The organism is Streptomyces sp. NPDC049954, assembly GCF_040656295.1.
Lineage (GTDB): Bacteria > Actinomycetota > Actinomycetes > Streptomycetales > Streptomycetaceae > Streptomyces.
The window spans coordinates 11,780-69,450 of sequence record NZ_JBFALS010000023.1; the positions used below are offsets into that span (position 1 = coordinate 11,780).

Annotated in this window: 41 protein-coding genes and 1 pseudogene (1 of these 42 cut by a window edge); 29 read left to right on the plus strand and 13 right to left on the minus strand. The window is 70.4% G+C overall.

Annotation, left to right across the window (positions count from 1 at the left end; genetic code table 11):
• Positions 1-190 precede the first annotated feature (190 nt).
• Positions 191-1,609 (plus strand): FAD-dependent oxidoreductase, encoded by a 1,419-nt coding sequence (locus tag AB0J21_RS32130; RefSeq protein ID WP_363149683.1) that lies wholly within the window; start codon positions 191-193, stop codon positions 1,607-1,609.
• A gap of 149 nt (positions 1,610-1,758) precedes the next feature.
• Entirely contained in the window at positions 1,759-2,316 is a 558-nt protein-coding gene (locus tag AB0J21_RS32135; RefSeq protein ID WP_363149684.1) for a hypothetical protein, read from the plus strand.
• A gap of 274 nt (positions 2,317-2,590) precedes the next feature.
• Here the strand turns inward: AB0J21_RS32135 and AB0J21_RS32140 are convergent, their stop codons facing one another.
• Together AB0J21_RS32140 and gabT are read right to left on the minus strand one after the other, a co-directional pair.
• On the minus strand, positions 2,591-3,166 hold the full coding sequence (locus AB0J21_RS32140; protein ID WP_363149685.1) for a phosphatase PAP2 family protein: 576 nt from the start codon (positions 3,164-3,166) through the stop codon (positions 2,591-2,593).
• Between the two features lie 405 nt (positions 3,167-3,571).
• Positions 3,572-4,903 (minus strand): 4-aminobutyrate--2-oxoglutarate transaminase, encoded by a 1,332-nt coding sequence (gene gabT, locus AB0J21_RS32145; protein WP_363149686.1) that lies wholly within the window; start codon positions 4,901-4,903, stop codon positions 3,572-3,574.
• A gap of 1,407 nt (positions 4,904-6,310) precedes the next feature.
• Here gabT and AB0J21_RS32150 point away from each other — a divergent pair.
• The 15 genes from AB0J21_RS32150 (at position 6,311) to AB0J21_RS32220 (ending at position 27,373) form a co-directional block, all read left to right on the plus strand.
• A complete protein-coding gene (locus AB0J21_RS32150; RefSeq protein WP_363149687.1) occupies positions 6,311-8,185 on the plus strand; it encodes an ATP-binding protein in 1,875 nt (624 codons plus the stop codon).
• 420 nt (positions 8,186-8,605) lie between these two features.
• Positions 8,606-10,291, plus strand: a complete 1,686-nt coding sequence (locus AB0J21_RS32155; protein ID WP_363149688.1) for a PucR family transcriptional regulator — start codon at positions 8,606-8,608, stop codon at positions 10,289-10,291.
• Between the two features lie 303 nt (positions 10,292-10,594).
• Positions 10,595-12,040, plus strand: coding sequence for an aldehyde dehydrogenase family protein (locus AB0J21_RS32160; protein WP_363149690.1), 1,446 nt, complete (start codon positions 10,595-10,597; stop codon positions 12,038-12,040).
• Positions 12,041-12,592: 552 nt separating this feature from the next.
• On the plus strand, positions 12,593-13,843 hold the full coding sequence (gene dxr / locus AB0J21_RS32165; RefSeq protein ID WP_363149691.1) for a 1-deoxy-D-xylulose-5-phosphate reductoisomerase: 1,251 nt from the start codon (positions 12,593-12,595) through the stop codon (positions 13,841-13,843).
• Entirely contained in the window at positions 13,840-15,141 is a 1,302-nt protein-coding gene (locus AB0J21_RS32170; protein ID WP_363149692.1) for a site-2 protease family protein, read from the plus strand. The genes dxr and AB0J21_RS32170 overlap by 4 nt, the downstream gene beginning before the upstream one ends.
• A gap of 599 nt (positions 15,142-15,740) precedes the next feature.
• Complete coding sequence (ispG, locus tag AB0J21_RS32175) at positions 15,741-16,895, plus strand: flavodoxin-dependent (E)-4-hydroxy-3-methylbut-2-enyl-diphosphate synthase (protein ID WP_363149693.1); 1,155 nt, start codon at positions 15,741-15,743, stop codon at positions 16,893-16,895.
• Between the two features lie 677 nt (positions 16,896-17,572).
• Complete coding sequence (locus tag AB0J21_RS32180) at positions 17,573-18,418, plus strand: GNAT family N-acetyltransferase (RefSeq protein ID WP_363149694.1); 846 nt, start codon at positions 17,573-17,575, stop codon at positions 18,416-18,418.
• A 212-nt stretch (positions 18,419-18,630) separates the two neighbouring features.
• A complete protein-coding gene (locus AB0J21_RS32185; protein ID WP_363149695.1) occupies positions 18,631-19,380 on the plus strand; it encodes a DUF1684 domain-containing protein in 750 nt (249 codons plus the stop codon).
• A 54-nt stretch (positions 19,381-19,434) separates the two neighbouring features.
• Positions 19,435-20,958 carry an ABC transporter substrate-binding protein gene (locus tag AB0J21_RS32190; protein WP_363149696.1) on the plus strand — a complete coding sequence of 508 codons (1,524 nt, stop codon included), beginning with the start codon at positions 19,435-19,437 and terminating at the stop codon, positions 20,956-20,958.
• A 7-nt stretch (positions 20,959-20,965) separates the two neighbouring features.
• Positions 20,966-21,931, plus strand: coding sequence for an ABC transporter permease (locus AB0J21_RS32195; protein ID WP_363149697.1), 966 nt, complete (start codon positions 20,966-20,968; stop codon positions 21,929-21,931).
• Positions 21,928-22,809, plus strand: a complete 882-nt coding sequence (locus AB0J21_RS32200) for an ABC transporter permease (protein WP_363149698.1) — start codon at positions 21,928-21,930, stop codon at positions 22,807-22,809. The genes AB0J21_RS32195 and AB0J21_RS32200 overlap by 4 nt, the downstream gene beginning before the upstream one ends.
• A complete protein-coding gene (locus AB0J21_RS32205; protein ID WP_363149699.1) occupies positions 22,806-23,714 on the plus strand; it encodes an ABC transporter ATP-binding protein in 909 nt (302 codons plus the stop codon). The genes AB0J21_RS32200 and AB0J21_RS32205 overlap by 4 nt, the downstream gene beginning before the upstream one ends.
• On the plus strand, positions 23,711-24,508 hold the full coding sequence (locus AB0J21_RS32210; RefSeq protein WP_363149700.1) for an ABC transporter ATP-binding protein: 798 nt from the start codon (positions 23,711-23,713) through the stop codon (positions 24,506-24,508). Before AB0J21_RS32205 ends, AB0J21_RS32210 begins: the two co-directional genes overlap by 4 nt.
• 519 nt (positions 24,509-25,027) lie before the next feature.
• Positions 25,028-25,612: a GNAT family N-acetyltransferase gene (locus AB0J21_RS32215; RefSeq protein WP_363149701.1), complete on the plus strand. Its 585-nt coding sequence runs from the start codon at positions 25,028-25,030 to the stop codon at positions 25,610-25,612.
• Positions 25,613-25,681: 69 nt separating this feature from the next.
• Positions 25,682-27,373 (plus strand): proline--tRNA ligase, encoded by a 1,692-nt coding sequence (locus AB0J21_RS32220; protein WP_363149730.1) that lies wholly within the window; start codon positions 25,682-25,684, stop codon positions 27,371-27,373.
• A gap of 496 nt (positions 27,374-27,869) precedes the next feature.
• Here the strand turns inward: AB0J21_RS32220 and AB0J21_RS32225 are convergent, their stop codons facing one another.
• The 3 genes from AB0J21_RS32225 to AB0J21_RS32235 are packed head-to-tail and all read right to left on the minus strand — an operon-like array spanning position 27,870 to position 29,920.
• Entirely contained in the window at positions 27,870-28,796 is a 927-nt protein-coding gene (locus tag AB0J21_RS32225) for an aminoglycoside phosphotransferase family protein (protein ID WP_363149702.1), read from the minus strand.
• A 30-nt stretch (positions 28,797-28,826) separates the two neighbouring features.
• Positions 28,827-29,423, minus strand: a complete 597-nt coding sequence (locus tag AB0J21_RS32230; RefSeq protein ID WP_363149703.1) for a ferritin-like domain-containing protein — start codon at positions 29,421-29,423, stop codon at positions 28,827-28,829.
• Positions 29,423-29,920, minus strand: coding sequence for a hypothetical protein (locus AB0J21_RS32235; RefSeq protein ID WP_363149704.1), 498 nt, complete (start codon positions 29,918-29,920; stop codon positions 29,423-29,425). Before AB0J21_RS32235 ends, AB0J21_RS32230 begins: the two co-directional genes overlap by 1 nt.
• 638 nt (positions 29,921-30,558) lie before the next feature.
• Between AB0J21_RS32235 and rimP the strand changes: the two genes are divergently transcribed.
• The 8 genes from rimP to AB0J21_RS32275 all read left to right on the plus strand — a co-directional run bounded on the left by rimP (position 30,559) and on the right by AB0J21_RS32275 (position 39,834).
• A complete protein-coding gene (gene rimP, locus AB0J21_RS32240) occupies positions 30,559-31,125 on the plus strand; it encodes a ribosome maturation factor RimP (RefSeq protein WP_363149705.1) in 567 nt (188 codons plus the stop codon).
• Between the two features lie 2 nt (positions 31,126-31,127).
• The gene (nusA, locus tag AB0J21_RS32245) at positions 31,128-32,198 is read left to right on the plus strand and encodes a transcription termination factor NusA (RefSeq protein ID WP_363149706.1); all 1,071 of its coding nucleotides are present in this window, start codon (positions 31,128-31,130) and stop codon (positions 32,196-32,198) included.
• Positions 32,199-32,713: 515 nt separating this feature from the next.
• Entirely contained in the window at positions 32,714-32,992 is a 279-nt protein-coding gene (locus tag AB0J21_RS32250) for a YlxR family protein (RefSeq protein ID WP_363149707.1), read from the plus strand.
• Positions 32,993-33,138: 146 nt separating this feature from the next.
• Positions 33,139-36,222, plus strand: a complete 3,084-nt coding sequence (infB, locus tag AB0J21_RS32255) for a translation initiation factor IF-2 (RefSeq protein WP_363149708.1) — start codon at positions 33,139-33,141, stop codon at positions 36,220-36,222.
• A 158-nt stretch (positions 36,223-36,380) separates the two neighbouring features.
• Positions 36,381-36,674, plus strand: a complete 294-nt coding sequence (locus AB0J21_RS32260) for a DUF503 domain-containing protein (RefSeq protein ID WP_363149709.1) — start codon at positions 36,381-36,383, stop codon at positions 36,672-36,674.
• 230 nt (positions 36,675-36,904) lie between these two features.
• Complete coding sequence (gene rbfA, locus AB0J21_RS32265; RefSeq protein WP_363149710.1) at positions 36,905-37,399, plus strand: 30S ribosome-binding factor RbfA; 495 nt, start codon at positions 36,905-36,907, stop codon at positions 37,397-37,399.
• On the plus strand, positions 37,396-38,301 hold the full coding sequence (truB, locus tag AB0J21_RS32270; RefSeq protein WP_363149711.1) for a tRNA pseudouridine(55) synthase TruB: 906 nt from the start codon (positions 37,396-37,398) through the stop codon (positions 38,299-38,301). Before rbfA ends, truB begins: the two co-directional genes overlap by 4 nt.
• Before the next feature lie 549 nt (positions 38,302-38,850).
• Entirely contained in the window at positions 38,851-39,834 is a 984-nt protein-coding gene (locus AB0J21_RS32275; protein ID WP_363149712.1) for a bifunctional riboflavin kinase/FAD synthetase, read from the plus strand.
• Between the two features lie 166 nt (positions 39,835-40,000).
• Here AB0J21_RS32275 and AB0J21_RS32280 read toward each other — a convergent pair whose 3' ends face one another.
• The 6 genes from AB0J21_RS32280 to AB0J21_RS32305 all read right to left on the minus strand — a co-directional run bounded on the left by AB0J21_RS32280 (position 40,001) and on the right by AB0J21_RS32305 (position 50,256).
• Positions 40,001-41,092, minus strand: a complete 1,092-nt coding sequence (locus AB0J21_RS32280) for an ABC transporter ATP-binding protein (RefSeq protein WP_363149713.1) — start codon at positions 41,090-41,092, stop codon at positions 40,001-40,003.
• Positions 41,092-42,759, minus strand: a complete 1,668-nt coding sequence (locus AB0J21_RS32285; protein ID WP_363149714.1) for an oligopeptide/dipeptide ABC transporter ATP-binding protein — start codon at positions 42,757-42,759, stop codon at positions 41,092-41,094. Before AB0J21_RS32285 ends, AB0J21_RS32280 begins: the two co-directional genes overlap by 1 nt.
• Entirely contained in the window at positions 42,756-43,721 is a 966-nt protein-coding gene (locus tag AB0J21_RS32290; RefSeq protein ID WP_363149715.1) for an ABC transporter permease, read from the minus strand. The genes AB0J21_RS32285 and AB0J21_RS32290 overlap by 4 nt, the downstream gene beginning before the upstream one ends.
• Entirely contained in the window at positions 43,718-44,791 is a 1,074-nt protein-coding gene (locus AB0J21_RS32295) for an ABC transporter permease (RefSeq protein ID WP_363149716.1), read from the minus strand. Before AB0J21_RS32295 ends, AB0J21_RS32290 begins: the two co-directional genes overlap by 4 nt.
• Before the next feature lie 427 nt (positions 44,792-45,218).
• Positions 45,219-47,126 carry an ABC transporter substrate-binding protein gene (locus AB0J21_RS32300; protein ID WP_363149717.1) on the minus strand — a complete coding sequence of 636 codons (1,908 nt, stop codon included), beginning with the start codon at positions 47,124-47,126 and terminating at the stop codon, positions 45,219-45,221.
• Between the two features lie 196 nt (positions 47,127-47,322).
• Complete coding sequence (locus tag AB0J21_RS32305; protein WP_363149731.1) at positions 47,323-50,256, minus strand: AAA family ATPase; 2,934 nt, start codon at positions 50,254-50,256, stop codon at positions 47,323-47,325.
• A gap of 1,354 nt (positions 50,257-51,610) precedes the next feature.
• Between AB0J21_RS32305 and AB0J21_RS32310 the strand changes: the two genes are divergently transcribed.
• On the plus strand, positions 51,611-51,775 hold the full coding sequence (locus tag AB0J21_RS32310) for a hypothetical protein (RefSeq protein ID WP_363149733.1): 165 nt from the start codon (positions 51,611-51,613) through the stop codon (positions 51,773-51,775).
• Here AB0J21_RS32310 and AB0J21_RS32315 read toward each other — a convergent pair.
• Together AB0J21_RS32315 and AB0J21_RS32320 are read right to left on the minus strand one after the other, a co-directional pair.
• A pseudogene (locus AB0J21_RS32315) lies at positions 51,748-51,903 on the minus strand (hypothetical protein); the annotation flags it as partial. The gene AB0J21_RS32310 and the pseudogene AB0J21_RS32315 sit on opposite strands and share 28 nt — an antisense overlap.
• 753 nt (positions 51,904-52,656) lie before the next feature.
• Positions 52,657-52,953 (minus strand): DUF397 domain-containing protein, encoded by a 297-nt coding sequence (locus AB0J21_RS32320; RefSeq protein ID WP_363149718.1) that lies wholly within the window; start codon positions 52,951-52,953, stop codon positions 52,657-52,659.
• A gap of 937 nt (positions 52,954-53,890) precedes the next feature.
• Between AB0J21_RS32320 and rpsO the strand changes: the two genes are divergently transcribed.
• From rpsO to AB0J21_RS32335, 3 genes are all read left to right on the plus strand, one after another.
• Positions 53,891-54,178, plus strand: a complete 288-nt coding sequence (gene rpsO / locus AB0J21_RS32325; protein WP_363149719.1) for a 30S ribosomal protein S15 — start codon at positions 53,891-53,893, stop codon at positions 54,176-54,178.
• Between the two features lie 622 nt (positions 54,179-54,800).
• Positions 54,801-57,017, plus strand: a complete 2,217-nt coding sequence (locus AB0J21_RS32330; RefSeq protein WP_363149732.1) for a polyribonucleotide nucleotidyltransferase — start codon at positions 54,801-54,803, stop codon at positions 57,015-57,017.
• Positions 57,014-57,671, plus strand: the beginning of a protein-coding gene (locus AB0J21_RS32335; protein WP_363149720.1) for a pitrilysin family protein. Its footprint extends 722 nt past the window's final position; 658 of the gene's 1,380 nt are visible here — the first part of the coding sequence; its start codon is at positions 57,014-57,016; its stop codon lies beyond the right edge, outside the window. Before AB0J21_RS32330 ends, AB0J21_RS32335 begins: the two co-directional genes overlap by 4 nt.

The window sequence follows — 57,671 nt, forward strand, 5'->3', positions numbered from 1 at the left end:
GTCGCCCCGTCGCCCCGTCGCCCCGTCGCCCCGTCGCCCCGTCGCCCCGTCGCCCCGTCGCCCCGTCGCCCCGTCGCCCCGTCGCCCCGTCGCCCCGTCGCCCCTTTACGGGGATCGGGAGCGGCCCTCCGTAACCACCCGCACCATCCGCACAACCGTGCCTCAGGCACGCCCGTAGGGAGTTGACATCATGGCCGCGAGCGCCATGAGTAGCCGTTGGAACGTCTCGCTGGCCGAGGCCAGGCCCGTCGCCTACTGGCTGGACGATCCCGGCAGGCCCGCTCCGCAACCCGCGCTGATCAGCGACGCACGTGGCGATCTCCTGGTCGTGGGCGGAGGCTACAGCGGCTTGTGGACCGCGTTGCGCGCCAAGGAACGCGATCCGGGGCGCGAGGTCGTGCTCGTCGAGGCCAAGGAGGTCGGCTGGGCGGCGTCCGGACGCAATGGCGGGTTCTGCGCGGCGTCACTCACGCACGGCCTGCCCAACGGCCTGGAGCGCTGGCCGGAGGAGATCGAGACGCTGGAGGCGCTGGGAGCGAGCAATCTGGACGCCATCGAGGAGTCGCTCACCCGCTACGGCATCGACTGCGACTTCGAGCGCACCGGGGAGATCGACGTGGCCACCCAGCCGCACCAGGTGGCAGAGCTGCGCGAGTTGCACGAGGCCGCCGAACACCGCGGCTTCAGTGGCCTGGAGTTCCTCGATCGCGACGCCCTGCGCGCGCAGGTCGACTCGCCGACCTTCCTCGCCGGGCTCTACGACCGCCGCGGCGTCGCGATCCTGAACCCGGCCGAACTCGCCTGGGGACTCAAGGAGGCCTGCCTCGCGCTGGGTGTCCGTATCCACGAGAACACTCCCGCCCTCGATCTCGCGAAGGCAGGCGCAGGGATGGCCGTCCGGACACCGTACGGGCGGGTGGTGGCCCAGCAGGTCGCCCTGGGCACCAATGTCTTCCCCTCCCTGGTGCGGCGGCTGCGTCCGTACACCGTGCCCGTGTACGACTACGCGCTCATGACCGAGCCGCTCTCCGACGAGCAGATGGATTCGATCGGCTGGAAGAACAGGCAGGGGCTCGGCGACAGTGCCAACCAGTTCCACTACTTCCGCCTGTCCGCCGACAACCGGATCCTGTGGGGCGGGTACGACGCCATCTATCCGTACGGCGGCAGGGTGCGCGCCGAACACGACCAGCGGCCCGCCACCTTCCTGAAGCTCGCCGGCCAGTTCTTCCACTGCTTCCCGCAGTTGGAGGGGCTGCGATTCACGCACGCCTGGGGTGGAGCCATCGACACGTGTTCACGGTTCTCGGCGTTCTTCGGCACCGCGCACGGTGGGCGGGTCGCCTACGCGGCGGGCTACACGGGGCTGGGCGTCGCCGCGACGCGCTTCGGAGCCGACGTCATGCTCGATCTGCTGGGAGGCGAGGACACGGAGCGCACTCGGCTGGAGATGGTGCGGACCAAGCCGCTGCCCTTCCCGCCCGAGCCCTTCGCCTGGGCCGGCATCGAGCTGACGAAGCGGTCGCTGGCACACGCCGACCGGAACGGAGGACACCGCAACCTGTGGCTGCGCGCCATGGACAGGTTCGGCCTCGGGTTCGACAGCTGACGTCGCCCCGTCCGCCGCCCCGTGTGACAGGTCTCACGCCTACGGGGCGGTGGAAGTCGCGTAATGCCGGGGCGGTGGAGCCCTCTCCTTCGTGACAGGCGCGGCGTTGCGACGAACGCCGCGCGGGATCACGGCAGGAGGCTCCCACCATGACGGCCACGACCGGCGCCGGAGACGACAGGACCGCAACCGAATGGCTGGCATCGGCCGCGTTCGATCCCGAGGCGTGCCTGCGCGCCTGGGAGAGCGATCCGTTCGGCGTCGTGCTGCTGCCCGCCGGGCGGGTCTGGGACGTGCTCGTCCTGGGAGGCGAGCTGGGCCGGCTGACGCTTGACGTCCTCTACGGCATTCTCGACCGGCCAGGCCCCGTCCTCGCCGATTCCGACGAGTCCCGGATCGGGTTTCTCGTCCCCGCAGGGACCGCCGCCCACTGGATCGGTACCGGCGTACGGGGCGCGGGAAACGGGACATGGATCGTCGTGCCACGCCCGGATGTCACCTCGGGCTCCGTTCACTGGCTCGTCCCGCCGGACAGCTCGGGAACCCTCACCGACCCCGTCGTCCTGGAACTGGCCATGCACGAGGCGGCGGTCCGCATGTCCACGAAGGGCAGGGAGAGGAGCGCGCCGCCCTTCCCCGACGCCGACGGCGGGACAACGGAACGGGGCGGCGTGGAAACGGAACGGGGCGGCGCTGGGGAAGGGTGACGGTGGCTCGTTTGCGGGCTGCAAGTGGCGCCGGGAATCGGCACGCGGCAGGAGGAGGCACCGCGGCGGGCCGGCTTCCCTGTGGCGCCGTCCAAGCCCTCCTGGCACCTCCTGGCACCTCCCGGCAGCGACACGCGCGCCCCGCTTTGGCGCGCCGTCCCGGCCGTCCTTGCGCGAGTCCGTGGCGGGGCGGGGTGTCCGCACCGTCAGGACCGCCGAGGGGCTCTTTCCAGCGCCTCGCTCCCGTCGTCGGGCACCTCTACGGCTCAGTCCGTCACGGGCCCTCCGAGCGCGACGTGCCCTCGTCCGATGCCGAGAACCCGATCCCGAGCACCAGGCACTGGAGCAGCGCGCCCGCGAGAGACCAGCTGGCCACGACGTCCGACGGCCAGTGGTAACCCTGGCGTACCAGGCCGTACCCGACGCAGAGGCTCACGAGCGCCCAGGCCACGACGAGGCCCCGGCGCAGCGCTGTCCGGTGACCACCCCGTAGGTGCGGAAGAACGAGCAGAACGCAGGCTCCGTAGGCCACCGTGGCCGTAGCGGTGTGACCCGACGGGTAGTAACCCAGTCCTTCGGCCGTGGGCTGTCCCGGACGGTCGAACAACTCCTTCAGCGGAACGACCAGGAGGGGGACGGCCACCATCACCGACACGGCGGCGGTCCCGGGACCCCACCAGCGCGACACCGACCGGCGCCGTGCCCACCAGGACGTACTCACGACGACGAGAGCCAGAACGGGCAGCGCGACGCCGCTGTTGCCCAGGTCCGAGAAGAACTCCGCGAGGCCGCGGGGCAGGAGTCCGTGGTCGTGCACGTCGACCCCCAGGCGCTCGTCCAGGCGGCGCACCGGGCCATGAACGCCGATCTGCCAGCTGATCGCTGCGAAGACGAGCAGAGCGACCGTCAGGACGGCAGCCGGACGCCCCGGAACAGGGGGGGTGGTTCCGGGGCGTCCGCCAGGACCGGGGTGCCGCGCGCCCCGGGGGGTGTGGGGCGGGCGGCCATCCGATCGGTGAGGATTTCCGGAGCTGTCGGCTCCGGTGGTGTGCGCGAAGGCACAGCCAGGACGAAACCGGGGAAGCCCCGTCCGGGCGCCGCCCGCAGTCGCCTGCGAACGGGGTGTTTCTCTCATCTGTCCCGAACCTACGACAGGCAGCGAGCCGTCCGACAGGTGCACGGTCATCCCCCCATCGCCCCCCCACACCTTCTTCACAGTGTCCGCTGGTTACCGCAGGTCACACGGGGCGGGACTTCAGAGCGCGGCCAACGCCTCTTCCACCACGCCGAGGGCCTCGTTGAGGAGTTCCTCACCGATGACCAGCGGCGGAAGGAAGCGTACGACGTTGCCGTAGGTTCCGCAGGTGAGGACCAGGACACCCTCGGCGTGGCACGCCTTGGCGAGGGCCGCCGTCGCCTCCGGGTTCGGGTCCTTCGTCCCGGCCTTGACGAGCTCCATGGCGATCATGGCGCCGCGTCCACGAACGTCACCGATGATCTCGTGCTTCTCCTGGAGGGCGCCGAGGCGCTCCTTCATGATCTCCTCGATGCGCCGGGCCTTGGCGTTGAGGTCCAGCTCCTTCATCGTCTCGATCGCCCCGAGCGCCGCGGCGCAGGCCACCGGGTTGCCGCCGTAGGTGCCGCCGAGGCCGCCGGAGTGGGCGGCGTCCATGATCTCGGCGCGCCCCGTCACCGCGGACAACGGCAGGCCACCCGCGATGCCCTTCGCCGTCGTGATGAGGTCAGGGACGATGTCCTCGTCCTCGCACGCGAACCACTGGCCGGTGCGGCAGAAGCCCGACTGGATCTCGTCGGCGACGAACACGATGCCCTTCTCGCTCGCGAACTGCCGCAGCGCCGGGAGGAAGCCCTTGGCCGGCTCGATGAAGCCGCCCTCGCCGAGCACCGGTTCGATGATGATCGCCGCGACGTTGTCGGCACCGATCTGCTTCGTGATCTGGTCGATGGCCTGGGCCGCCGCCTCGGGGCCGCAGTTCTCCGGCCCCGTCGGCCAGCGGTAGCCGTACGCGACGGGCACGCGGTAGATCTCGGGGGCGAACGGACCGAACCCGTTCTTGTACGGCATGTTCTTCGAGGTCAGAGCCATCGTCAGGTTCGTGCGGCCGTGATAGCCGTGGTCGAACACGACGACGGCCTGGCGCTTCGTGTAGGCGCGCGCGATCTTGACGGCGTTCTCGACGGCCTCGGCCCCGGAGTTGAAGAGGGCCGACTTCTTCTCGTGGTCGCCCGGCGTCAGCTCGGCGAGCTGCTCGGCGACGGCGACGTACCCCTCGTACGGCGTGACCATGAAACACGTGTGGGTGAAGTCCGCCAACTGCGCGGTGGCCCGCCGGACGACGGCCTCCGCGCTCGAGCCGACGGTGGTGACGGCGATCCCGGAGCCGAGGTCGATGAATCGGTTTCCGTCGACATCCTCAAGGACGCCGCCCTCGGCTCGGGCCGCGAAGACCGGCAGCGTGGAGCCCACGCCTGCGGCCACCGTGGCGGCACGGCGGGACTGAAGCTCCTGGGACTTCGGCCCGGGGATGGCAGTGACGACGCGGCGCTCCTGCGGAATGGCGCTCATGAGGGCTCCTGTGATCCTTGGGATTCCATGATCCGGGTGCGCGGACCCGGGAACCGGACCGCCGCGCGACGTTCGCCGTCGGCACCGCGGTCCGGGTGGTGCGGGGCTCCGTCGTCTCACGGCGCGTCCGCGGTTCCAGTTCGTTGTTCGCAGGCTAGAGCGGCCGGGCAGTGCGGGGGATGTGCCGTTCGGGAGAAGTGGGGCGGCGTCGTTGTCCGTGATGGACACTCCGGTGCGTCACTGCTGGGTGCTGCCGGCTCGCAGGCTGAGCGTTGTCCGTGGTGCTGCATGTTGAGCGCACGAGCCCAATGCCGCGTCATGCCGTCACGCCGCGTCGCGCACGACGCCATGTCCCTCCACGTCGCTCATGGCGCGTTCATCGTCCACGGCGCGCCGCGGGACGTAGACGGATCGTCGGTCGGAGAGGGCCACGAAGCGTCAGGGCAGCCCGGCCACGGTCACCCGTTCCGCTCCTGGTTCGTGGTGGCCGGGGCCCGGACGGCGGGGGCCGAAAATCTTCCTTTCAGGCGAGCATCGGCCTCTCACGGCTGCGGGGACACTAGATTGAGCCGCGATCGACCCGTGCCGAGCGGCACGTCACGGTGGACCGGCAGGTCAGGGGGCAAGGCCATGGAAGCGGACGGCAGGTACGAGGCGCACGGACTGGATGCGGACGCGACGTCCCGCACGGCCGGTGGGCCCGCCGCCGGGCAGCCGGACCCCTACGCCGTGTGGGTGACGGAGGAAGGGGCGTCGGAACCGTTCAGTTCCGCCCGCCCGGGGCGCACCGCGGAACCGGGACGCACCGTACCGGGACGCACCGTACCGGGACGCACCGTAGAAGAAGGCGACGCACTGCGGACGGGTCTCACCGCGGACGGGGCGCGGACGGGGCGCGGCGGCGAAGAGACGCCGACGGGGCGCAGCGGCTTCGCCGTGTCCTCCGTCGAGAGCACTGCCGACGGGTTCCCGCCGCAGGGACAGGGCCCCGCACGCGACGCCGTCGCCGAGCCCCCCGACGACGGCCCCGGCAGAGCGAACCGGTCCTTCCCAGGGCAGGAGGGGCCGTACGTGTCGCGCCAGGACGCGGACTCGCCGGGGGACCGGGGCGTCGCGCCGGAGGCGTACGGAGGGCGACCCGGCGCACCTGTTCCGCCGCCCCCGCGCCGCGCGCCGCTGCCCGCACATTCCGTACCGCCCCCACCGGCTCAGCCGCCCGGTCTGCTGCCCCGTCCGCAGTGGGAGCCCGGTCAGCCCGGTGCGGTCGAAGAAGGGCGGTCGGCCCCCGGTGCGACGTTCCTTACGTGGCTCCGGACGCCCCGGCCCCCGGCAGCCCCCGGTATCTGGCGGTTTGGGCACGTTCCCCGCCCCGTCGACGAGCCGGAGCCGCTCCCGGCACGGCAACTCATGAGCGGCGCCGCACTGGCGCTCCTGGTGGGCTGGCTCGTGTGGTCGCTGTTGTTCAACGGCTACCTCGGCGGTACGTGGTGGCTGGCCCCGATGTGGGCCATGGTCCCCGACGCGGCGGTGAGGGGGCACTCACTGGGCGCCGTCGTGGTCGCCTACCTCTACTACGCAGTCGTCACGTTGATCATCGTGATCGTCGTCGGACGGCTGGGGCGCTGGGCGGAGGTCTGGCGCCGCTACGGCCCCCGGGCCTGGCGCCCCGCTGCCCCGTCGCAGGCACCGTCACCGTCGCCCGAGGAAGATCCCGTCCGTTGGCCGGAACTCCGAGCCGCGGGGGCCCACGCGGCGGCCGACCGCCTCGCGGCTGAGGCGAGCGAGGGACGGATGCGCGACGTGGATCATGCCCGTCTCGTCCGCGCCTGGCAGACGGTGCGGGCGGGATGGCAGTCACCGAGCGCCTTCGAGGCCGAGGTGATGCGTGACGGAGCGGCGGCCTGCCCGCACCCCTCCGGGCAGCGCGACCTCGCGGGCCGGGCCGCCCGGCACGATCTGTTCACGGGGCAGGTGCGTATCGGCACCGCTGCCGACGATCCCCACAACCCGTACGCGTACCGGGAGCTCGGTCTCGCCCTCGGCTCGGAGATCCTGGGAACCTCGCTCGTCGCGGTGGGGCCCGCGGGAGCCGGCAAGACCGCGCAACTGGTGCGCCCCCTGGCCGAGGCGCTCTGCCTGCAAGCCCTCGCGGGGCGCACCTCGGTCGTCGTGGTCGGAGCGGCCGGTGCCGGTCTTGGACGCGACGAGGACTACGACGTCGTCATCAAGATCAGCAGGCCCGAGTCCGTGTACGACCTCGATCTCTACGGCGGCGCTGTCGACGCCGACGAAGCCGCAGCCGTTCTCGCCGAAGCGCTCGTGGGCGATCTGGCCGCCCAGCACGGGACCGGCGACACCCGTCGGCCCGCGACGGTACTCGCCCAGCTCATCGGCCCCTTCCACGCGGTCCACGGACGCTTCCCCTCCGTGCCGGAACTGCGAGAACTGCTCGACGGGGCGCCGGGGCCCCTCCAGGCACTGCGCGATGCCCTGTCCAAGGCGGGGCGCGCCGCGATGGTGCGCGACCTGGAGTCGCGGGAGCGCCAGTCGGGCCACGCCGGGGACCCGGCGGCTCAACTGGCCGACCGCATCGCCCTGCTCGACAGGCCGGCCTTCGCCGACTTCTTCGACACCTCCGGGCGCAGCAGGCCGTTCTCGCTGCGGGCTCTGGACCACCCCGTACGCGTACGGATCGATCTGCCGGCCCGGGGGCACACCGAGGCTTCCGCCATCATCGCCCGTCTCGTCCTCGCCCAGTTCACCGCGAGCGTCAGCGTTCGTCAGGACAGGTCACTGTTCGCCTGCCTCGTCCTGGACGACGCCGCGGGTGCCGTCACGCCGGAGACGGTGCGGGCGATCCAGGCCATGCGCTCGGCCTACGCCGGCGTCGTCCTCACCCTCCGCACGCTGGACGACGTACCTCGCGCGCTGCGCGGCCCGCTCCTCGGAGCCGCCGGGTGCCGCATGGCGTTCTCCGGCGTCACACCGTGGGACGGCCAGGACTTCGCCGAGACGTGGGGCAAGGAGTGGCGGGAGATCCGCGACGTCACCGACAGGCAGATCGTCGCGGACGAACCGCTCGCCAAGGTCACGCACTTCCTGCGCAAGGCGATCACGGGGAAGGCGCCCACGGCACAGTCCGTCACGGTGCGGCAGGTGGAGCGGGAACGCTGGTCCGCCTCCGAACTCGCCCACGCCGTACCGCCCGGCCACGCCGTGCTCTCCCTCACCACGGTGCGCGGTGAACACGCGCCGCCGCTCCTCGTCGACCTTCGCCACTGAGCCGTCCGGCGCCTGCCGCTGCCGCCTCGGTGGCCTCGGGACATCGTCGGGGCCCCGCCTGTGCCTGTGCCTGCGCCGTCGACGGCGCAGCGGGGCAGGAAGACCGGTCAAGAGCAGGCGCTTTCGTACCGTGCGCCCCATCGCGCCCAGAGCCAGCGTGAGACGACGTGAGACCACGCTTGTCTCTTCTGTCTCACTTCTGTCTCGCTCCGTACTCAAACCTCCGCACCAGTTCTTTTCCGCCCTCCACGCTCCCCGCGTATGGGTGCTGCGCCGCGCAGGTCGGTCGTTCCATACAGTGAGGCACAATCGACGGTGTCCGTTCATACATGTCGGCCATACCTGGAGATACCCACAGGCCCTGGGGAGCATCCGCTCGGTACCCGCCCCGTATGCCCCGTCCTAAGGTCGGAAGGTTCCATGCCGCCCACACTCGCCTCACTCGTTCAGCACTCCGCGCTCAAGCTCAAGGTGCGCGCCGGGCAGGACAAGCTGGACACCCCCGTGCGGTGGGCGCATGTCAGCGAGCTGGCCGATCCCGTTCCGTACATGAACGGCGGCGAACTGCTGCTCATCACCGCGCTCAAGCTCGACGCCGAGGACCCCGACGCGATGTGTGGGTACGTGCGGCGGCTCGTCGAGGCGGGCGTGGCGGGGCTGGGGTTCGCGGTAGGCGTCAACTACGAGGACGTGCCGGACGCCTTGATCGCCGCAGCCGAGGCGGAGTCCCTCCCGCTGCTCGAAGTGCCGCGCAGGACGCCGTTCCTCGCCATCAGCAAGGCCGTGTCGGCGGCGATCGCCGCCGAGCAGTACCGCGCCGTCACCGCCGGGTTCGCCGCCCAGCGCGAACTCACCAAACAAGCACTGGGCCCTGGTCCCGAAGGGTTGCTCGCCGCACTCGCGGCACAGCTCGACGGCTGGGCGGCGCTGTACGACGCGTCCGGCGCCGTCGTGGCCGCGGCGCCGGAATGGGCCGCCCGCCGCGCCGGACATCTCACCGCCGACGTACAGCGGCTGCGCGACCGTCCCGCGCCGGCCAGTTCTGTGGTCGCCGCTGCCGAGGACCGCGTGGAACTGCACTCCCTCGGGACGGGACGCCGCCCACGCGCGGCCCTGGCCGTGGGTACCGAAGGCACGCTCGGCACCGCCGAGCGGTACGCCCTGCACGCGGCGATCGCGCTCCTCACGCTCACGACCGAGCGTTCGCGTGCCTTCCAGGCCGCGGAGCAGCGCATCGGAGCCGCTGTGCTCGGCATGCTGCTCGCCGGTGAGTCCGATCACGCACGGGCAGCGGCGGGGGATCTGTACGGTCCCCTCCTCGACGCCCCGTTTCGTCTGATCATCGCCGACGCCGCGGCAGCCCCCGCGGCCCGGGGTCACGGTGCGGTGACGGGGCGGACGGCAGTCCACTCGTCGCGCCCGGGGGCACGCACGACGCGCGCCGGGACAGGTGAAGACGTCACCGCAGGGGCTGTTTTCAATCCGCTCGTCGAAATCGTCGAGAGCGCCGCCGCCCGCGCCCCGGAGCCCGTCCTCGTCGTGCAGGACGGTGAGCGCCTGATCCTGCTCGCGGTGGACCGGGGAGCCGTCGCAGCCGCCTGCTCGCAGTACGCCGCGGCGCACGACGCCGCGCGGCACCCCCGTGACGCCTCCTCCTCGGCGGGGGACGAGGACCTCGTGATCGGACTGTCCGCTCCGGCCGGCCCCATCGCGGCAGCCGCGGCGTACAAGCAGGCGGAGCAGGCCCTTTCCGTGGCCCGTCGCAGAGGTCGAGTGCTCGTCGAGCACGAGGAACTCGCCACGGGCTCGGTCCTGCCTCTCCTGGCGGACGACGCGGTACGCGCCTTCGCAGACGGCATGCTGCGGGCTCTGCACGACCACGACGCGACCGGACGTGGCGACCTTGTCGCCTCCTTGCGCGCCTGGCTCGCTCACCACGGCCAGTGGGACGCCGCAGCCGCTGAACTCGGCGTACACCGGCACACGCTGCGATACCGCATGCGCCGAGTGGAAGAGATCCTGGGACGCTCCCTGGACGACCCCGACGTACGGATGGAGCTGTGGCTCGCCCTGAAGGCGACCACGTTCCCCGGCGGGATGCCCTGACGTCGACCCACGGGGCGACGTGACGTCGTACGCAATCCGCGCCCCGTCCCGGCGGTGTGCGGGGCGAGCGCGTGACGAGTACATGCTGTCGCGTCGGTGCAGCAGCGCCGCGTACGCGCTGAGAGCACCGGTATCTCCGTCACGCCATAACGGCACATCATCCTGTCCGGCTGCTCCGTAGCGGACAAACGACGGGGCGCGGGGCAGCCCTTACGGTGAGCCCGGAGACCTTGGTCTCCGGGCGACGCTGCACGAGGCAACGGCGCACCACCCACACCCACTGCGGAAGGGCCGGGACTCGCGATGACTTCCCACCACGCCTTCTGGCTCGCCGGCCGAGAGGCCACGGGCGAGACCACATTCGACGTCGCCTCGCCCTGGGACGGGCGCCTCGTCGGTACGGTCGCCGTGCCCACCGAGGATCAGGTCGAAGAGGCCGTAGCGGCCGCGTACGCGGTCCGGGACGAGTTCGCCGCCACTGCCGCCCATGTGCGCGCCGCGGCCCTGGAGCACGTCGCGCGACGACTTACGGAGCGCACCGAGGAGATCGCCCAGCTCATCTCCGCCGAGAACGGGAAGCCGATCAAGTGGGCACGGGGCGAGGTGGGCCGCGCTGTCTCGGTCTTCCGCTTCGCGACGGAGGAGGCACGACGCTTCAACGGGGGAGAGGCCCAGCGCCTCGACACCGACGGAGGCGGTGAGGGCCGAATCGGCCTGACCCGCCGCTTCCCGCGTGGCGTCGTACTCGGTATCGCCCCGTTCAATTTCCCGCTCAACCTGTGTGCCCACAAGGTGGCTCCCGCTCTCGCGGTGGGCACCCCGATCATCCTCAAGCCGGCGCCCGCCACGCCGCTCTCCGCGCTGATCCTCGGCGAACTCCTCGCGGAGACGGAACTTCCGGCCGGAAGCTGGTCGGTCCTGCCGGTCGGCAACGAACGGATGCCGCGGCTCGTCCAGGACGAGCGGCTGCCCGTCATCTCCTTCACGGGCTCCGAGAAGGTCGGTTACGCGATCATGGACTCGGTTCCGCGCAAGCACTGCACCCTCGAACTCGGCGGCAACGGCGCAGCCGTCGTACTCGCTGACTACTCCTCCGACGAGGACCTCGACTGGGCGGCTGGCCGGATCGCCACCTTCTCCAACTATCAGGGTGGGCAGTCCTGCATCTCGGTGCAGCGAGTGATCGCCGACGCCGCGGTGTACGACCGCCTCGTACCCCGCATCGTCAAGGCGGTCGAGGCCCAGACCACGGGTGATCCTTCCGACCCGGCGACCGAGGTGGGTCCGCTCGTCAGCGAGGACGCCGCGCAGCGGGTCGAGTCCTGGGTCGACGAGGCAGTACGGGCAGGAGCGAACCTCCTGACCGGCGGACGCCGCGACGGGGCGACGTACGCGCCCACCGTCCTGGCCGACCTGCCCGCAGACACGACCCTCGCGTGCGAGGAGGTCTTCGGACCTGTCCTGTCCGTGGTACGGGTCGAGGGGGAGGAAGAGGCCTACGCCGCGGTCAACGACTCCAAGTACGGGCTGCAGGCCGGCGTCTTCACGCACAACGTGCAGTCGGCCTTCCGCGCGCATCGCGCCTTGGAGGTGGGCGGCGTCATCATCGGCGACGCCCCGTCCTATCGCGCCGACCAGATGCCGTACGGCGGCGCGAAGCTTTCCGGCGTGGGCCGTGAAGGTGTGCGGTTCGCCATGGAGGACTACACCTACGAACGGATCATGGTCTTCACCAGCGTGCAGCTTTAGGGGCGAAGTGCAGCCGTGAGCAGCGACAGCCCGCGGCTGTAAGTACGGCGTGGTCGTCGCCCGGTGACGGGGCGGACAGGAGCGGACAGGACGGGACGAGGGGGGCAGGGCTGGACGGGGCGGACAGGCGGGGACGGGGCGCTTTCCCGGGCCCCGTCCCCGCACCGTCGTCAGTACGTACCCCGGCATCGGCGGCCCCGTCGCGTGGGTCACGGACGGGCGGGAATGCCTCGTCGCCGGCCGGTATCAACCGGCCTGGACGGCGGCGAGTCCGGCGGACCACATCGCGTGGATGTCGCGAATGTCCCGTCCGCGTCAACGGGCGAACGCGGCGATCCCGGGTGACTCCCGCCACGCGGCGGGGACGACTGTGCCGACAGTCGCCTGCCGCCGCGCATGAGGCGGCGCTCCTGAAGTTCGAGGCCGGAACCGTGCCGGCCTCGTCTCGGCGGGGGCCTCGCGACCACCGGCTCCGTGCGGTGGACGCCGCCCGCCGGGTGACTTACCGGGCTCCCTGTCCTTCCACACAGTTCTTATGGCGAGAATGGGGGGATGACCGACAGTCCTGCTCCACTCGCCGATCCGCATCTCCGCTACGACGCGTCCGTAGGTGTCCGGGACATCGTCGTCCTCGGCTCCACCGGTTCCATCGGCACCCAGGCCGTGGACCTGGTGCTCCGCAACCCCGACCGCTTCCGCGTGACGGCGCTGTCCGCCGCGGGGGGCCGGGTGGGGCTCCTCGCCGAGCAGGCGTACCTGCTCAAGGCCGGCACCGTAGCGGTGGCGCGGGAGGACGTCGTACCGCAGCTGCGTGAGGCGCTCACGGCGCAGTACGGGACGGAGCCGCTGCCCGAGATCCTCGCCGGCCCCGACGCCGCCACGGAGCTGGCGGGCTCCGCCTGCCACACGGTGCTCAACGGCATCACCGGTTCCATCGGCCTCGCACCGACCCTCGCGGCGCTGCAGGCCGGGCGCACGCTCGCGCTCGCGAACAAGGAATCGCTCATCGTCGGCGGTCCGCTGGTGAAGGCGCTCGCCAAGCCGGGACAGATCATCCCCGTCGACTCCGAGCACGCCGCGCTGTTCCAGGCGCTGGCGGCCGGCTCCCGCAACGAGGTGCGCAAGCTCGTGGTGACCGCCTCGGGCGGGCCCTTCCGCGGTCGTACGAAGGCGGAACTGGCCCGGGTGACGCCCGAGGACGCGCTGGCCCACCCGACCTGGGCCATGGGCCCCGTGATCACCGTGAACTCGGCGACACTGGTCAACAAGGGCCTCGAAGTCATCGAGGCGCACTTGCTCTACGACCTCCCCTTCGAGCGCATCGAGGTGGTGGTGCACCCGCAGTCCTACGTGCACTCCATGGTCGAGTTCGTCGACGGCTCGACCCTCGCCCAGGCCACCCCGCCCGACATGCGCGGGCCGATCGCGATCGGGCTCGGCTGGCCGGACAGGGTGCCGGACGCCGCTGCCGGGTTCGACTGGACGAAGGCTTCGTCCTGGGAGTTCTTCCCCCTCGACAACGAGGCGTTCCCCGCCGTGGGACTCGCCCGGCACGTGGGGCAGCTCGCGGGGACGGCGCCGGCGGTGTTCAATGCCGCCAACGAGGAGTGCGTGGGCGCCTTCCTGAAGGGCGGCCTGCCGTTCAACGCGATCATGGAGACCGTCACGGCGGTAGTCGCCGAGCACGGCAGCCCCGCGCGGGGAACTTCTCTGACGCTCGGGAACGTCCTGGAAGCGGAGACATGGGCCCGGATCCGGGCTCGTGAACTGGTGGCGAAAGCGACAGCGGAGGCACGTGCATGACCGCACTGATGACGATTCTCGGCATAGTCGTCTTCGTAATCGGACTCCTCTTCTCGATCGCGTGGCACGAGTTGGGGCATCTTTCCACCGCGAAGCTGTTCGGGATCCGGGTGCCTCAGTACATGGTCGGCTTCGGGCCGACCCTGTTCTCCCGTAAGAAGGGCGACACCGAGTACGGGATCAAGGCCGTACCGCTCGGCGGCTACATCCGCATGATCGGGATGTTCCCGCCCGGGCCGGACGGCCGGATAGAGGCGCGGTCCACGTCGCCCTGGCGCGGCATGATCGAGGACGCCCGCTCCGCCGCGTTCGAGGAGCTGGAGCCGGGCGACGAGAAGCGGCTGTTCTACACGCGCAAGCCGTGGAAACGCGTCATCGTCATGTTCGCCGGACCCTTCATGAACCTGGTCCTGGCCGTGGCGATCTTCTTCGGTGTCCTGATGACCTTCGGGCTGAATACCCAGACCACCACGGTCAGCACGGTCTCCGACTGCGTCATCGCGCAGAGCGAGAACCGTGACAAATGCGCCGCGGGCGACACCCCGGCCCCGGCCAAGGCGGCGGGCCTGAAGCCCGGAGACAAGATCGTCGCCTACGACGGCCGGCCCGTCGACGACTACGGAGTCCTCCAGTCGCGTATCCGCGCCTCCCGCGGTGAAGCGACCATCACGGTGGAGCGGGACGGTGCGCGCCGCACGCTGCATGCGGACGTCATAGAGAACCAGGTCGCGAAGACCGACGGCCGCGGCGGCATCGAGGAGGGCAAGTACGTCACCGCCGGATTCCTCGGCTTCACGCCTGCCTCCGGCATCGTCCAGCAGTCCTTCGGCCAGTCCGTGGACCAGATGGGCACCATGATGCGCAACGGTGTCGAGTCCATGGTCGCCCTGCCCTCCAAGATCCCGGATCTGTGGAACGCGGCGTTCGACGGCGGGGAGCGCAAGCAGGACTCGCCCATGGGTGTCCTCGGTGCGGCACGGGTCGGCGGCGAAGTGTTCACGCTGGACATTCCGCCCGAGAATCAGATCGCGATGATGCTGTTCCTCGTCGCGGGGTTCAACCTGTCGTTGTTCCTGTTCAACATGCTGCCGCTTCTGCCGCTGGACGGCGGGCACATCGCGGGCGCGCTGTGGGAGGCGCTGCGACGTCATACGGCGCGGCTGCTGAAGCGGCCCGACCCCGGTCCGTTCGACGTCGCCAAGCTCATGCCGGTCGCCTACGTCGTCGCGGGGATCTTCGTCTGCTTCACCCTCCTGGTCTTCATCGCCGACCTCGTGAATCCCGTCAAGATCACCTGAGCGGGCGGGAGCCCCGGGGGACTGTCCGACCCGGCTTCCTCGCTCCGCTCGCGCTCTTCGCGCCCCGTACCCGCGGCATCTCGCGGGTACGGGGCGCTCTTTCATAACGGTCTGACGGTGCTGGAGGCCGCGACACAGACGGGACGCCGTGGCAGGTCGTGGCATGAGCGCCATGAGTGGTACTCGAAGGAGAAGGCGTGCACGCGACATGTGATCGTGCCGCCGCGCAGGGTGTTCCCCCGCGACGTTCGCGACGTTCAAGGCGCGGAGGCGCGGTGGACGCGGGGACATGGTGGACGTTGTGACAGTGGATGACGTCTGGGCGCGGCGACGTGGCATATTCCACGGTGCGCGCGTGCTGGGACGACGCGTGCTGGGATGACCGTCGAGGCGTGTAACGGAGGCGGACTCTTGCGACTGCTGTTACGGACAGACTGCTGTACGTACCGCGGGCAGAGCCGCACCGTCAGGTGTCAGTCGGCTGACGATCCGGTGGACGCGAACCGGGCCTGTGTCCCGCCGATCCGGTAGTGACGTAATCTCGGGGTCGGAGCCCGCCGAACCGGGACCTATATCCATACGTTGGGGTTGCACTGCAGATGACTGCGATTTCACTGGGAATGCCGTCCGTTCCGACCCAGCTCGCCGAGCGCAGGAAGAGCCGGCAGATCCAGGTCGGGAACGTCGCCGTGGGTGGTGGCGCTCCCGTGTCGGTCCAGTCGATGACGACGACGCGCACCTCCGACATCGGAGCCACGCTGCAGCAGATCGCCGAACTCACGGCATCCGGCTGCCAGATCGTCCGTGTCGCCTGTCCGACTCAGGATGATGCCGACGCACTGCCGGTGATCGCGCGCAAGTCGCAGATCCCGGTGATCGCCGACATCCACTTCCAGCCGAAGTACGTGTTCGCCGCGATCGACGCCGGCTGTGCCGCCGTCCGCGTGAACCCCGGCAACATCAAGCAGTTCGACGACAAGGTGCGTGAGATCGCGAAGGCCGCCGGCGCTGCGGGTGTGCCGATCCGCATCGGGGTGAACGCGGGGTCGCTCGACCGGCGTCTGCTCGAAAAGTACGGAAAGGCCACGCCCGAGGCCCTGGTCGAGTCGGCGCTCTGGGAGGCGTCGCTCTTCGAGGAGCACGGCTTCCGCGACATCAAGATCTCCGTCAAGCACAACGACCCCGTGGTGATGGTGAACGCCTACCGCCAGCTGGCGCAGGCGTGCGACTACCCCCTGCACCTCGGTGTGACCGAGGCGGGCCCGGCGTTCCAGGGCACGATCAAGTCCGCTGTGGCGTTCGGCGCGCTGCTGGCGGAGGGCATCGGCGACACGATCCGGGTGTCCCTGTCGGCCCCGCCCGCCGAGGAGGTCAAGGTCGGCCTTCAGATCCTGGAGTCGCTGAACCTCAAGCCCCGGCGCCTGGAGATCGTGTCCTGCCCGTCCTGCGGCCGGGCCCAGGTCGACGTCTACAAGCTCGCGGATCAGGTCACAGCCGGGCTTGAGGGCATGGAGGTGCCGCTGCGGGTGGCCGTCATGGGCTGCGTCGTGAACGGCCCCGGCGAGGCCCGCGAGGCGGACCTCGGTGTCGCTTCCGGCAACGGCAAGGGGCAGATCTTCGTGAAGGGCGAGGTCGTCAAGACCGTCCCGGAGTCGAAGATCGTGGAGACCCTCATCGAAGAGGCCCAGAAGATCGCCGAGCAGATGGAGAAGGACGGCATCGCCTCCGGCGAGCCGCAGGTCTCGATCAGCTGACCGGTCTCAGGACGGCACTCGCCTCGCCTCGCCTCACCTCGCTTGGCATGGTCTTGCGTGCGGCGTGCGGCGTGCGGCGTGCGGCGTGCGGCGTGCGGCATTGCGCGCGGCGGGCTGGCTGCTGCGAGTGGTGCGGGACGGGGCGTGTCTCGGGATGCCGTTTTGGATGTGGTGGGGGCCGGGGAGCACTTTCCGTGCCCTGCGCTCCGTGGCATATGTGACGGGGCGCGCGGACCGTTCAGGTCGGCATGGATGAATGCCTCCCCCCGGCGGGATGATCCGTCGCTCCGTGGCATATGCCCTTGGAGTAGAAACGGCCCTGCCGCCTGCGCATGCTCTCCCAGCTACGTGATACCCAAGTGGCCGCCTCGCGCCCCGTCGCATATGCCACGTGCCGCCGCCCCTCTATGTGATTCCGCCCTCCGCGTGGCGCCGGCCTTCCCGCTCCTTCGCGCCTCTGACGCGTACGCGATTCCGCGCCTTGCGCATGCGGCCGCACCCCGGCCTCGGCGGCCGTCGCCCCCGCCCCCTCGCTGCCCACCGGCTCCGGGCGCCTTTGGGGCCCGGTAGGCGCCAGAGGGAGGCCCAGGCCCCTCCTGGACTGCTTCTGGGGCGGCGTTCAGGGCTCCCGGGTACAGTGCGGAAATCAGTAGCCCGTACGGTGAGGCCCTTCGAACGTGTTGACACAGACCACTACCAGGGTCCTCGACCCCGATGACCTCGACGCGGCGCTGGCGATCCTGCGGCGCGAGCCCGTGGCGAATGCTTTCGTCACCTCGCGGGTGCAGGTGGCCGGGCTGGACCCCTGGCGTCTCGGCGGCGAGATGTGGGGCTGGTACAGCGACGGGGTGCTGACCTCGATGTGCTACGCGGGCGCCAACCTGGTGCCGATCTGTGCCGGGCCGGAAGCGGCACGGGCGTTCGCGGACCGGGCGCGCAGGGCGGGGCGTCGCTGCTCCTCCATTGTGGGCCCCGTGGAGCCGACCCGGCAGCTGTGGCGCCTGCTGGAGCCGCACTGGGGGCCCGCGCGCGAAGTCCGGGCCAATCAGCCGCTCATGATCACGGACCGCCGTGCGGACGCGGTGCACCCCGATCCCGGGGTGCGGCGGGTCAAGAAGGACGAGATGGACGTGCTCATGCCCGCCTGTGTCGCGATGTTCACGGAGGAGGTCGGGATCTCGCCTCTCGTCGGCGACGGCGGGCTCCTGTACCAGGCGCGGGTCGCTGAACTCGTCAGTACCGGACGTTCCTTCGCGCGCATCGAGAACGGCGAAGTGATCTTCAAGGCGGAGATCGGGGCTGCGACGACCGAGGTCTGTCAGATTCAGGGCGTCTGGGTCAACCCGGCCCACCGGGGCAGGGGACTCGCGGCGCCCGGCATGGCCGCGGTCCTGCGGTACGCCCTCGCGGACGTCGCTCCGGTCGTCAGCCTGTACGTGAACGACTTCAACACCGCCGCGCGCGCGACGTACAGGCGCGTCGGGTTCCAGGAGTCGGGCGCCTTCATGAGCGTCCTGTTCTGACGCACGCTCGTTGCCGCCCAGGGGCGCCTGAACGTTTCGGCCAGGGAGCCGCCGACCGGGGCCAGAGGAGGTTGATGTGGCGTGGCGCAGACGTGAGGGACGTCTCATCCCTTGTACATGCATTTGACATTAGATCCGCTTATCGCAGATAAAGGAATCCCTTTGGGGTGAGATTCACGCGGTGTGCGCCCCTCCGAGTGATTGAGTGCGACATGGCTGAAGCTGCCCCGGTGCCCCCGCAGGACGACGACGGCGCGGTCGCGGCGGAACGGTCCTGGCAGACGTGGCGTGAGGACCGCCGACGCGCGCTCACCGCGCCGACCGGCAATCTGGCGCTCGTCGAGACGAGCTGGCTGCCGCTCGGAGAGAGGCCGGACGTCGAGGCCGCCCGCGCGGGACAGCCCGCAGGGGTGACGGTAACCACGGTGGAGCGCACCGAGCCGGTCAGTGGGCAGGCCGAGTACGGACTGCGCCGCTGGGACGCGAACGCTCCGGCGCTCCAGGACTTCGATGGCGTCGACGTCTTCCCGTACCGTCCCGACTGGGTGCTGGAGGCCGACTACGCCCCCGTCGAGGGTGCGCGCAAGGTGCCCTTCGAGCACATCAGGGACAACGGCGGCACCCGCGAGCTAGCCGTGCCGGGTGACATCACCCTCGTCCTGGACGGTGCCGAGTACACCCTGAGCGCTTTCGACGACGACGGGACGCTTCTGCTCGTCTTCGGTGATCCCACCAATGGCGACAGCACCTACGGGGCGGGTCGTTTCCTCTTCGTGCACCGTGCGGACGGAGTCGCCGGGCCCCAGAAGGTCGTACTGGACTTCAACCGTTCCTTCGTGCCGCCGTGCGGATTCTCGGACCAGTACAACTGTCCGATGCCGCCGCGACAGAACCGCTTCCACCTGCCTGTCGAGGCCGGCGAGAAGCTCCCCGTCTTCCGCGACGGCCACCAGGCGCACTGAACCCAACTCCTGCGGCGTGTTCGCGCCGTTGAGCACGAAAGTACGTACTCCCTCATGCACATCAAGAAGTCCTCGCTCTACGCCGGTGCGTCCGTTTCCGTCCTCGCTCTGTCGTTGACCGCGTGCGGGGGCAACGACTCCTCCGACAACTCCCACGGAGCCCCGGGGGCGTACGACAAGAACGCGACGGTCAACGTCGGTTCCCTCTACGAACCGCAGAACCTCGACAACACCGGTGGCGGCGGCCAAGGCGTCACCGAGGCCCTTAACGGCAACGTCTACGAGGGGCTGTTCAAGCTCACCGACAAGGGCAAGGTCGACAAGCTCCTCGCCGAGGACTACAAGGTGAGCGACGACGGGCTCACCTACACCTTCACCCTGCGCGACGGTGTGACCTTCCACTCCGGCAAGAAGCTCACGAGCAAGGACGTGAAGTACAGCCTGGAGAAGGTCGTCGCACCGGACTCGCAGTCCGCGCGCAAGAGCAACCTCGACGTCATGAAGACGATCGCGACGCCCGACGCCCGCACCGTGCGCGTCACGCTCAAGAAGAAGTCGATCTCGTTCGTCTACAACCTGTCCTACGTCTGGATCATCAACTCCGAGGCGAAGCACCTCAAGACCAGCGAGGACGGGACCGGCCCGTACCAGCTCGGCAAGTGGACCCGCGGCTCGGCCCTCAGCCTCAAGAGGTACCCGAAGTACTGGGGCAGCGCCGCGAAGAACCAGCAGGTCGTCTTCCACTACTACAAGGACGCCAGCGCCCTCAACAACGCGCTGCTGACCAACGCGCTGGACGTCGTCACCAGTGAACAGAGCCCCGACGCACTGGATCAGTTCAAGAACAACCAGAACTACACCGTCAGTGACGGGGACTCGACCACCAAACTGCTGCTCGCCTTCAACGACAAGGCCAAGCCGTTCACGGACGTCAAGGTGCGGCAGGCCGTCTCCGCCGCCATCGACGACAAGAAGCTGCTGGAGTCCGTCTGGGGCGGCTACGGCAAGCTCATCGGCTCCATGGTGCCGCCCAGCGACCCCTGGTACGAGGACCTGACCAAGGTCAACGGGTACGACGTCGCCAAGGCCAGGAAGCTGCTCGACGAGGCCGGGTACAAGAACGGCTTCAGCTTCACCCTGGACACCCCGAACTACGACCCGCACCCCACCGCCGCGACGTTCATCAAGTCGCAGCTCGCCAAGGTCGGTATCACCGTCAAGATCAACACGATCACGCCGGACGAGTGGTACACGAAGGTCTACAAGAACCACGACTTCAGCGCGACGCTCCAGGAGCACGTCAACGACCGCGACCTCGTCTGGTACGGCAACCCGGACTTCTACTGGGGCTACGACAACAAGCAGGTCACCCAGTGGGTGGACCAGGCCGAACAGGCTGACTCCACGGCCCAGCAGACGGCGCTCCTCAAGAAGGTGAACCGCAAGGTCGCACAGGACGCCGCGAGCGACTGGCTCTACCTGTACCCGCAGATCGTCGTCGCCGGCAACAAGCTCAGCGGCTACCCGGTGAACGGGCTGAACTCCCAGTTCTACGCCTACGACATCAAGAAGAGCTGACTCACTCGTGCTCTCCTACCTGCTGCGCCGTCTCGCCTTCCTGCTGGTGTCGCTCGCCCTCGCCAGCGTGGTGCTGTTCCTACTGCTGCGGTTGCTGCCCGGCGACCCCGCGAACGCTCTGACGTCGGTCGGCGCGAGCCCCGAACAGATCGAGGCGGCGCGGCACTCCATCGGCACGGACAAGTCGCTGCCCGAACAGTTCGTGCACTGGATCGGTCAGCTCGCCACCGGTGACCTCGGCACCTCCTTCGTCAGCTCGTTGCCGGTGCGCCCGGAGGTCGTCGGCCGGCTCGACGTGACCGTGCCGCTGACGCTCGCCGCGTTCCTCCTCGCGATCGTCGTCGCGGTCCCGGCGGGCTACGTCGCCGCGCGGCGCTCCCGTACCTGGTACGGCGCGATCCTCAACGCGGTGTCCCAACTCGGACTAGCGGTGCCCGTGTTCTGGCTCGGCATGATCCTCGTCGCCGTTTTCGCGCTCAACCTCGGGGTGTTGCCGTCCGGCGGATTCCCCCAGGACGGATGGTCCGATCCGGGAGCGGCGATCAAGTCGCTCGTCCTCCCGGTCGTCACCGTCGCGCTCGTCATGTCGGCCTCGCTCACCCGCTACGTGCGCTCCGCGACGCTCGACGTACTCGGAAGCGACTACCTGCGTACCGCCCGGGCCCTCGGCTCGTCCTTCGCCGGTGCCATGTGGCGGCACGGCCTGCGCAACGCCTCCGTGCCGGTCATCTCCGTCCTCGGTATCGAACTGGCCTCCACACTGCTCGGCGCGGTGGTCGTCGAATCCGTCTTCGCTCTGCCCGGTCTCGGATCCATGCTCGCCAACGGGATCGCCCAGCACGACTACCCCGTCATCCAGGGCGTCCTCTTCGTCTCCACCCTCGCCGTCCTGCTCATCGGCTTCCTCGCGGACCTGGTGCAGCGGATCATCGACCCGCGCCTGCGCGGCAGGCTCTCCGGAGGCACCCGATGACCGCCCCCGTTCCCACCGTCACCTCGCCCGGTCCCACGGCGGCGTCCCTCGCCCCACGTCGCGCGCGACGCCGATCCGTCACTCTCGTGACCGGGGGCGTCCTGGCCGGGCTCGTCGTCCTCATGGCCCTCGTGTCGCTGTTCTGGCTTCCCTACGATCCGCAGGACACCTCCGGCGGCCGCCTCACGGGGCCCGCCGGAAACCACCTCCTCGGTACGGACAAGCTCGGCCGGGACCTCTTCACCCAGGCCATGACCGGCGCGCGCATAGCCCTTGAGGCCGGTCTCGGTGCCGTGGCCATCGCCGCCGTGCTCGGCATCGTGCTCGGCGTTCTCGCCGCGTACGCCCAGGGCTGGGTCGACGACACCCTCTCGGCGCTCCTCGACATCCTGATCGCCTTTCCGACGCTGCTGCTCGCCATGCTGATCGTCTCCGCGCGGTCCGCGTCGCTCGGCTCCGCGGTCCTCGCGATCGGCCTCGCGCAGAGCGCTGTCGTCGCGCGCCTCACCCGCGTCCTGGTGAAACGGGTTCTCGCGCAGGACTACATCACCGCGGCTCGAACCTCCGGGACGGGGCGGCTGCGCACCGTCCTGGGCCACGTCCTTCCCAACATTTGGCCGACTCTCGTGGTGAACCTCGCCCTGCAGTTCGGTCTCGCCGTCCTCGCGGAAGCGGGACTGTCGTACCTGGGGCTCGGCGCGCCGCCGCCCAACGCCTCGTGGGGGCGGATGCTGCAGGAGGCCCAGGCCACCTTCACCACCGCGCCGGCCGGTGCCATCGCCCCCGGTGTGCTGTTGGTGATCCTCGTGATCGGGGTCAACCTCATTGCGGACGGTCTGCGCGACACCCTCGATCCTTCACGCCGGAGGAGCACATGAGCCAGAACCAGTCCGCAGCGGCGGAGCCGCACGACACCCGTGGACGCCGCTCCGCGGTCACCGTCGCGTCGGACCGGGGCACGGGGGACGGGGCGGCGCCCGACGGCCCCGTCCTCGCGGTGCGGGGTCTGACGGTACGTACGTCCGAGGGGCGTGACCTCGTGACCGACCTGAGCTTCGACATCGCGCCGGGCGAGCGGCTGGGCCTCATCGGCGAGTCCGGCTCCGGCAAGTCCCTCACCACGCTCGCCACGCTCGGGCTCCTTCCGGAAGGCATGACGGCGCACGGGTCCATCAGCCTCCTGGGCTCCCAGATGATCGGCGCGCCGGAGAAGACCCTCACTGCGGTACGGGGTAAGGACGCCGCCGTGGTCTTCCAGGAACCCCTGACCGCGCTCGACCCTCTGATGCGCGTCGGCAAACAGATCGCGGAACCGCTGCGGCGTCGTACCGGGCTCAGTGGGGGCGCGCTGCGCCGCGCCGTGGCCGAGTGCCTGGAGCAGGTGAGACTGCCGGAACCCGGACGGATCGCGCGCGCCTTTCCCCACGAGATATCCGGCGGGCAACGCCAGCGCGTCGCCCTGGCCATGGCCCTCGCGTGTGAACCCGCGCTGCTCATCGCGGACGAACCCACCACGGCGCTCGACGTCACGGTGCAGTCCGAGATGCTCGACCTGCTGGACCGCCTCGTGCAGGAACGCGGCATGGCACTCCTCTTCGTCAGCCACGACCTTGCCGTCATCTCGAGGATCACGGACCGCGTACTGGTCCTCAAGAGCGGCCGCCCCGTCGAGCAGGGCGACGTCCGGACCATCGTGCACGCCGCCGAGGACCCGTACACCCGCGCCCTGGTGGAGAGCGCCCGCCGTCTCGAATCGGCTCTCGATCTCGGAGGTACCCGATGAGCGCGCGGACCACCGGGCCTGTACCCACGTCGCCCGCCCTTGAGCTGCGCGACGTCGCCTTCACCTATCGTGGCGCCGCCCGTCCGGTCGTCGAGGACGTCTCCCTCCGCGTGGAGACGGGGCACAGCCTCGCCCTGGTCGGCGAGTCCGGCGCCGGCAAGACCACACTGCTGCGCATGCTGCTCGGCCTCAGCCGCCCCGGCTCGGGGGAGGTGCGCTTCGACGGCCAATCGCTCAACCTGCGCGACCGAGCACAGATGAAGCGGTTCCGCGCCGCAGTGCAGTGCGTATTCCAGGACCCGTACTCGTCCCTCGACCCGCGGCGTCGTATCGGCGCGATCGTCGCCGAGCCGCTTCGCTCTCTCGGGCTCGCGAGTGCCGACGAGGCGCGCTCCAAGGCCGCGGCCGCCCTGGAAGCGGTCGGACTGACCGCCGACGTCGCGCGGCGCTACCCACACGAGTTCTCGGGGGGACAGCGCCAGCGCATCGCCATCGCGCGAGCCACCGTCTGCGAACCCCGCGTGCTCCTGGCGGACGAACCGGTCAGTGCCCTCGACGTCACGACGAGAGTCAAGGTCGTCGACCTCCTGGCGGAACTCAAGGAGCAGCGCGGTCTCACCATCGTCATGGTCTCCCACGACCTGTCCGTCGTGGCGACGTTGTGCGAACGTACGGCGGTCCTGGAACGGGGCCGTCTCGTCGAACAGGGCGATACCCGCGACGTGCTGGGGGCCCCGTCCCATCCGTACACCCGCAAGCTGCTGAGCAGCGTGCCTCGTCTGCCTGCTGCGTAGCGGGACTGGGGAGGGCGGAAGGGGAGCGGGGCTGTCTGGTGCGCGGGGCTGGGTGTGCAGGTGCAGGGCGGGACGAACGGCCGTTGCTCCGTGACATATGCGACGGAGCAACGGAGCCGGGGGCGCAGTGCGAGGGGAGCAGGTGGTGCGGCGTATGCGCCTTTGCGTCCGAAGGTGCTGCGGGACACGGTGTGCCCCGTCGCATATGCCACGGGGCACGGCTGTCCACCGCGCCGGACCGGCGGCTCTGCGTCGCACCGTTGAATATGCCGTGAGCCGTGAGCCGTGAGCCGTGAGCCGTGAGCCGTGAGCCGTGAGCCGTGAGCCGTGAGGGTCGCTGCCCGGCCCCCGTACCCCCCGGCCTGCCCCGTCGCATATGCCACGTCGCGGAAAACGATCGGCTTGTCCGCACCGTCCCCACCGTGTGCGGCTGATTCGCGGGGATACGTGCGCACGGACAACCGGATGTAGGCAGTCCCTGTCCGGCGCCCTTCGGCACGTCCCGGGTAGTCTCCCGGCATGCCGAGCTACCCCGGGCGTGCTTCCCGGATCCCGGACCAGGTCACGGTCGGCCCTCTCGACCTGGCAGCGCACGTCGACGAGGCCTTGGCCGTACAGGCCCACGCCTTCGGGCTGACGGACGACGAGATCGACGTGCGCCGTCAGATCGTGCTGCGCCACGTCGCCGTACCGGGCGCGCGGGCACTCGGGGCCACGACCTCCGAGGGACGGCTCGTCGGCTTCGTCTACGGGATGCCGAACGATCGCGCGCACTGGTGGTCGACGGTCGTCCAGCCCTACCTGGTGCGCGTACACAACGACGGCTGGCTCGACGACTCGTTCGTGATCACGGAGTTGCATGTCCATCCCGGGTACCAGAACCGGGGCCTCGGCAGGGCGCTGATCACGACGATCACGGATGCCGTACAGGCGCCTCGCTCGATTCTCTCGGCGATCGACAAGGAGAGCCCGGCGCGTGGGCTGTACCGCTCCCTCGGCTACATCGACCTCGCGCGGCAGGTGCTGTTCCCGAGCGCTCCGACCCCTTACGCGGTGATGGGAGCACCGCTGCCACTGCGCGGTGCGCGCCCGGACGGGGCATAACCGATTTCCGCCATGCCCGGGGCCCCGGCTAACCTCCTGGACATCACCCTTTCGCAGCAGGAGTTCACCATGGCCCAGGTCCAGCGCATGTCCCGATTGATGGTCAAGACACTGCGTGACGACCCGGCGGACGCCGAGACGCTCAGCCACAAGCTGCTGGTCCGCGCCGGGTACGTGCGGCGCACCGCCGCGGGTATCTGGTCGTGGCTCCCGCTCGGCAAGAAGGTGTTCGACAATGTGTCGCGCATCGTGCGCGAGGAGATGGACGCCATCGGTGCCCAGGAGGTCCTGCTGCCGGCCCTCCTGCCCAAGGAGCCCTACGAGGCGACGGGCCGCTGGGAGGAGTACGGCGACCTTCTGTTCCGGCTGAAGGACCGCAAGGGTTCCGACTACCTTCTCGGCCCCACGCACGAGGAGATCTTCACCCAGGTCGTCAAGGACCAGTGCACGTCCTACAAGGACCTGCCGGTCATGCTCTACCAGATCCAGACCAAGTACCGTGACGAGGCCCGGCCCCGTTCCGGTGTGCTGCGCGGCCGCGAGTTCCAGATGAAGGACTCGTACTCCTTCGACACCACGGACGAGGGGCTCGCCGAGTCCTACGCGCTGCACCGAGAGGCGTACCGCAAGATCTTCGCGCGTCTCGGGCTCGACTACCGCATCGTCTCCGCCATCTCGGGTGCGATGGGTGGCTCCGCTTCCGAGGAGTTCCTGGCCCCGGCGGCGGCCGGCGAGGACACCTTCGCCGACTGCCCCAACTGTGCCTTCGCGGCCAACACGGAGGCGGTCACCTTCTTCCCGTCCGAGGTGGAGAGCGCGACGCACGGCCCCGTCGAGGAGATCGACACGCCTGACACTCCGACCATCGAGAGCCTCGCCGCGCAGCTCGGCGTCCCCGCCTCGGCGACGCTCAAGAACTTGCTGGTGAAGGTCGACGGCGAGATCGTGGCCGTAGGTGTTCCCGGTGACCGTGAGGTGGATCTCGGCAAGCTGGGTGAGCATCTGGCCCCTGCCGAGGTCGAGCTGGTCACGGCGGAGGACTTCGAGGGGCGGCCCGAGCTGGTACGCGGCTACGTCGGCCCCCAGGGCCTGAAGATCCGCTACCTCGCCGACCCGCGCGTGGCGGCCGGAACCGCGTGGATCACCGGGGCCAACAAGAAGGACACCCACGCCCGCAACGTCGTCGTCGGCCGCGACTTCGAGGTCGACCGCTACCTCGATGTCGTCGTCGTCCAGGAGGGCGACCCCTGCCCGAACTGCGGCCACGGACTCAAGCTGGACCGGGCCATCGAGATCGGTCACATCTTCCAGTTGGGCCGCAAGTACGCCGACACCTTCCAGCTCGACGTACTGGGCCAGAACGGCAAGCCGGTGCGCGTGACGATGGGGTCCTACGGTATCGGCGTCTCCCGCGCCGTCGCCGCCCTCGCCGAGCAGACGGCGGACGGACAGGGCCTGTGCTGGCCCGCCGAGGTCGCTCCGGCGGACATCCACGTCGTCGCGGCGGGCAAGGTGCTGCAGACGGAGCTGGCACTGGAGGTCGCGGAGAAGCTCGGTGCGGCCGGTGCTCGCGTGCTCGTGGACGACCGTGCGGGTGTTTCCCCGGGGGTCAAGTTCACGGACGCGGAGCTGATCGGTGTGCCGAAGATCGTCGTGGCCGGGCGCCGTTCGGCCGAAGGAGTCGTCGAGGTGAAGGACCGGCGTACGGGGGAGCGGGAAGAGCTCCCCGTCGACGAGGCCATCGCGCGCCTGACTGCCTGACCACTTGGCTGCCTGATCACTTGACTGTCAGCCGGCCTGACTGCCAGGCCGCCTGACTGTCTGACCGCCTGAGGCTTGGATCGCTCGCTTCGACTGCTTCGTCAGCGAGGTGCCCCGCCAGCGAGGAGCCGGTCCGGTTCCTCGGGATGGAGTAAACGGGACGAGCGGAAGAGCTGGAGTGCCGTTACTGGCCCTCAGGCAGTACTCCGTGTTTTGTCAACGAGGTGGTGCGGGGTGGCCACTACGCCGCAGGGCGTAGTGGCCACCCCGCTGTGTTGACGTCGTCCCGCCGTCGCTCAGAACGCTCGCCGAACCGCTCGCACAGTCCGTTCCGCGGCCCGGCTCTGTGGCAGGAAACAACGGCGTCCGCCCCGGTGCCGCGACCGCAGGGGTGTCTGAAGCGCCGGCGGAGCAGCGTACGACCTCCCGGGAGGCCCCGGACGGTGCTCGGTGACCGCGTCGAACGCCGGCGGTACGGCTCGGGTCCCGCCCGTCGTCACAGCCATCCGGCGAACTCCAGCAGGAGTTCACCCTTCTGATGATGTCCTGCCGCGACTGCGGCAGTCCCGGCCGCGGTGGCGCGGAAATGCGTCCACCCCTGCAGACGGTCGCGGTCCAGGTCCAGGGAGTCGGCCAACTTGGCCACACGCCGCCGTGCCGACGCCGCGCCGCTGTTCGCGGCGACCAGATCCTCCAGACGATCGCGGGCCAGCCGAGCGACGTCGTAGGCCCGCTCCCCGACCAGGGGATCGGGGCCTACGGCGAGCCACGGCAGCCGACCTCCCGCCAGGACCTTCGTCTGCCGGAACGCCCCGTGCAGCAGCACGGCCTCGGCGCTGTCGGAGAGCAGTTCGTCACGTACGGCAAGAGCCGCGTCCACGAGGGGCCGCAAAAGATCGCCGGCGCAGTCGCGCATCATGGCGGCGTGTCGCCCCGTACGTGCGGAGACTGTCTCGAAGGGAACGTTCTGCGGCGGGTCCACCCACAGTCGGCGCACCGTGTCCGCGGCTTCCAGCATGGCCTTGGCCTGCGGGAGGGAATTCAAGGAGACCTCTGGACGCAACCGCTCCAGCACCATGGCCCCGGGCTCGTCCACATCAGACGTCACGGGGCTCTGCGGGGCGTGTCCCAGCACACGGCACGCTCCGAGGCCCGCCCAGTGCACCAGAGCGGCGGTCTCCAGAGCGGGAGCGGCCGACGGAGGCGCCAGCTTCAGGACAGCGGGCGTTCCGTCGTGCCGGTGTACGAGAAGCACCACACTGCTGCGGCCCCCGGGCTGGAGCAACCGCTCGATCCTCAGACGGTGGCGTGCGGCCGCGGCGTCCACCAGCCCCGGCAGCTCCGCCAGCCAGGAGCCCTCGTCCGCGGCACCATGCTCCTCGGCCAGGGCTCGTACGAGACGCCGGGGCGGTTCGAGGACCATGCGGGACGCATCCTTTCGGCCGATTCCTGATCATCCGTCCCGCGACGTACTGGGCCCCGGGGAGGGACTGACGGAGGCACCTGTGGCTGGAACTGATCGTTCTGCGAGACCTGGGAAGGGTACGCTCCCGCCCCGCCAACGTGCGGAGCGCACCGCTGACTCCCGCAGCGCGGCGGCCGCGTCCCGCCGTCGCTGTCCCGTCGAGGCACGCACAAGATCGGAATAGACCCCGGCGACCTTGTCCTCCAGGTCCACCGCGAGCCGTACGGCGGCAGCGGCGTCCGCCACCGCGAAGGGCAGTGCGTAGGCGGCGGCCGCCGGCTCCGGCGTGCCACCCAAGTCGCGCACCGTTCTTTCGAGTTCGTCGCGCCGAGCCCGGTGGGCGTCAAAAGCCGTCCGGGCGTCGGCGCGGCGATCGGGGTGCACTCGTCCACCCACGACGCCGTAGCCGTAGACGGCGGCATGTTCCGCGCGCAGAGCGGCTTGGACGGCGCGCAGCAACTGCGCCGTATCCTTGCCGCCCTTGCCGCCCTTGCCGCTTTTGGCGTCGGCGGCAGCACTGTTCCTGTCGTCCGGCGACGCGTGCCGCACACTCCCGAAATGCACCGTGTCCTCCTGGAATCCCATTACTTCTTGCCCTCCGTCAGCAGATAGGCGTGGGCGGCCCCCGAGGCCGAGACCGAGGCCAGGAGCCGGGCCAGCTCGTCCGGCGCGTCGACGAGCTGCTGGGAACGGCTGTCGGCCAGCTTCCGCTCCGACGCGGCGAGTGCGGCGAGGGCGCCTCGCGCATCCGCGGGCGCCGGATCCGCTGCTTCCGGTGTGGCGCCCGCCGCCGTGGCGCTCCCGGAGGCAGTGGCTCCCGGAGAGGGAGACGTCGCGCCGGGAGAAGGCTTGCCGCGGAGAAAACTCGCGGCGTGGAACGCCGCCCTGTGTTCCGCGACGTCGTGGCGGAGCGGACTCAGGCGGGAGCCGAGGTCAGGGTGAGCCAGCAGGGCGGCGTCGTACTGCGCCAGGAGCGCCTCGCTGTCGCGGACCGCACGCTCGCTCAGTCGCTGGGCGGCTGATGCCTCCGCCTTCCTCGTGCGGTCTCTCGCCTCCTCGTCGCTGTCGGAGCATCCGCTCACGAACGTCGCTCCGATCACGGCGGCGCCCGAGAGGAACAGGCTCCTTCTGCGTGGTCCTGACGGGGTACTACTCAGCGGACGGGGCAGCGACACGGCAGGCATCCTCGGCGGTTCGGGCGGACAGCAGACGACGGATCGGGCGCCCCGAGGGTGCGGGGAGCCGTAGGCGGCGACAGGGCCGCCCTGCGAGTCGGCCGGTGGGGCAGGCGGCTCGTACAGACGGGCGACGGCGCGGGAGCGGGGTGGGCGGACGGACGGCAGGGCTTGACGGCGCGACGCGTCGCAGGGGCTCAGTGCTCCGAACGCTCACTCGGGGGACCGTCCAGCGACACCCGCGGGGGCCGGGCAGGCGAGACCGCGGGAAACAGGGCCACGAGCCGATGCGGCACGTCGGTGATCACCGTACCTGCGCTCCCCTCTCGTACAGGCGAGCGGGCGACGGGCGCGGCCGTGAGGTCCACCGGAAGGCGCACAGGAGTTCGCCGGACGGCCGAGGGGGAGTCGGACGTCGCCGGTGGCGCCGGGTGGACCGGTCGGCACCGACGGAGGACGTGGCGGCAAGCGGCTTCCGGACCGGATACCCTTTGACCTGACACATGACCCACCACAACAGCACACGCGGCCGAGGAGTCACCCGGATGAGCACCACCCAGAGCGAGAGGCTGCGGAAACTGCTGGAACCGCTCGTCCTCTCCAAGGAACTCGATCTCGAAGAGATCACGGTGACTCCCGCGGGCAGAAGGCGTGTGCTTCAGGTGGTCGTGGACTCGGACGAGGGCGTCGCCCTCGACACCTGCGCGGAACTCAGCCGCGAGCTGTCCGCGAAGCTCGACGAGTCGGACGCCATGGGCGACGGCGAGTACGTCCTTGAGGTCACCTCACCTGGAGCGGACCGTCCGCTGACGGAGCACCGTCACTACGTGCGCGCCGTGGGGCGGCTGGTGAAGTTCCAGATCGCGGAGGCCGGTGAGCTGGTGGCCCGCATCCTCGGCGTCGACGACGACGGCCTCGACCTGGAGGTACCGGGCGTCAAGGGGCGCAAGCCCACCGCGCGGAGGCTGGCCTTCTCCGACATCGCGAAGGCCAGGGTCGAGATCGAGTTCAACCGTAAGGACAGGGCGGCGGACCGCGAACCGGACGCCGCTGACAAGGATGCCGGGCAGGCCGAGGCCGCCGCGCAGACCGAGAAGGCGAAGGAGGCGTAGCCGTGGACATCGACATGAGTGCCCTGCGGGGCTTGGTCCGGGAGAAGGAGATCTCCTTCGACCTGTTGGTCGAGGCGATCGAGTCGGCCCTCCTGATCGCCTACCACCGGACGGAGGGAAGCCGGCGCCGCGCGCGGGTCCGTCTGGACCGCGAGAGCGGTCACGTGACGGTCTGGGCGAGGGAGGACGCCGCCGACCTCGAAGGGCTGGAGGAGGGTGCGGCTCCCCGCGAGTTCGACGACACGCCCTCTGACTTCGGTCGCATCGCGGCCACCACCGCCAAGCAGGTCATCCTCCAGCGCCTGCGGGACGCCCAGGACGACGTGACGCTCGGGGAGTACGCCGGGCGTGAGGGCGACATCGTCACCGGCGTCGTCCAGCAGGGCCGGGACCCCAAGAACGTCCTGGTGGACATCGGCAAGCTCGAAGCGATCCTTCCCGTCCAGGAGCAGGTGCCCGGCGAGGAGTACGAGCACGGCATGCGCCTGCGCTCGTACGTCGTACGGGTGGCCAAGGGGATGCGCGGTCCGTCCGTGACCCTCTCGCGTACGCACCCCAACCTCGTGAAGAAGCTGTTCGCTCTGGAGGTCCCGGAGATCGCCGACGGCTCCGTCGAGATCGCCGCGATCGCCCGGGAGGCGGGACACCGCACCAAGATGGCGGTGCGCTCGACGCGCTCCGGCCTGAACCCTAAGGGGGCCTGTATCGGCCCCATGGGCGGCCGGGTGCGCAACGTGATGGCGGAGCTGAACGGCGAGAAGATCGACATCGTCGACTGGTCGGACAACCCCGCCGACATGGTGGCCAACGCGCTGTCCCCCGCTCGGGTGAGCAAGGTCGAGGTCGTCGACATGGCCGCGCGTTCGGCGCGGGTGACGGTGCCCGACTACCAGCTGTCCCTGGCCATCGGCAAGGAGGGCCAGAACGCCCGGCTGGCGGCGCGTCTCACCGGCTGGCGCATCGACATCCGTCCCGACACGGAGAACGCCGGGGCAGAGGACGCCGCGGAGCACGGTGACGGTGTGGAGCGCGAAGGCGCTCGCGACCGGGGGCCCCGGCGCGACCGCTCCTGAAGGCGGCGCCGTCCTGGGTGCCGTCCCTGGGCGGTGGCGGCAAGCCGGCCAGGCGCTGGATGCCGAGACGGGTGCTGCGGGCGCCGGGGGCACCGGAGGAGACCGGGCTCCCGTCGGGAGCCGGGCCGCCAGGGACCGGAGTGACCATGCCGTAGTGGAGAAGCCTGTGTGACCGGGGCTTCTGCGACCGCCCCGTGGAATATGCCACGGGGCGCGGCGGGGCGCGGCGGGGCGCGGCGGGGCGGGCGGGGCCAGTCGCTCTGCCGAGCCGCTCTCCAGTGAAGCGCGTACGCGGCACGTCGCGACAACCTTGTCCCGCTCCAGGAACGAACGCGCGCGATCGAGCGTCGCGCAGATCAGCACCACGTGCCGGCCGGCCTCGCGTACCGCACCTGGCGGTAACTCCCGTGCGGATCGAGCCGTCGATGGTGCACGATCGAGGCAGACCAAAAGAAGACGGCCGTTCGATTTTTGCCCCATAGGGGTGAGGGCGGCGCGGGGAGGTAGACTTAACAGTGTCTGGTCGGACGCATACCCGCGTGTGCCCTGAACGCACCTGTGTGGGGTGTCGGGAGCGAGCGGCCAAGAGCGCTCTGCTGCGTACGGTGATGGTGCGGGGAGCCTGTCTCCCTGATCCGCGCGGTACGCTGCCCGGCCGGGGTGCGTACGTGCATCCCACCCCGGCATGTATCGACCTGGCGGTTCGCCGCCGGGCCTTTTCCCGGGCCTTTCGGGCCCAGGGAGCGCTCGACACGGCGGATCTTCGCCGCTTCGTCGAGCACGCAACACCGTAAGAAGCGCCGTCCGGAACCCCCGTGCGGCCCTGGTACCTCGCGAGTCGGAAGTAGGTCGAGATTGCGATGAGCACTCGATGAGTACGCGATGAGTACGCCCATGAAGTAGCGACGGTCCGGCGCACCCCGGACCTAAAAGGAGCGAAGTGGCTAAGGTCCGGGTATACGAACTCGCCAAGGAGTTCGGCGTCGAGAGCAAGGCTGTCATGGCCAAGCTCCAAGAACTCGGTGAATTCGTCCGTTCGGCGTCCTCGACGATCGAGGCGCCGGTTGTACGCAAACTGACTGACGCATTCCAGCAGGGCGGCGGTGCCGGTAAGTCCGGCCCCCGTCCCGGTGCGCCGCGCAAGCAGGCGCCCGCACGGCCGTCGGCGCCTTCGCCGGCCGCGCCGTCCCCCTCTCAGGCGGCCCGTCCGGCCGCCCCGAAGCCCGCGCCGGCCAAGCCGGCCGCGAGCGAGCCGCCGGCCTCGCGGCCCGGTCCGGGCCCCCGCCCGGGTCCCGCCGCGCCGAAGCCGGCCACACCTGCTCCGGCCTCTCCGGCGCCTGCCGCGCCCGAGTTCACCGCGCCTCCGGCGCAGGCTCCGCAGCAGCCCGCCCAGTCCGCCCCCCGGCCCGCAGCGCGTCCCGGCGCCCCCAAGCCCGGCGTTCGTCCGGCGCCGCAGGGTGGCCAGAGTCAGGGTCAGGGCGGCCAGGGCCGTGGCGACCGTCAGGGCGGCGCGCCGCGCCCCGGTAGCCAGGGCGGACGCCCCGGTGGCCGTCCCGCGGGTCCGCGTCCCGGTAACAACCCCTTCACGTCCGGCGGCTCCACCGGTATGGCGCGCCCGCAGGCGCCCCGACCGGGCGGTGCCCCGCGTCCCGGTGGCGCTGGCGCCCCCGGCGGCGCTCCCCGCCCGCAGGGTGGCGGCCAGGGTGGCCCCCGTCCGCAGGGTCAGGGCGGCGTTGCCAGGCCCACGCCCGGTGGCATGCCCCGTCCCCAGGCTCCGCGTCCCGGCGGCGCCCCCGGTGGCGGCGGCGCCCGTCCGAACCCCGGCATGATGCCTCAGCGTCCCGCGGCGGGTCCCCGTCCCGGTGGCGGCCCCGGTGGCCGTGGCCCCGGTGGCGGCGGTCGTCCCGGTGGCGGCGCCGGTCGCCCGGGTGGCGGTGGCTTCGCCGGTCGTCCCGGTGGCGGCGGCGGTGGCGGTGGCTTCGCCGGTCGTCCCGGTGGTGGCGGCGGTGGCGGTGGCTTCGCCGGTCGTCCCGGTGGTGGCGGCGGTGGTCGTCCCGGCTTCGGCGGACGTCCCGGTGGTCCGGGTGGCCGTGGCGGCACGCAGGGTGCCTTCGGGCGTCCCGGCGGTCCCGCGCGACGTGGCCGTAAGTCGAAGCGGCAGAGGCGCCAGGAGTACGAGGCCATGCAGGCCCCGTCGGTCGGCGGCGTCATGCTGCCGCGCGGCAGCGGCGAGACCGTTCGCCTGTCGCGTGGTGCCTCGCTCACCGACTTCGCCGAGAAGATCAACGCCAACCCGGCGTCGCTCGTCGCGGTGATGATGAACCTCGGCGAGATGGTCACGGCGACCCAGTCCGTCACGGACGAGACGCTGGAACTGCTCGCCTCCGAGATGAACTACAAGGTTCAGATCGTGAGCCCCGAGGAGGAGGACCGCGAGCTGCTCGAGTCCTTCGACCTGGAGTTCGGCGAGGACGAGGGCGGCGAGGAAGCACTCGTCGCCAGGCCGCCCGTAGTGACCGTCATGGGTCACGTCGACCACGGTAAGACCAGGCTGCTGGACGCCATCCGCAAGACGAACGTCATCGCGGGTGAGGCCGGCGGGATCACGCAGCACATCGGTGCGTACCAGGTCGCGACCGAGGTCAACGGCTCCGACCGTCGCATCACCTTCATCGACACCCCGGGTCACGAGGCGTTCACCGCCATGCGTGCCCGTGGTGCGAAGTCGACGGACATCGCGATCCTCGTGGTGGCCGCCAACGACGGGGTGATGCCGCAGACGATCGAGGCGCTCAACCACGCCAAGGCCGCCGACGTCCCGATCGTCGTCGCGGTCAACAAGATCGACGTCGAGGGCGCCGACCCGACCAAGGTGCGCGGTCAGCTCACCGAGTTCGGGCTGGTGGCCGAGGAGTACGGCGGCGACACCATGTTCGTCGACATCTCCGCCAAGCAGGGGCTGAACATCGACGGCCTGCTGGAGGCCGTGGTCCTCACCGCCGACGCCTCGCTCGACCTCCGGGCCAACCCGGAGCAGGACGCGCAGGGCATCGCGATCGAGGCTCACCTGGACAAGGGCCGCGGTGCCACCGCGACCGTCCTGGTCCAGCGAGGCACCCTGCGGGTCGGCTCGACCATGGTCGTCGGCGACGCCTACGGCCGTGTCCGCGCCATGCTCGACGACCTCGGCAACACGGTCGAGGAAGCCGGTCCTTCGACGCCGGTGCAGGTCCTGGGCCTCACCAACGTCCCCGGCGCCGGTGACAACTTCATCGTGGTCGACGAGGACCGTACGGCCCGGCAGATCGCCGAGAAGCGGGCTGCCCGCGAGCGCAACGCGGCCTTCGCCAAGCGCACGCGTCGTGTCTCCCTGGAGGACCTGGACAAGGTGCTCAAGGAAGGCGAGATCAAGCAGCTCAACCTCATCATCAAGGGCGATGCCTCTGGTTCGGTCGAGGCCCTGGAGTCCTCGCTGCTCCAGCTCGACGTCGGCGAAGAGGTCGACATCCGCGTCCTGCACCGCGGTGTCGGTGCGGTCACGGAGTCCGACATCGACCTGGCGATGGGTTCCGACGCCATCGTGATCGGCTTCAACGTGCGCGCCGCCGGGCGTGCCACGCAGATGGCCGAGCGCGAAGGGGTGGACGTCCGGTACTACTCGGTCATCTACCAGGCGATCGAGGAGATCGAGGCGGCCCTCAAGGGCATGCTCAAGCCGGAGTACGAGGAGGTCGAGCTGGGCACCGCGGAGATCCGCGAGGTCTTCCGCTCCTCCAAGCTCGGCAACATCGCCGGTGTGCTCATCCGCTCCGGCGAGGTCAAGCGCAACACGAAGGCGCGGCTGCTGCGCGATGGCAAGGTCATCGCGGAGAGCCTCAACATCGAGGGTCTGCGTCGCTTCAAGGACGACGTCACCGAGATCCGCGAAGGCTACGAGGGCGGTATCAACCTCGGAAACTTCAACGACATCAAGGTCGACGACGTCATCGCGACGTACGAGATGCGCGAGAAGCCGCGTGCCTGACGTGCTGACGCACGACTGATGCACGGCTGACGTACCGGGGCCGGTCGGCGGGACTTATATCCGTCGATCGGCCCCGTACGTTGCGTGTACGGTTTGGGTGTTCCTGTCAAGAAGTGACAGGGACCCGTACCCCGGACCGGCGGGACATCCGGAACGACATGTATGTGGGGACACTGTCCTTCGACCTGCTCCTCGGCGACGTCCACTCGCTCAAGGAGAAACGCTCCGTGGTGCGCCCCATCGTGGCGGAACTCCAGCGCAAGTACGCGGTGAGCGCGGCGGAAGTGGGGAACCAGGATCTGCACCGCCGGGCCGAGATCGGTCTGGCCCTGGTCAGCGGCGACGCCGGCCATCTCACGGACGTACTGGAGCGGTGCGAACGGCTCGTTGCCGGACGTCCGGAGGTGGAACTGCTCGCCGTACGCCGGCGCTTCTATGGAGACGACGACTGAGACCACGGGGCCACCGACGAGACCATGGGCGGCACGGAACGGGGCGGTGTGTGCCACGCCCTGCGGACCTTCCGCCGGGCCGGACGCCGCGTCACTCGGCGCCCCGTATGCCGTACGGAGCGCCGGGTGACGACGCCCGGCCCGAGGGCCGTATCAGAGCAGCACGACAAAGCAGCACGACAGAGCAGCACATCCGACGCAGGAACAGCAGGAAGTAGGGAGACGGACCGGTGGCCGACAACGCGCGCGCCCGTAAGCTGGCCGATCGCATCCAGGTCGTGGTCGCGGAGACCCTGGACCGGCGAATCAAGGACCCGCGACTGGGCTTCGTGACCATCACGGACGCCCGGGTCACCGGCGACCTCCGGGAGGCCACGGTCTTCTACACGGTCTACGGGGACGACGAGGAGCGCGCGGCCTCCGCCGCCGCCCTGGAGAGCGCCAAGGGCGTCCTTCGCTCCGAGGTCGGGCGCCAGACCGGCGTGCGCTTCACCCCCAGCCTGACCTTCGTCCCGGACGCGCTGCCGGACACGGCGCGCACCATCGACGACCTGCTGGACAAGGCCCGCTCCAAGGACGCCGAGGTACGCCAGGCGTCCACCGGGGCGGCGTACGCCGCAGGAGCCGACCCCTACCGCAAGCCCGCCGAGGACACCGACTCCGAGGACGAGGGCGCCGACGGGGCCGAGCGGCAGGGCAAGGACGGGGACAGCACCGCAGAATGACGAAGCACAGCACGACGCCGGACGGCCTGGTCATCGTCGACAAGCCGTCCGGCTTCACCTCCCACGACGTGGTGGCCAAGATGCGCGGCATCGCCGGCACACGCCGCGTCGGCCACGCCGGAACGCTCGACCCGATGGCGACCGGTGTGCTCGTCCTCGGAGTGCAGCGAGCGACCAAGCTCCTCGGCCATCTGGCGCTGACCGAGAAGGAGTACGTCGGCACCGTCCGGCTTGGGCAGAACACCGTGACGGACGACGCGGAAGGAGAGGTCACGTCCTCCGCGGACGCGTCCGCCGTGACCCGCGAGCAGATCGACGAGCAGGTCGCGCGCCTCAGTGGCGAGATCATGCAGGTGCCGTCCAAGGTCAGCGCCATCAAGATCGACGGCAAGCGTTCCTACAAAAGGGCCCGGGAGGGCGAGGACTTCGAGATCCCCGCCCGCCCCGTCACCGTATCGTCCTTCGTCGTGTACGACGTGCGACCCGACGTCGCGCAGGACGGCACCCCCGTGCTCGACCTGGTCGTGTCGGTGACCTGCTCTTCGGGCACCTACATCCGGGCGCTGGCCCGCGACGTGGGGGCGGGGCTCGGCGTCGGCGGTCATCTGACCGCGCTGCGCCGTACGAGGGTCGGACCGTACCGTCTGGACGGGGCCAGGACGCTCGACCAGCTCCAGGAGGAGCTGACCGTGATGCCGGTCGGTGAGGCCACCGGCGCGGCGTTCCCTCGCTGGGACGTCGACGCCCGGCGCGCCGCCCTCCTGCTCAACGGCGTCCGGCTCGACATGCCGGACGAGTACACGGGGCGCGGCCCCGTCGGCGTGTACGACCCGCAGGGCAAGCTCTTGGTCCTCGTGGAGGCGGAACGGGGCAAGGCCAAGAGCCTGGCCGTCTTCGCCTGACGACGCGGGTGTGGCGGGGCTGGAGCGTCATGCAGCCGTGGCTGGTGGCGCGCTCGCCCAGCACGGGGTGTCGGCCGGCCGGGTAGACGTCCGGAGGGCGCATGGCCGGAGGGCCGGTACCGGGCGGCAGCGCTGGCGCGGTACGCCTCAAACCGGCGCTTCGCGATGTCGCCACGCCGGTGCGGCGGGGCTGGGAGACGGGGCAGGTGGCGGCGCTCCTACTGTTTGCGTGCCGACACGAGCGGATGAGAACCAGGTTGGGCTGCCGATGACGAGGCGCAGCCCCCAGTGGCCCCGCCGTAGCCTGCCCCGTGCCCCGTGCCCCGTGCCCCGTGCCCCGTGCCCCGTGCCCCGTGCCCCGTGCCCCGTGCCCCGTGCCCCGTGCCCCGTGCCCCGTGCCCCGTGGTGCGTTTCTTGGGGCGGTTGTTCCCAGAAGGACGACGGCCGCCCGATGAGTGCGTGTCCTGTGCGGCATGGCACTCTTAGACCTGCGGATTCGTCGAATCCGGCAACAGGCCCACAGAACAGGTTCGACAAGGAGCGGTCACAGTGCAGCGCTGGCGTGGCTTGGAGGACATCCCGCAGGACTGGGGACGCAGCGTCGTCACCATCGGGTCCTACGACGGGGTGCACCGCGGACACCAGCTGATCATCGGACGTGCTGTGGCCCGTGCCCGAGAGCTGGGCGTTCCCTCCGTCGTGGTCACCTTCGACCCCCACCCCAGCGAGGTTGTCCGTCCGGGAAGCCACCCTCCGCTGCTGGCCGCCCACCACCGGCGGGCCGAACTCATGGCCGGGCTCGGTGTCGACGCGCTGCTGATTCTGCCGTTCACCGCCGACTTCTCCAAGCTCGCGCCCGCTGACTTCGTCGTGAAGGTCCTGACGGACCGGCTGCACGCGCGTCTGGTCGTGGAGGGGCCGAACTTCCGCTTCGGCCACAAGGCGGCTGGAAACGTCCAGACGCTCACTGAACTGGGCCGGACTCACGACTACGAGGTCGAGGTCGTCGACCTGTACGTCAGTGGCGAGGCCGGGCAGGGGCAGCCGTTCTCGTCGACCCTGACGCGTCGCCTGGTCGCGGAAGGCGACGTGGCGGGTGCCGCGGAGATTCTCGGACGCCCGCACCGGGTCGAAGGGCTCGTGGTCCGCGGTGCCCAGCGCGGCAGAGAACTCGGGTTCCCGACGGCCAACGTCGCGACGTTGCCGCACAGCGCCGTCCCCGCGGACGGTGTGTACGCGGGCTGGCTCCACGTCAACGACGAGGCGATGCCCGCGGCGATCTCTGTGGGAACCAATCCGCAGTTCGAGGGCACGGAGCGCACCGTCGAGGCGTACGCGATCGACCGTGTGGGGCTGGACCTGTACGGCCTGCATGTGGCCGTCGACTTTCTCGCCTACGTGCGGGGGCAGGAGAAGTTCGACTCCGTCGAGGCACTGCTCGTGGCCATGGCGGACGACGTCAAGCGGTGCAAGGCCCTGGTCGCCGCTTACGCGCGCGAGCACGGTGCGGACGGGGCGCCCGACAGCGCGTGACAGGACGTGGCGACACCCCGCGCGATTTCACCCGCCGCGCAGGTTTGAGGGGACGTCACGCGCAGACTGCGCGGACGGACGGGAGGCCCGGCGCACGACGCGCCGGGCCTCCCGCGGGAAAAGACCTCTTCCTATGGTCACCCCGCCAAGACCTTCGGCGAACAGGTCACGGTGCCGAAGTCTCCGTGACGACGTCCTGCCCCTCGGCGGGTAGGCCGTCGGCTCCAGGAGGGTTCGACGCCTCGCTCGCGGTCTGGACCGCGGCCCAGTGACAGGCGACACCCGAAGAGCGGCCGTCGAGCACGGGGAGGTCCCGCGTACGGCAGTCGTCCGCGACGCCGGCGTCCTCCGCGGCACCGGAGGAGAGGATCTGGCACCGTGCGTGGAAGCGGCAGCCCGAGGGGATGCGGGAGGGGTCCGGCGGCTCACCGCTCAGCACGACCGGTTCGCCCTCGGCTTCGGGAAGCACGGACAGCAGTGCTCGCGTGTACGGATGCCGGGGCCGGGTCAGCACTTCTTCCACGGTGCCCACCTCGACGATGCGCCCCAGATACATGACGGCCACCCGGTCGGCGATGTTCCAGGCCAGTCCCAGGTCGTGCGTCACGACGAGTGCGGACAGCCCTAGTTCGTCGCGCAGGCGCAGCAGCAGCGCCAGGATCTCGCCCCGTACCGAGGCGTCGAGCGAGGCGACGGGTTCGTCGGCGATGATCAGCTCTGGTTCGAGCGCGAGCGCCCCGGCGATGACGACGCGCTGACGCTGCCCGCCCGACAGTTCGTGGGGGAAGCGCAGGAAGAAGCGCTCCGGGGGCCGGAGCCCCGCACGCGACAGGGCCTCAGCCACGGCGGCGCGTTCGTCGCCGGGATGGCGATGGATACGGAGCCCTTCGGCCACCGCGTCGTAGACCGTGTGGCGCGGGTTGAGGGAGCCGCTGGGGTCCTGGAGGACGAGTTGGGCACGCTTGCGGTACTTCTTCAGCGCACGGCTGCTGTAGTGCAGCGGTTCGCCCGCGAAGGTGACGCTGCCCGCGGTCGGCGTCACGAGGCCCAGCAGGGACCGGGCGAGCGTCGTCTTCCCACAGCCCGACTCGCCGACCAGCGCGACGATCTCGCCCGCGTCGATGTCGAGGTTCACTCCGTCCACGGCGCGGGCCGACGGCCCGCCCCGCCGCCCGGGAAACGTGATGTGCAGATCGGAGGCGCCGAGCAGCGGCGCCTGCGACGTGGTGGGCGTGGTGGACTTGGTCGGCGTGGTCATCAGGTCGTACTCCTAGCGTCGTCGCTCCCGCGCTGCGCGTCGTGCCCGTCGACCGACGGCTTCGAGACATCGCCCTGCCTCGCCCCGTCCCCGTCCTCGGCTGCGGGCGACGACTGGCCGCTCTCCTCGGCTTCTCCGGCACTGTTGGTGGTGCCCGTGGGCCCGGTAGCGCCAGTGGCTCCGGTGGTTCCGCTAGCGGCGGTTCCGTCAGAAGCAGCGGATGCCAGGTCGTCAGCGACGCCGTTCGCGTCCTCAACGGACTCGTCCTCGCTGCCCGGAACGCGCTCCGTTCCGCTCCGTACCGCCGCCCCGTCCCCGGCTCGCGTCGCCCCGTCTCCGGCTTCCGTCGCACCGTACCCGGGCCCTGCTGCGGCGTCCCGCGCCCTGGCGGCGCCCGCCGGGCCCTCGGCGTCCCCAGTGTCCTCCGAGCGCGCAGCGTCGGGCTCCGGGCGGGCAGCGACCGCGCCAGATGGCTCGGACGCGACCTCCGGACGTGGCGCCACCACCTCGTGGCTTCCGGGTGCCGTCGCCTCAGCCGACGCCCCGTCCTGTTCTGCAGCGGTGCCCTCCGTGGGAACGTCCTCCGCCGGAGCCAGGATGGAGACGGCTGTGGCGTCGTAGGCGGTGTCCGCCGCCGGGTCCTCGTCCACACGGACGCAGGCCGCGCGACGTTCCGGACCCGCGGCGCGCAGTGGCTGGTCCTCCGTCGCGCAGATGGGCAGCGCCACCGGACAGCGCGGGTGGAAGGTGCAGCCCGTCGGCAACGCCGCCGGGTCCGGAGGATCGCCCGGCAGACCGCGTGGCGCGTACCGCGACGCGAGGTCGCCGATCCGGGGGAACGCCGCGGACAACGCCGCCCCGTAAGGGTGCCGCGCGTCCTCGTACACCTGTCGCGCCGGCCCCTCCTCCACGACGCGCCCCGCGTACATCACGGCGAGCCGGTCGCAGGTGTCGGACAGCACGGCCAGGTCGTGGCTGATCATGATGAGGCCGATGTTCTTGTCCGTCACGAGGCCCTCGATCAGCCGCAGGATCTGCGCCTGGATCATGACGTCGAGTGCCGTCGTCGGCTCGTCGGCGACGATCAGTTGCGGATCGCACGCGAGCGCCATGGCGATCATGACGCGCTGCCGCTGCCCGCCGGACAACTCGTGCGGGTAGGCGGCGGCCCGGGATGCGGGGAGCCCCACCTGCTGGAGCAGCGCGCGTACCCGCTTACGGCCCTCCTCGGGACCGGCGAGACGGTGCAGCAGGATCGGTTCGAGGATCTGGTCACCGATACGGTGCACGGCGTTCAGCGAGTGCATCGCGCCTTGGAAGACGATGGAGGCCCCGGCCCAGCGGACGGCGCGCAGTCGCCCCCAGGCCATGGTGCGGACGTCCTCGCCGTCGAGCAGGATCTCGCCGCTCAAGCGCGCCCCCTGGGGCAGCAGCCGCAGCAGCGCCATGGCGAGGGTGGACTTGCCGCAGCCGGACTCCCCGGCGATCCCGAGCTTCTGCCCCGCGTGAAGGGTCAGATTGACACCCCGTACGGCGGGAACGGCGCGGGCGCCGACGCCGTAGGTGATGCTCAGGTCGCGGACGTCGAGCAAGGGGCGGGTGGCCCCGTCCGACGTGTCGGCGCGGGACGGGACGGCCTGCCCCGTCGTGGTGGTCGGTTCTGTCATCGTCGGTCCCCCAGCTTGGGGTTGAGCACGGACTCGATGGTGCGGCCGCACAGGGTGAAGGCGAGTGCGACGAGGGCGATGGCGAGACCGGGCGGGGCGAGGTACCACCAGTCACCCGCGCTCACCGCCCCGGCCTCGCGTGCGTCCTGAAGCAGCCCGCCCCAGGACACGATGATGGGGTCGCCGAGCCCCAGGAAGGCGAGGGTCGCCTCGGTGAGGATGGCGTTCGAGATGACCAGCGTCGTCTGGGCCAGGACGAGCGGCATCACGTTGGGCAGGACGTGGCGGGTCATGACGTGGCCGTGACCGCCACCGAGCGCGCGGGCGCGTTCGATGTACGGACGCGACTCGACGGAGAGGGTCTGCGCCCGCACGAGGCGCGCCGTCGTCGGCCAGGTGGTCACGCCAATGGCGAGGACGGTGGTCCACAGGGAGCGGTCCAGGACAGTGGCCAGGGCGATCGCCAGGACCAGCGTCGGCATGACCAGGAACCAGTCCGTGACCCGCATGATGACCGTGGAGTACCAGCCCTTGAAGTGCCCGGCGGTGACCCCCACGAGCGTGCCGATGGCCACGGACAGGAACGCCGCGAGGAGACCCACCGAGAGCGACACGCGGGCGCCCCACACGAGCAGTGCCAGTAGGTTCCTGCCGAACTGGTCGGTGCCCAGCGGGAAGTGTCCGCTCGGCTCCTCCAGCGGGCCGCCGGGAGCCTCCGTGACGCTCCGGGCGTTCTCGCCGGCCACGAGGGGTGCGGCGAGGGCCAGCACCGCGATGAGTACGAGGACGACGAGGCCCACGACGCCGGAACGGTGCGCGGCGTACTGCTTACAGAAACGATTCAGCGCGCGACGTCGGCGCGTCCAGGCCAGGGCGCGCGGGCTCGGCGGCGTGGGGGGCGTCGTCTGTTCGTCGGCGGCACCCGGGCCCTCCTGGGCCACGGGCGTGGTGTCGGTCGTCATCGGCCCACCCGGGGATCGAGCAATGGATAGATCACGTCGGCGAGGGTGTTCATCACGATCACCGCGGCGGCGAAGACGAAGAACAGCCCCTGCACGAGCGGCAGGTCGGGGACGCTCAGCGCCTGGTAGAAGAGCCCGCCGAGGCCGGGCCAGGAGAACACGGTCTCGACGAGGATGGAGCCCGCGACGGTGTTTCCGAGGTTCACGAAGAGCAGCGTCACGGTCGGCAGCATCGCGTTAGGCACGGCGTGCTTGCGGCGGACGAGATCGTCGCGCAGGCCCTTGGCACGCGCCGTCGTCAGGTAGTCGCTGCCCATCTCGTCGAGCAGGGAGGAGCGCATGACCAGGAGGGTGCGGGCGTACTCGACGGCGACCAGGGTGATGACGGGCAGCACCAGATGGTGCGCGACGTCCAGGACGTAGCCGAAACCGCTCTCGCCGCCCGTCTCCATCCCGCCGGTCGGGAAGAGCCCTGGAATGGGGCCGATGCCGACGGACAGCACGATGATCAGCAGCAGCCCGAGCCAGAACGAGGGCACGGAGTACAGCGTGAGGGCGAAGGCGGTGTGGAACCGGTCGCCGAATCGGCCGTGCCGCCACGCGCCGCGTGCGCCGAGCCAGATGCCGATGACGGTGTACAGCACGAACGCGATGCCCGTGAGCAGCAAGGTCGCGGGGAGCGCCTCGGTGATCTTGTCGATGACGGGGGCGTGGAACTGGTAGGAGGTGCCGAGGTCACCGGTGATCGCCTTGCCGCAGTACTCGGTGAACTGCTGCCACAGCGGCAGGTCCAGGCCGAACTCCTTGCGCATGGCGGTGAGCTGTTCCTGGGAGACCTGCTTACCGCCGGTCATGGCCTTGACGGGGTCCCCGGGGATCAGCCGGAAGAGGAAGAAACTGGTGACGAGGACGGCGAACAGGGAGATCACAGCGCCGAGCAGTTTTCCTGCTACGTAGCGCAGATACGCCAGTCCGTTGCCGGTGCGTGGACTGCGGGGCGCGGCCGCGGCCTGCGCCGTGCCGTGGGTGCCCGCGCTCTCCACGAGCGTGGGTGTGCTTTCGGTGCTCATGGGCTATTCACGGTCTTCCGCTGAGAGGTGCGCGGTCTTCCGCAGGACGAGGGAGAAGAGGGGACGGGGACGTCGCGGGCGGGGAGGGAGCGGGGGACGACGCAGGCGAGGGAGCGGGCGGACCGGACCTTCATAGTGCGTCACCGACGGACCAGGGTGCAGGTGGGGCGTGTAACTCGGGTGAAGGGTTGTCCTTGGCCCCGTCCCGGCGTCGGCGCGGCTGGCCCCGTGGCATATGCCACGGGGCCAGGCGCTGTGCCGCCACGGGACGCGGAGCCGGGGACGGCGTGCAGGGCGCGGGCGGCAGGGGAGAGGAGCGAGACGCGAGTCCACCCGCCCGGGCCAAGGCGCCGCTCCCTTCCGCCCGGCCGTGGCGCCACCCCCGCCTGCGCCACGGCCCCGCGCCCGCCCGCCCTGCGAACCGGGACTACTCGCGGTCCCAGGCCGTCGCGCGACGGCGCAGCCCGAAGAACACGCCGCCACCGACGAGCAGGACGAGGACCACGCCGATGCCGATCCAGAGGCCCGTCGAGGAACCGGAACCACCGTCGGACGCCGAGTCACCGACCGCGCCGGAGGAGGCACCCGAGGCGGGCTCGGCCGACCACCAGCTCCAGTAACCGTCCTGACCGAAGATGTTGCCCGCGGCGGTCGGCATGGTGGTGATGGACTTGATCTGGTCGGTCCGGTACGCCTCGACGGCGTTCGGATACGCCATGACGTTCATGTACCCCGAGTCGTACAGACGGGACTCCATCTGCTTGACGATGTCGGCGCGCTTGGCGGGGTCGTACTCGGCGAGCTGCTTCGCGTACAGCTCGTCGTACTTCTTGTCGCAGATGAAGTTGTCGGTCGCCGCGACCTCCTTGGGCTTGCTGGGCAGTGCGGCGCACGTGTGGATCGACAAGACGAAGTCCGGGTCGGGGTTGACGGACCAGCCGTCGAAGGCGAGGTCGTAGTCACCGGCGACCCACGGGTCGGTGACGTTGTCGAGACAGTCGATCTTCACGCCGATTCCGAGATCACCCCACCACTCCTGGAGGTACTTGCCGACCGCCTTGTCGTTGGGGTCGGTGGCGTGGCACAGCATGCGGTAGTTGAGCGGCTTGCCGTTCTTGCCGACGCGCTTGCCGTCGCCGTTCTTCTTGTAGCCCGCCTCGTCCAGCAGCTTGGCCGCCGCCTTCGGGTCATAGGCCAGTTCCTGGTCGGCCGAGGGCTGCCACGCGTAGTCGGAGAAGCGCGGTGGGATGTAGCCGGCCCCGGCCACCGCGTGGCCCTGGAAGACCCGGTCGAGGATCGTCTTGCGGTCGATCGACATGAACAGCGCGTGCCGTACCCGCTCATCGAGGAGCGAGGGGTCGCCGGTGCCGAACTTCTTGCCGTCCTTGGTCCTGGCGCCCGGGTTCGTGGCCAGGGCATAGAAACGGCGTCCGGGGCCCTCGTTGACCTTCACGTGGTCGGCGCTCTTCAGCGATGCCGCCTGGGCCGGCGTCAGGGCCGGGCTGCCGGCGACGAAGGAGACCTCGCCCTTGCGCAGCGCCGCCACGGCGGCGTCCTGGTCCTTGTAGTAGCGGAAGACGATGTTGTCGAACTTCGGGGCGCCGCGCCAGAAGTCCTTGTTGGCCTTCAGCTTGACGTAGCTGTCGACCTTGTAACCGGTGAGGACGAAGGGTCCGTTGCCGACGATCGGGAACTGCTTGTCGTTGTTGAACTTCGACAGGTCGCCGACCTTCTCCCACACGTGCTTGGGGACGATCGGCACGTCGAGCGCGGTCATCGTGGCCTGGGGCTTCTTCAGCTCCACGACGAGCTGGGTGGGACTGGGCGCCGTGACCTTCTTGAAGTTGCTGACGAAGCTGCCGTTCGCGGTGGCCGCGCCGGGGTCGGTCATCATCTTGTTGAACGTCCAGGCGGCGTCCTCCGCAGTGGCCTGCTCGCCGTCCGACCATTTCGAGTTCGACCGGATCGTGTAGGTCCAGGTCAACTTGTCCTCCGAGGACTTCCACTTGGTGGCGAGTCCTGGGACGACGTGGTTGTCCTTGGGGTCGTAGTTGGTCAGGAAGTCGTACATCAGCCGGGAGACGCTGGTGCTGACCAGGCGCTGCGCGAGGAACGGACTCAACGAGTCCACGCTCTGTGCGAGGGCGACGGTGAGCGTCGACTCCTCCGCCGCGGCGGCCGGGGCCGGAGCGGGGTTCAACGGAGTCGCGAGGGCCGCCGTCAAGGACAGCGCTGCGGCGCCCGCAGCGAGAATCAGCCGGAAACGGCCGAGCGAGCCGCGCCGTTCCGGACGGGGAAGTGCTAGTGATCTGCCGTGCTGTTCAGGAGTATCCATTGGCCGGTGACCTCGTGTCATCGCTCGCACATAGCTGGCTGGTTGATCATGATGCGCCGATTGGGTGATGTGAGTGTCTACCAGCGCTGGTCTAAACATGTCAACGACATGTGAACACTGCGTGGCCTGCGATAACGGCCGAGGGTCCGCACGATTTCGATCGTGCGGACCCTCATTGGTCTAGTCCCCTGAAACCCTATGGTGCGGGCGGTGCGGACGGGGCCGCCGGACCCTGGGGAGGCCACGGCGGCTGGTCCTGCGGCGTCCCGTCAGGAGCAGGGAACTGGCGGTGAAGTGCCCCGGGCGGCACTGGCTGACCTGGCTGGATTTCGCCAGGCGCCGCAGAGGACCGTCCGGGCTGCTGCGGGGCCACGGACGGAGGCTGCGGCACCGCGCCGGGATGCCCCGTCCGGTCGTACGGAGTGACAGCGGCGAAGGGCGCGGGACCCTCGGGCGCTCCCGGAACGCCCTGACCCTCCTGCCCCGAGGCGGCCCCGCTGTGCGGTGCGCCCGGTTCGGGCTGCCGCTGCGAGCTGTACGGGGCGGCGGGCTGCGGAGCTCCTCCCGGCGGGCCGACCTGACCGGGCTGCCCGGGGTAGCCGTACGGGGCGGCCTGCGCTGCGCCCGGAGCACCAGGCGCGCCCGGCGGCGACATCCGTGGCATCCCCGGCGCCCATTGCCCCTGCTGTCCCTGCGCGGGACCGTACGGGGCCTGAGGAGGTGCGCCCGGCGGCACCTGCTGTCCCGGCATCTGCTGCCCGGGCATCGGGGGCGCGGCTACCGGCGGAGGGTTGCCGTCGGACGTCCACAGGCCGTGCGCCTGCTGATGCCGTACGAAGTCCTCCGCGACGATCGCCGAGAGGTGGAAGTACGCCTCGCGCACCTTCGGGCGCATCATGTCGAGGTTCACCTCGGCCCCGGCGGCCAAGTGCTCGTCGAAGGGCACCACGACCACTTCGCGGCAGCGGGTCCTGAAGTGCGCCACGATGTCGTCGACCTTGATCATCTTGCCGGTCTCCCGCACCCCGGAGATGACGGTGACGCTGCGCTGGACGAGCTCGGCGTAGCCGTGCGCCGCGAGCCAGTCGAGGGTGGTACTGGCGCTGGACGCCCCGTCCACCGAAGGGGTGGACACGATGATGAGCTGGTCGGCCAGATCGAGTACACCGCGCATGGCGCTGTACAGCAGCCCCGTCCCCGAGTCGGTGAGGATGATCGGGTACTGCCGTCCGAGAACGTCGATCGCTCGCCGGTAGTCCTCGTCGTTGAACGCCGTGGACACGGCCGGGTCCACGTCGTTGGCGATGATCTCCAGCCCGGACGGAGCCTGCGAGGTGAAGCGCCGGATGTCCATGTAGCTGTTCAGGTACGGGATGGCCTGCACCAGATCCCGGATCGTCGCCCCGGTCTCGCGCCGCACCCGTCGGCCGAGGGTCCCGGCGTCCGGGTTGGCGTCGATCGCGAGGATCTTGTCCTGCCGCTCCGTGGCGAGGGTCGCCCCGAGAGCGGTCGTGGTCGTGGTCTTGCCGACGCCGCCCTTGAGGCTGATGACGGCGATGCGGTAGCAGGACAGCACGGGAGTCCGGATCAGGTTCAGACGTCGCTGCCGCTCGGCCTCCTCCTTCTTGCCGCCGATACGGAACCGCGACCCCCCCGACACGGGGCGGCTGCTGCGCGTCTTCGGCTTGTTGTTCCGCAGCAGCCGGTCCGAGGACAGTTCCACTGCGGCGGTGTAACCGATCGGTGCTCCGGGGTGGGTACGTTGCCGCTGATCGTGCTGCATCGGCTGCGGCCACGCCGTACCGATCCGGGGGTCGACGGGGCCCTGGGACGGCGCCTGCTCACCCCCGGCCGGCGCCCCGTGCTGTGGAGCGGCGGCCCCGTAGGGGGGATCTGACGGTGCTCCGGGGACCGGCGGAGTACCGGTGGGCGCCGGTGCGGGTTGGGGTGCGCCGGGAGCGGGCAGCTGCTGAGCCACGGGCTGCTGCTCCGGTGCCAGTGGCGGTGGCGGGGCTTGTGGTGGTTGCGGAGCGCCCGAATGCTGCGGAGCGCCCGGACGCCCCCACTGCTGTCCCGGCTGCGGTCCGTGGGACTGAGGTCGAGCCTGCGGCGGAAGGGGGCCCGGATAGAGTGGCTGCCCCTGTGGCGGCTGCTGCGGGCGGGCCTCCTGACGGGGCGACGGAAAGCCGTACGCGGAGGGCCCCGTGGCCTGAGCGCCCTGCCCCGGTCCCGGGACGTCGGCAGGAGGCGACGGTGGGAACCCGTATCCCTGCGGACCACCTTCGGGGGCGGGCCCCGTGGAGGCCGGAGCGACGGGCGGGAACCCGTATCCGCTCTGCGGCGTTCCGGGAGCCGGAAAGCCGTATCCGCTTTGCGGCGTTCCCGGCTGCGGGAACCCGTACCCGGGCCGGGCACCGGACGGGGCGGACGACGGGGGGCCGGTCGGCCCGGACGGGGCCGACGGCGACGGGGCGGACGGGGCAGCGGGATACGACGGGGCCGGATGCGCCGGGGCCGGCGCGGCGGCGTCGGCACTCCCCGGTGTCTGAGGACCTGCCGAATCCGCTACGTCCGCCGTCGGCTTGATGCCTTCTGCCGCCCGCGACAGATTGGCGTGCGGCGGTGGGACGAGCCCGGGAAGTGCCTGCCCCTCAAGGGAGGCCGGAGGCCAGGGGCGCGGCGCCCGGGGTGCCACGGGAGACGGAGCCCGGTCCGATGCCGACGGCGCAGCATCAGGGGCGGCATCCTCGGGAGCGTCTTCCCGGGACGTGTCGTCCCGTGACGTGCCGGTCTCGGCCTCGGCCTGCGCCGCATCGGGGCGCGAGGGCTGCGCCGGAGCGGCGAGTTCGAAACTCGGCGGCAGCGGGAGCCCCACGGGGGGCGTGGCGGGACGACTCCACGGCTGCCCGCCGCCCACCGGACCCGCCTGGTCCGGCGGCGCCTGCGAGACGTCGTACGTCGGGACGGCGTCCTGCGGTTCCGCGGCGTCATACCGTTCTGCGGCGTAGTCCGGGGCTTGTGCGTCTGAGGAACCCCGCGGGTCCCCGGGGTCCGCAACATCCGCAGATGCCTCGATCGGTGCCGCGCTGAGGGGATGCCCGTCGTGGAGACGTACGTCATGGGGAGGCATGTCACGGGGAGGCACGTCATGGGGACGTACGTCGGACGGTGTCGCGTCGGGACGGGGCGGAGCGTCCTGCGGCGACGTCGTGCCCCACGGTGCGGCGGCGCCCTGCGGGGGTGCCGCGGCGGGCAGCTCGGAGGCGGCGGGGGCGTGCCCGAGGGCGTCCTGGGGCAGGGCGTCCCTGGGAAGGGCGTCCGAGGGCACGGGGCGGTCCGCTCCGGTTGCGCCTTCGGTGCCGTACGGGATCGGCGCACCGTGCCGTGCCTGGGCCCCGTCCTGCGATGAGTCGCCGGTCGTGCTCGCCGAGCGGGAGGTGTCCGACGGCGCGGCGTCCCAGGGGGCACGGCTGCCGACGGGGCCGACCACCGAGGCGGCGGCATCGGCTGTTCCGGAGCCCACGGGGGAGGGCCCGACGGTGTCAGCGGCGCCGTCCCCTTCTGATCCCGGCGCCGCCCCGTCGGTTCCCGGCGTGCCGAAGCGCCCCGCCCCGGCATCCGCCTCAGCAGGGGCGGACGCGTGCACGGAGTGAAGATCACCGAGGCCGCGGCTCTCGCGGTCCTCGCCGCTGCTCTCGTCTCCGAGACCGCCGCGGCCGTCCGCCCCGTACGGCTCGGCGGCCGCGTCTGTCCGGCCTGTTCCGTCGGCCTCACGGGCCGTTCCTGCCCCATTGGCCTTTCCGTCCCCGGCGGCCCCGTCCGAGTGCGCCACATCTTTGGTGGCGCCCGCACCGTCCGCCGCGTCCGAAGGGATCGGCTTCGCCGGGGCGCTGCTCGCCGTTCCGCCGACTTCGACTTCGACTTCGCCGGGAAAGGGGACATCGGCATGCTGGTTGTCGCCGCCGCCCTGGCTCCCGCGTACGACGTTCGCGTCCTCGCTCGCGCCGGTGAGGCCGTCGCCGTCCCGCCCTGCTGCCAGGGAGGGGGATCCGACGGCCCCGGAGGGACGGGAACCAGCCCCGTCATCGGTGCCACCACCGGCTGTGCCGCCCTCGGGCGCGGGCACGTCGTTCCTCGTGGCCCAGCCCACAGCGGCGTCGGCATCGCTCGCCGCGGCCGCGGCCGCCTTGTGCCGCTCGCGCAACTGTCGTTGCAGGGATGACGCGGAGAAACGCATCGTCGTGGCGCTCTCCACGTCGCCGTTGGCGAGGCCGGCGGCGGCATCGGCGTCCGGTCCCTCGCCCGTGCCGTTGGCGAAGGCTCCGGCGGCGGGCGCGAAGCCGCCTCCCACGGGCAGCCCCGGAACGCGCGGGGCAGTGCCGGTCGGCGGCGTGAAGCCCGTGGCCGCGGGAGAAGTGGAGGCCACCGGCCCGGATGGAGCAGGAGCAGGAGCAGGAGACGGTGCCGGCGGTGGCGCGGGCGGTGTGAAGGACAGGGGCGTCTGGGACGCGTGCGTGGACCGGGATCCGGGCGACGAGACCGACGCCTCGGTCGAACTGTCCGACGCGTGCTGGGTGTACCAGGCGTCCGGGGTGCGCCCGATCGTGAATTCCCCCGTCGACTCCACGGGCGACTCCACGTCCGAGTGATCACCAGGCGACTGAGCGTCCGAGTGGTCATGCACGCGATCGTTCGCATGGTCGCTCGGACGGTCTGCGGAGTGGTCAGCGCCGGACGTGGCCCAGCCTCCGTGATTGCCGTCCTGGTCGCTGCTCACAGTTCCTCCAGTTGGTCGGCACCTCTTGCGGCATCGGGGCGGTCACGCCGCGTCTGCCCGCTGGGACAACCGCCCAAGGAACAACAAGGGCCGTGAACAACCGGGCCCGCCCCGTCGGGCGCCGGAACCGGCGGTGAGCACCCGTCGGACTACGCCCGGTACCAGACTAGTCATCACGTATGCCGATCCGGCAGGCCTGTTCGTGGGGCCAGTTGGGGCCGTTGTGTCACTTTCCTGCCCGTGTACGTGATTCACGCCCGGCGCCACTGGCTCCTCAACTCTGGTCATAGGCGTCGTATCCCACCCGGTTCACTGCGTAATCCCGGGCAGACTCGCACGTAATTGAACCCGTTTGAGTTACATATCACTGCGTGATCCCGGCCAGAGGATGTCGGAAAACGACAGGTGATTCCCGAACGGCCGACCGGTGCCTCCGCTGCGCCCGGATCTCGGCCCTGCCGCTGCTCGTCCTCTGCGCCCCCGCTGCTCGTGCGAGCGAGCGCGATGCTCCGTCGCATATGCCGCCCCGTGGGCCGCGTCGCCCCGTCGCTGGTCTCCGGGCGCACCGTCGCATATGCCGATCTGCGCCACATCGCATATGCCGACCCGCACCGTCGTACATGCCAAGACGGTCGCGCCGAGGACGCGCGTCCTTCTGCTGCGCGCGCCGTCGACCCGACGGGGCGCAGTAGAAGGACGCGCATGCCCCGTACCCCGCTCTCCCGACTGTTCCAGGCGCACGGGGCGTACGGCCTACTGCAGATCGAACTCCCCGTCGCGTGCGCCGAGGACGAACGCGGTCCACTCGGCTTCCGTGTAGCGCAGCACCGTGTCGTGATCGAGGGACGAGCGCATGGCCACGCCGCCGCCCGGGAGGTGGGCGATCTCCACCCGCTCCTCGTCGGGGGAGGTGCCGGGTGGGCCGGACCACTCGACGCCCGAGATGTCCAGCGCGTACAGCTCGTTCTTCTCCCGCTCCTTCCGTGCCTTGGTCTCCTCGTCCATCTCCTGCTGTGGAGCAGGTGCTGCGGCGCTCTTCTCCTGGGGCATGAGGGGCTCGTCCTTCCCGGTCTGATGTGGCGACGACCCGTAGGCCGTCCAGCGGCCCGGTGCCAAGGCCCGGGCTCGACAGATTACTTGGCCGCCCGGCCGACGTGGGCCGGAACGAACTGGTCCCGCGACAAAGGCAACGGGCTCGTCACAGGACCTGTCGTACCCCGTTCAGGGCGAGGGCGGATGGCTACGTTGACGCCATGTCGTCAACAGGTACGCATGCGTTCACAGCAGGCTGGCATCATTCCGTTCACCACCACTACCACCACAGCCACACCTCCTCCGGTGCAGGGGTCTCCGGGCTGCCGCCCTGGTGGGTGTGGGTGCTCGTGATCGGTCTCATCGTGCTTGCCGTGTGGCATCACCGGCGCAGTTCGTGACCGCGCCCCGTCCTCCGTCGGAAAGCCTCCACAGGAAGCCCTGTCGGGAGCCTCCACCCGAAAGCCCTTCACTGCGGGAGACCTCCCCCGGCCCCCAGGTTCCCCCCTCGCTCCTCCGCCTGGGATCTCTCCCGTCATGGCTCCCTTCGTGGCTCCCGACGTGTCATGGCTCCCGACGTGGCTCCCCGATGCCCTCCCGTGTTTCGCGCTCCCGAGACATGCGCCGCACCGTCCCGGAGACCACCCCTTCCGGAACCCCGGCCGAACACTGCTCCGCGCAGCCGCACGCCGCTCCGCCCGCGATGGCCGCTCCGCACGATGACGGCGACGGGGCGGAAGCGTCCGCCCCGTGTTCCGGTGCGCGGACGGCCCCGACGCACCCCGTGCGGCCTGTCCCGAACGGACTGGTAACCTGGACGACGGCCGTTTGTGTACGCGTTCCCGGAGGCTCTGGGAGCTGCGCCCAGCGCGCCCCGCCTCCCGAGTAACGGAAGCTCTCCTGAGATCAAGACCAGGGGCACTCGGTGGCCGCGAAGTCCCACAAGGAGTATCGAGTGTCGCTCGACGCCGCTACGAAGAAGCAGATCATGTCCGAGTTCGCCACCAAGGAGGGTGACACCGGTTCTCCCGAGGTGCAGGTCGCGATGCTGTCGCGCCGGATCTCGGACCTGACCGAGCACCTCAAGACGCACAAGCACGACCACCACTCCCGCCGTGGTCTGCTCATCCTGGTCGGCCAGCGTCGCCGCCTTCTGCAGTACCTGGCCAAGAAGGACATCGCGCGCTTCCGTGTCCTCGTCGAGCGCCTCGGCATCCGCCGCGGTGCGGCGGGCGCCCGCTAAGACGCCATGAAGGGAGCGGTTCCCACACGCGGGGGCCGCTCCCTTTGCCGTACGCGCCGTTACGTGCCGTACCTGTCGCACGTGCGGCGGAATACGTTGTACGTGCGGCGGGCGCCGGTCGCTTTGTAGTCTGGGGCTGTACACGCGTCGGCGCGAGCGTCACCGCATGCGTCATGCGCGGCGTACGCGAGCAGAGCAAGACGCGTAGGACGAGCATGACGGCCGCGCAGGCGGCCGGGACAACACGCCGGGCACCGGACCGGGACACCGGACTGCTGACCGGGACAACAGAAGAAAGAAGCCGGTCTCGCGCGAGCGAGGACCGGTGCACCTACCACCCTGGGGTGGCGCGGGCGTCAGCACGGCGCCGTGACGGACACTCGTTCCGTCACATCTGCCGCTCCGGTACGCATACGCAGGACACACGAGGGGAAGCGACTCCACGTCGCAGCCGGTCCTCGGTAGTGGCCCTCGGAAGGCAGGGACGCATCCCGTCCCCGATCCGGGTGCTTCGATCGAAGACCGGCCAGGAACCGGAGCGCTTCTCCGCCCGCCGCCCCGCCACACGGGCAGGGCGGCGAAAGACGACACGCAGTACGAGACGTAAATGGAGAAACCCCTGGTGGAGAACGAGACCCACTACGCCGAAGCCGTCATCGACAATGGCACCTTCGGCACCCGCACCATTCGCTTCGAGACGGGCCGCCTGGCCAAGCAGGCCGCCGGCTCCGCCGTGGCGTACCTGGACGACGACACCATGGTGCTGTCGGCCACCACCGCGTCCAAGAACCCCAAGGACCAGCTCGACTTCTTCCCCCTCACGGTGGACGTCGAGGAGCGGATGTACGCGGCCGGCAAGATCCCCGGCTCCTTCTTCCGCCGCGAGGGCCGGCCCTCCGAGGACGCGATCCTCACCTGCCGCCTGATCGACCGGCCGCTGCGCCCCTCCTTCAAGAAGGGCCTGCGCAACGAGATCCAGATCGTCGAGACGATCATGGCGCTCAACCCCGACCACCTGTACGACGTGGTCGCGATCAACGCCGCCTCCTGCTCCACGCAGCTGGCCGGCCTGCCCTTCTCCGGCCCGATCGGCGGCACCCGTGTCGCGCTCATCAAGGGCCAGTGGGTCGCGTTCCCGACGCACACCGAGCTCGAGGACGCCGTCTTCGACATGGTCGTCGCCGGTCGCGTCCTGGAGGACGGCGACGTCGCGATCATGATGGTCGAGGCCGAGGCCACCGAGAAGACGATCCAGCTCGTCGCCGGTGGCGCCACCGCGCCCACCGAGGAGGTCGTCGCCGCCGGTCTCGACGCCGCGAAGCCCTTCATCAAGGTGCTCTGCAAGGCCCAGGCCGAGCTGGCCGCCAAGGCCGCCAAGCCGACCGGTGAGTTCCCGATCTTCCTGGACTTCCAGGACGACGTGTACGAGGCCCTGACCGCCGCCGTCCTCGGCGAGCTGGCCCAGGCCCTCACCATCGCGGGCAAGCAGGAGCGCGAGGCCGAGCTGGACCGCGTCAAGGGCCTCGCCGCCGAGAAGCTGCTCCCGCAGTTCGAAGGCCGCGAGAAGGAGATCTCCGCCGCATACCGCGCCCTCACCAAGGCCGTGGTCCGCGAGCGCGTGATCAAGGACAAGAAGCGCATCGACGGCCGCGGCGTCACGGACATCCGTACGCTGGCCGCCGAGGTCGAGGCCATCCCGCGCGTCCACGGCTCGGCCCTGTTCGAGCGCGGCGAGACCCAGATCCTGGGCGTCACCACGCTGAACATGCTGCGCATGGAGCAGCAGCTGGACACCCTCTCCCCGGTGACCCGCAAGCGCTACATGCACAACTACAACTTCCCGCCGTACTCCACCGGCGAGACCGGCCGCGTCGGCTCCCCCAAGCGGCGCGAGATCGGCCACGGCGCCCTCGCCGAGCGCGCCCTCGTCCCGGTCCTGCCGGCCCGCGAGGACTTCCCCTACGCGATCCGCCAGGTCTCCGAGGCCCTCGGCTCCAACGGTTCCACGTCGATGGGCTCCGTCTGCGCCTCCACCATGTCGCTGCTGAACGCCGGTGTGCCCCTCAAGGCCCCCGTCGCCGGTATCGCCATGGGCCTCATCTCGCAGCAGATCGAGGGCGAGACCCACTACGTCACCCTCACCGACATCCTCGGTGTCGAGGACGCCTTCGGCGACATGGACTTCAAGGTCGCCGGCACCAAGGAGTTCGTCACCGCCCTTCAGCTCGACACCAAGCTGGACGGCATCCCCGCCTCCGTCCTGGCCGCCGCGCTCAAGCAGGCCCGTGACGCCCGCCTCCACATCCTCGACGTGATGATGGAAGCGATCGACACGCCGGACGAGATGTCCCCCAACGCCCCGCGGATCATCACCGTCAAGATCCCCGTGGACAAGATCGGCGAGGTCATCGGCCCGAAGGGCAAGATGATCAACCAGATCCAGGAGGACACCGGCGCCGACATCACGATCGAGGACGACGGCACCATCTACATCGGTGCCGCCGACGGGCCCTCCGCCGAGGCCGCCCGCGCCACGATCAACGGCATCGCCAACCCGACCATGCCGGAGGTCGGCGAGCGCTACCTGGGTACGGTCGTCAAGACCACCACCTTCGGTGCGTTCGTGTCCCTGCTGCCCGGCAAGGACGGACTGCTGCACATCTCGCAGATCCGCAAGCTGGCCGGCGGCAAGCGCGTGGAGAACGTCGAGGACGTCCTCGGGGTGGGCCAGAAGGTCCAGGTCGAGATCGCCGAGATCGACTCCCGCGGGAAGCTCTCCCTCATCCCCGTCGTCGAGGGTGAAGAGAACGACGAGAAGAAGGACGACACGGACAAGTGACGTCACGCAGTTCCACGACGACGGCCCGCCCCTCCACCAGGGGGCGGGCCGTCGCCCGTACCCAAACCCTCCTCAAGGGCAGGGACGGCATCGGCACCGTCCGCCGCACCACGCTCCCCGGCGGTCTGCGCGTCGTCACCGAGACCCTGCCCTCCGTCCGGTCGGCGACCTTCGGGATCTGGGCGAACGTCGGCTCCCGTGACGAGACGCCCACCCTCAACGGGGCGACGCACTACCTCGAACACCTTCTGTTCAAGGGCACCGCCAAACGCTCCGCGCTCGACATCTCCGCCGCGATCGACGAGGTCGGCGGTGAGATGAACGCTTTCACGGCGAAGGAGTACACCTGCTACTACGCGCGGGTCCTCGACACCGATCTGCCGCTCGCCATCGACGTCGTCTGCGACATGCTGACCGGTTCCACCCTGGAGCCCGAGGACGTCGACGCCGAGCGCGGCGTCATCCTCGAAGAGATCGCCATGACCGAGGACGACCCGGGCGACTGCGTGCACGACCTGTTCGCGCACACGATGCTCGGGGACACCCCTCTCGGCCGCCCCGTGCTCGGCACCGTCGACACGATCAACGCCCTCGGACGCGACCAGATCGCCCGCTTCTACAAACGGCACTACGACCCGACCCACCTCGTGGTGG

Coding starts and splice junctions, on each gene's coding strand:
- AB0J21_RS32285 (WP_363149714.1), bottom strand. CDS start 42,759: ATGACAGAACCGACCACCACGACGGGGCAGGCCGTCCCGTCCCGCGCC.
- AB0J21_RS32150 (WP_363149687.1), top strand. CDS start 6,311: ATGAGCGGCGCCGCACTGGCGCTCCTGGTGGGCTGGCTCGTGTGGTCG.
- AB0J21_RS32225 (WP_363149702.1), bottom strand. CDS start 28,796: ATGGTCCTCGAACCGCCCCGGCGTCTCGTACGAGCCCTGGCCGAGGAG.
- AB0J21_RS32320 (WP_363149718.1), bottom strand. CDS start 52,953: ATGCCCCAGGAGAAGAGCGCCGCAGCACCTGCTCCACAGCAGGAGATG.
- AB0J21_RS32215 (WP_363149701.1), top strand. CDS start 25,028: ATGCCGAGCTACCCCGGGCGTGCTTCCCGGATCCCGGACCAGGTCACG.
- AB0J21_RS32190 (WP_363149696.1), top strand. CDS start 19,435: ATGCACATCAAGAAGTCCTCGCTCTACGCCGGTGCGTCCGTTTCCGTC.
- AB0J21_RS32220 (WP_363149730.1), top strand. CDS start 25,682: ATGGCCCAGGTCCAGCGCATGTCCCGATTGATGGTCAAGACACTGCGT.
- AB0J21_RS32260 (WP_363149709.1), top strand. CDS start 36,381: ATGTATGTGGGGACACTGTCCTTCGACCTGCTCCTCGGCGACGTCCAC.
- AB0J21_RS32185 (WP_363149695.1), top strand. CDS start 18,631: ATGGCTGAAGCTGCCCCGGTGCCCCCGCAGGACGACGACGGCGCGGTC.
- rimP (WP_363149705.1), top strand. CDS start 30,559: ATGAGCACCACCCAGAGCGAGAGGCTGCGGAAACTGCTGGAACCGCTC.
- AB0J21_RS32210 (WP_363149700.1), top strand. CDS start 23,711: ATGAGCGCGCGGACCACCGGGCCTGTACCCACGTCGCCCGCCCTTGAG.
- AB0J21_RS32280 (WP_363149713.1), bottom strand. CDS start 41,092: ATGACCACGCCGACCAAGTCCACCACGCCCACCACGTCGCAGGCGCCG.
- AB0J21_RS32155 (WP_363149688.1), top strand. CDS start 8,606: ATGCCGCCCACACTCGCCTCACTCGTTCAGCACTCCGCGCTCAAGCTC.
- AB0J21_RS32230 (WP_363149703.1), bottom strand. CDS start 29,423: ATGGGATTCCAGGAGGACACGGTGCATTTCGGGAGTGTGCGGCACGCG.
- AB0J21_RS32305 (WP_363149731.1), bottom strand. CDS start 50,256: ATGCCTCCCCATGACGTACGTCTCCACGACGGGCATCCCCTCAGCGCG.
- dxr (WP_363149691.1), top strand. CDS start 12,593: ATGACCGACAGTCCTGCTCCACTCGCCGATCCGCATCTCCGCTACGAC.
- AB0J21_RS32205 (WP_363149699.1), top strand. CDS start 22,806: ATGAGCCAGAACCAGTCCGCAGCGGCGGAGCCGCACGACACCCGTGGA.
- AB0J21_RS32130 (WP_363149683.1), top strand. CDS start 191: ATGGCCGCGAGCGCCATGAGTAGCCGTTGGAACGTCTCGCTGGCCGAG.
- AB0J21_RS32200 (WP_363149698.1), top strand. CDS start 21,928: ATGACCGCCCCCGTTCCCACCGTCACCTCGCCCGGTCCCACGGCGGCG.
- AB0J21_RS32160 (WP_363149690.1), top strand. CDS start 10,595: ATGACTTCCCACCACGCCTTCTGGCTCGCCGGCCGAGAGGCCACGGGC.
- truB (WP_363149711.1), top strand. CDS start 37,396: ATGACGAAGCACAGCACGACGCCGGACGGCCTGGTCATCGTCGACAAG.
- AB0J21_RS32290 (WP_363149715.1), bottom strand. CDS start 43,721: ATGACGACCGACACCACGCCCGTGGCCCAGGAGGGCCCGGGTGCCGCC.
- AB0J21_RS32170 (WP_363149692.1), top strand. CDS start 13,840: ATGACCGCACTGATGACGATTCTCGGCATAGTCGTCTTCGTAATCGGA.
- AB0J21_RS32300 (WP_363149717.1), bottom strand. CDS start 47,126: ATGGATACTCCTGAACAGCACGGCAGATCACTAGCACTTCCCCGTCCG.
- AB0J21_RS32295 (WP_363149716.1), bottom strand. CDS start 44,791: ATGAGCACCGAAAGCACACCCACGCTCGTGGAGAGCGCGGGCACCCAC.
- gabT (WP_363149686.1), bottom strand. CDS start 4,903: ATGAGCGCCATTCCGCAGGAGCGCCGCGTCGTCACTGCCATCCCCGGG.
- ispG (WP_363149693.1), top strand. CDS start 15,741: ATGACTGCGATTTCACTGGGAATGCCGTCCGTTCCGACCCAGCTCGCC.
- AB0J21_RS32135 (WP_363149684.1), top strand. CDS start 1,759: ATGACGGCCACGACCGGCGCCGGAGACGACAGGACCGCAACCGAATGG.